The sequence below is a fragment of the Mesorhizobium qingshengii genome, from assembly GCF_900103325.1.
GTDB classification, from domain to species: domain Bacteria; phylum Pseudomonadota; class Alphaproteobacteria; order Rhizobiales; family Rhizobiaceae; genus Mesorhizobium; species Mesorhizobium qingshengii.
Map to the genome: position 1 here is coordinate 1 of NZ_FMXM01000029.1, position 50,072 is coordinate 50,072.

Sequence of the window (50,072 nt, forward strand, 5' to 3'; positions counted from 1 at the left end):
CCTAAGGCGATGTCGGGCGGCCAGCGCCAGCGCGTCGCCATCGGCCGTGCCATCGTGCGCAATCCGAAAGTGTTCCTGTTCGACGAGCCGCTGTCGAACCTTGACGCGGCGCTGCGTGTCGCCACCCGCATCGAGATCGCCAAGCTCAAGGAATCGATGCCCAACACGACCATGATCTACGTCACCCACGACCAGGTCGAGGCGATGACGCTGGCCGACCGCATCGTGGTGCTCAAGGAAGGCCATATCGAACAGGTCGGCACGCCGATGGACCTCTACAAGAAGCCCGGCAACCTGTTCGTCGCCCAGTTCATCGGTTCGCCAGCCATGAACATCGTGCCGGCCAAGATCGAGACTGCCGGTTCGACAACGGCAATCAGCCATATCGGTGCAAACAGGGTCACGTTGCCCTTGGCGACACCGGCGTCCTGCAAGGGAAATGAGGTCAGCTTCGGCGTGCGGCCGGAAGACCTGTTCGTCGTCAACGGGCCTGATTTTCTTTTCGAGGGGACGGTGGATTATGTCGAGCAGCTCGGCGAGGTCCAGCTTGTCTACGTCGACATCGGCCGCGCCGACTTGCCGCTAGTCACCAAGCTACCGGGGAATGTTGCCATCCCGCGAGGAGGGGCGGTGAAATTGTCCGCGCTCCCACGGGATTTGCATCTGTTCGACAGCGAGGGCCGATCAGTCCTGAATCAAGAGGCCGCTTTCCTGAAAGACCAGTGACGTGGCCATCTCCAAAAAATCCCTCATCTGAATGTCCTTGGACAGGTTATGGCGCAGTACGAGCGCGATTTACGCTGACGATTTCACGCCGGGCTTATCAACCGCAGCATCATCAGGGCTCCCGCATTGTCGTGGGTCCGCGCTGGCGGCGGCAGGGCAAACCGGCCGCCAAAAAAAGAAACCGGCCGGACCGTGACGGGTAAGGTAACGGGCCGGCCGGCGCAGCCAGTCAGAGTTACTCGCCTTTCCTGGGTAGGGGGCTGGGAGTAGCTACCCCGGGGGGAAGTCTCTGCGGCCGGCTGCATCTCATGGGCCGGAGGGCTCTCCGTGCGCCGAAGAGAGTATCTCGAGCTGTTCAGGTGTGAGCGTGTCGCGGAGCGCGGCGATGGCATCCGCCAGCTTACCGGCCTCGACCGCTCGTAGTGTAACGTCGTCAGCCAGCTGTTCCTGAAGGCCAAAGGGATCGGGAACCGTCGGATCGCCTTGCGGAGCGAGGTTTGCGGCATTGGTGCCGGGACCGCCCGGACCGTGATCAGGCCTTGGCGGCGTCAGCACCGCCTGTAGCGCGCTGGTGTAGCCACGCCAGGCGTCGAGCTGCTCGGCCCGCACGCCGATCTGCATTTCAAGCAGGGAAAGTCTGGCCGCAAGCATGAATTCCGGGGGTGGTCCCATGTGTTGCGGGCCAAAGCGGTCGTGGCCAGAACCTTCCGATCTAAAACGGTCAGGTCCGCGGCGCATCGGCCAAAGCATTGGATTCTGGTCCGCGCCATCCTGCGCTGCGGCGGCCGGCGGTTCGCTACCAGGCGTCGTGCCGGGCTTCGCCTGTTGCGCCTGTGCTGGATGGATGGCTGCTACGGCGAGCAGGCCGAGCGCAAAAAACGTGCTACGCATGAGATCCTTCCTCCATGCTTCAGGTAGCGGGAGGGTAGGAGGTGTCGTTTGCCGCTTTACTTCGGAGCGTAATCAGAGATTTCCAGAAAGGCGAAAATTGTTACACAACGTTTCCGCAGGCCAATTGGAAACAATAGGTTGCAATTACCCATCTTTGCTCGCGGCGTCTCTCCCATAGCCGGCGACGAACAGGTAACTGGCCCGGGTCAGCAGCGTCGACGACCACCGCGAGGTCAGGGCGTCTCAGACTATTGATGGCCAGGGTTTCCGTGCTTCGATAGCGACTTGTCGACGTGAACGCGAACAGTTGGACTGGACGGATTATTAATCTATTTCCGTGTGTTAGTAGAATGCTGTGTGCGAATCCTGTGCGCGCATGTTGTACTTTTCTCCCGCTCTCTTTACGCGGTAGCCCGCTCTATGCGTCGATGCTCCTGACATGCATTGTCCTGTCAACGATATCATTGCCGGCAACGCCGCGAATGATGACCGGGTAGCCCTCTTCCCTGTTGAAGGCAGCAATACGATCATTGCGGTCGGCGGCGCCGGATGTCTGGATGAGGGTGATCGGCGGGACCACCTGACCGGCCTCGTGCGCCTCATGGACGAAAGGCGCCATGTGCGCCTGCGGAAAACCGGCTGGTTGCGAATTGCACAATCCTGCCGGTCATCAGTGCACCTACGCTGAAGGCCCGCATCCTGGAACACGCGCCTGGTTGTTGTCACAGGCTCAGTTTGTGCCGCATCGTCTCCAGACGTTCCATGGCGATGACGCCATCGGCAATGGTTGGTGCCGCAGTCTGCGCGCCGGCAAGGGCGGGGACGACGTCGGCGAGCAAGGAGTAATAGCCTTTGGGGTCCTCGTTGGCGGCGGCCGTGAAGTTGGGTTTCCAGGTCAGCGTATCGACGTTGTCGGACAGCGTCGCGGCAGGATCGTCGATCTTAAAGGGCGGGTTGCGATGCCAGCGAACCTCGATGACATCCTCCACCTCGATGCGCTGATGGTCGCCCATCAGTTCGATACGCTCGACCGGGGTGCCCCGCGACTGGATGGTGCCCATGGCGAGGTTGCCGATTGCGCCGCATTCGAATTCGAAGCCGACATGAAAGAGGATGCGGCCCGGAGTCTTTTCCACCTTGCGCGCGGAAATCGAGCGCACCGGCGAGACGAGAAAGGAGACCAGGTCCATGTAGTGCACGCAATGATGCAGGAAGAAGCCGGTATAATCGACATTGCCGACAAAATAGCCCGGTGCCGTCATGTAATAGCCGGTCAGGCCAAGCACATCGCCGAAGCGGCCGGACCTGACGATGTTGGCGACGATTTTGTTGCCGACCGAGTAGCGCTTCATGAACCCTACGAGGAGCGGCTTTTGCGCCTTTTCGGACGCAGCGAGAAGCTCACGTGCGCCGGCGGCCGAGCCCGACGGAGGCTTCTCCATGAAGACGCCGAGGCCGCGTTCGAGCGCCGCCTTGCCAAACGCCAAATGCTGGTCCGGCCCGACCGCCATCCCGACCGCATCGATGCCGGGGGTGCGAAGCAGGGTTTCGGCATCACTGGTCAGGCTCCGGACGCCAAACTGGCGGCCCGCATCGGCAAGCCGCTTGCCGTCAATATCGCACAGTGCGGCGATCTGAACGTCATGGCGAACGAGTTGGGGAAGCAGCATCTGCGTGGCGTGAATGCCGCACCCGATCCAACCAATTTTCAATGTCATCGGCGATATTCCGTCAGTGTGAGGTGGGACTTGATGAAGACGCTGGAGGCGCTGAGGCGATCGCTTTCGTCCTCATGCGGCGGGCGCCATTGCGCGAAGGGAACACCGAAACGATCGTCGCTACGGCGGAAGGGTTCGAGCGAAATGGGACCCTTGTAGCCGACCGCATGCAAGGCTCGGCAGACGGAGACCCAATCGGTAGCACCGGTTCCGGGAAAGCCGCGATGGTTCTCGTTTGCCTGGAAATGCACGATCCGGCTGCCGCCGAGAAGGATGGCCTCGGCAATCGAGCTTTCCTCCATATGCATATGGAAGGTATCGAGCATGAGCTGGACTGCTGGATGGTCGACGGCCTCCAGCAATTCGATTGCCTGCTGCGTCGTGCACAGCACGTCGCTTTCGAAGCGGTTGAGCGGTTCGACGGCAAGCAGGATGCCGGCGGCTCTCGCATAGTCGCCGGCCTCGCGCAGGCCGGCCACGCAGCGCGCCTTGCGGGCAAGGCGCTCTTCTTCCGTCACGGGCTGGGGCGGACGGCCGGCAAAGACCAGCGGATTGCCGGTCAACGGCCCCCCGACGATCTGCGCGCCAAGCGCCTTGGCGCAATCGACCGTGTATTTCAGGTAGTCGATGCCGGCCCGGTAGGCGTCGCTCTCAGCCGAGGAAAGGTTGCGCTGCAGGTTGACGCGGGCGGCCAGAACGATGCCGAGCCCGGCGTCGTCCAGGGCCTTGCGCGCCTGCTTTGTGTCGATCTCGCCGACTTCGGGGACCAGGAGCTCGACGAAATCGTAACCATGCTCGCGCATGCGGGCAAAGAGCGGGTAATGCTCGGCCGAGAAAGGCCTTGCATATTGCATGGAGATCAACCCGATCGGGTTCATGTGTTGGTCCTCTTTCATCGGTCGGCACGGCATCGTCGCCGAGGCCTGCATTGCGGTCAGCCTTTTACGGCACCCTGGGTCAGCCCGCCGATCAGGCGGCGTTGCACGAGAAGGAATAGAAGCGTGGCGGGCAGGGCACCCACGACGGCGCCGGCGGCAAGCAGGCCCCATTCGATCTGATATTCACCGATCAGCGTCTGGATCGCGACGGTCACAGGCCGAACGTTGCGGCCGCCGAGCGTGAGCGCGTAGAGATATTCGTTCCAGGCCGTGATGAAGATGTAGATGCCGGTGGAAATGATACCGGGCATCATAAGCGGCAGCACGACACGGCGCAGTGCCGTCAGTCGCGAGCAGCCGTCCGTCATTGCCGCCTCGTCGAGGCTCTTTGGGATCGCGCCGACATAGCTCGTCAGCATCCAGACGGCGAAGGGAATGGCCGCCGTCGCATTGGCGAGGATCAGCGCAAAATGCGTGTCGAGGATATTGAGCTTTCGAAACAGCACGAAGAGCGGCAGGATCAAAAGCACGATCGGGAACATGTTGATCAGCAGAAACTGCAGCATGATCGCCTTGCGGCCGGCAAACCGGAAGCGCGAGAAGGCATAGGCTCCCGTGACCGATACCAGCAGGCCGACGAGGACAGTGCCCACCGCGATGATCAGGCTGTCCAGCATGTTCTTTAGAAACGACGTCTGCTCGATCAAGCGGACGTAGTTGTCGAAACTCCAGCCGGAGGGCGAAATCGAGACGCCGGTGGCATTGAGAACGGCTGTGGGCGTCAGTGATGTCAGGATCATCCAGGCAAAGGGCGCCATGGCGAAAAACACGATCACGAGGACGGGCAGGTCCGTCGTCAGGATGCGGCGCAGGGTGCTGGGTTTGTTCATCGTTCAACCTCGCGCAGGGTGCGGGCCAGATAGACGGCGACGATGGCGCCGAGGAAAAGGGTGAAGGTGACGGCGATGGTTGTGCCGTAGCCGAAATCGAGATTCTGCCGCGCCTTGATGAAGGCATAGAGGGGCAGCGTATGGGTGGCATAGCCTGGACCGCCGCCAGTCATGACGAAGATCACGTCCATCGAATTGGCGACCCAGATCACCCGCAGCAGACCGGCAGTGGCCAGGACCGGACCGATGCCGGGCAGGGTGATATGCACGAACTGCCGCCATGCCGACGCCCCGTCGATGGACGCGGCCTCGTACTGGCTTTTCGGAATGCCCTGAAGGCCAGCAAGGATCATCACCGCAAAGAAGGGAAAGCCCTGCCAGGTGAGCGTCGCGATGATCGCGTAGAGCGCGACGCTCGGATCAGCAAGCCACGGCACGGCCGTCTGGAGTACATGGAGATAGAGAAGAATATCGTTGAGAACACCGGTATTCGGATCGTAGATCCAGCGCCACATCAGCGCGATGACGACGCTCGGCAGCGCCCAGGGAATGATAACCAGCGCCCGGGCAAGACCGCGCCAGGGGAACTCCCGGTTGAGAAGCAGTGCAGTGAGCAGTCCGAGCCCCATCTGTAGGGGGACCGTCAGGCCGATCCAGATCACCGTGTTCCACAGCGCCGTCCAGAACACCGGATCGTTGAACAGCTTGATGTAATTGCCGAAGCCGACGAAACGACTGGCATTCGGCTTGAAAAGGACGAGATCGTAAAAACTGGTGAAGACAGCCTGAACCATAGGCAGGAAAACGATCACGGCGGTGACCAAAACAGCCGGCGCCAGCAACCAGTAAGGCATGAAATGCTGGTTTTGCCAGAAGGGCTTTGCCTTGTGGACATCGGGTGTTGAAACGATCGTCGACATGCGGGCGTTCCTGATTTTCAGGCTGTTGCGACGGACAGTTCCGGCGGGCGGGCCGCCGAAACCGCGACAGCCTCATTGTGCAAAGAGCGTGTTGAGCTGTTCCATCATCTGCTGCGACGTGATCTGGCCGGTCAGCGCCTGCTGCATGGCCGTTTGCCAGGCGGTATTGACGAACTCGGACGTGCCGGAACTTTGCGGCAGCACATGCGCGAACGGCAAAGACTGAACGGTGGCATCGACAAAGCGGCGTTCATGCAGCTTCCAGTTCGCTGCCCCGCTTTTCGTGACGGTCATCTGGCCGGTCGCCGTGTTGAAGGCGACGTTGTTTTCGCCTTCCGCCAGGAACGAGATCCATTTCCAGGCGGCATCCTTGACCGAGGACGACGAGAAGATCGCCAGCGATTCATCGCCATAGGACGTCCACTGCTTGCCGCCGCATTTCGGTACCGGCACGGCGGAAACCTTGTCGCCGAGCGCGGCCACGAGATCCTTGGACGAGCCGATATGATGAATGGTCATCGCCGTCTTGCCGGTCTTGAAGGCGGCGATGATTTCCTGGAAACCGTCATTCGGCGCGGATGGCGGAATGACCTTGTCCTTCTGGAAGAGATCGATCAACCACTGGTTGGCGGCCACCGCTTGTGGCGTCGTCAGGCCGCCGGGCTTCAGTTCGGCACCCTTTGAGAATACGAAGGCGCCCCACTGGTCCCAGCCGCCCTTGCCGCCGCGCAGTCCGAAGCCGTAGGTGTCGGGCGCCTTGGTAAGCTTGATCGCCGCCTCGCGGAAATCCTCGCAGGTCGTCGGCGGCTTGAGGCCGGCCGCCTCGAACAGATCGGTGCGGTAATAGAGGTAGAGCACGACATACTGGATCGGCAGGTAATATTGCTGGCCGTCCGCGCCCTTGTTCAGTTCAAGCAGGTTGTCGAGAAGATCGGCCTTGCCCGGCCAGGCGTCGATCCGCTCGCCAAGCGGTTCGAGCGCGCCCATCTCCGCCAGGCGCGGTTGGGCGAACAGCTTGACCATGGCCGCGTCCGGCGCGTTGCCGCCGACAAGGGCGGTATAGAGATTGTCGTAGTAGCTGTTCCACGGAACGTTTTCAGCCTCGATCTTGATGTCGGGATTGGCCTTCTCGAACTTGGCCACCAGGTCCGACATCGGATTTGCCGGATTGTCGAAATGGTACCAGAAGCGGACCGTTTCGGCAGCCCGAGCCGGGCTGAACACCAGCGACGCGGCTGTTGCCACTGCGAGTGTGAGTTTCCTGAAAAGTTTCATTGCCGTTGTCTCCTCCGTTTTTCAGCAATTCAGTCTCAAGGCGGGTCTACATCCTTCTTGCTGCCGCACCTGCGGATCGCAGCGCCTCCCGCGCAGCTTCAAGCTCGTTGGTGTGCTGCAGGAACCCGTGGGTCACGCCGGGGACGATCTCCATGTCGTCCGCGCGCCCCAGGTCTTTCAGTCGCGCGTGCAACGTCACGGTGTCTGAAAACAGCGGATCGACTCCAGCCGCTATCAGGTATAGCGGCGGCAGCCGCAGCAGCGCCTCGTCGCTGGCCGCGAGCGGACAGGCAAGCGGATCGGCGCTTATCGCGCGGCCGCCGGCATACCAGTCCCAGTAGCGTTGCATTCTCGAGGTCGTCAGGCCCGGCCCGTTTGCGAAGCGCGCATAGGAATTGCCCGTGAGATCGGCCGCATAGTTCCCGTAGAAGAGCAACCCACCATCAGGGAGAGCGCGCCCTGTCGTCTGCTCGTGCAGCATTGCCGCAAGGGCGAGATTGGCACCCGACGAATCTCCGGACACAAAAAAGGGGCGAGCGACCGGTCCGTCGACCAGGCCGTCCAGAAGCGCGCGCAGACAGGCGACGACATCGAGCAGTCCGGCCGGAAACGGGTTCTCCGGTGCAAGCCTGTAATCCGGCATGGCCACCGGCATGCGGGTTTCGTTTGCGAGCACCCGGGCACAACGCTCATGCGTTTCAGGACTGCAAAAGGCAAAGCCTCCGCCGTGAACGAAAAAGACGATGCCGCTGCCGGCATTGTCCGGTGTCAGGATGCGTATTCGGCACCGCTCGGATCCGAGCGTCGGGTCGGCAGGGATCCACACCTCCGTTTCGGCTGCCATCTCAGGCAGGTTCACATTCCAGCGCCGGTTGTTGCGCGCGGACACCGCGCGCCCTTCCGCGGCGGGCAAAAGGGTCGGATCTGGTTGAGGGCCGGTTTCCGCCGCCACCTTCTGCAGCAGCGCTTGCATCTGCGGCGAGATGATGCCCGGATCTGGCTGGGGGGCGTTCACGTGTTGGCTTCCGGGAAAACCTCGGGGCCGAAGTCGACGATGGTTGCGATATGGTGGCGCATGGCCGTGATTGCATTGACGACGTTGCCGCTTTCGATGGCTTCGATGATGCTGCGATGACGCAAGGCCGTTGCCCGCAGATCGCGTGCCATTTTGCTTCGCGAAATCTTGAAGCGGTGATTGTGGACGAGACAGCGGTGCAGGATCGGATCCAGAGCGGAAAGGTTGGCGCTTTCGAGAATACGACGATGAAAATCCCGATCGATGGAGGCAAGTTGAAGTTCATCGTCGGCATCGGCCGCCGCAAGCATGTCGTCCAGCATGGCATTCAGATCCGGGATTAATGACCGGTCTGGCGATCTCATCGTGCGAGATAGGCCACTGCATTCGATCTGGGTGCGCAAGCGAAACATCTCGATGGCTTCGTCCGCCGTGCATTCAGACACCTGCGTACCGCGATGACCCTGGCGGCGAACGAGGCCTTCCTCCTGCAATTGCAGGAGAGCCTCACGCACCGTGCCCTGGCTGCACTGGAAATGCGCCGCCAGTTCCAGCTCTGTCAGGCTGGTGCCGGCCGCCAGATTTCCCAACATGATATCTCGCTTCAAGGCATTGAAGACGGTTGCCGCCTTGGGTGGCCTGCTCACCGAGGGACGCGCTGAAAAATAAGTCATCGATCTGGCCTGCTGCGATTGCATTTTTGATGTCTTATCATTATTGATAATGATATCGATAATGGTCGTCAAGGCCAGAACGATCCGGGAGGAAAATTACGATGGCGGCCATTACGCTGAAGAAAATCCGTAAGTCCTATGGCGAGATCCGAGTCATCCACGATATCGACCTCGATATTGCCAGCGGCGAATTTCTCGTGCTGGTTGGCCCGTCCGGCTGCGGAAAGTCGACGCTTTTGCGCATGATCGCCGGGCTTGAGGACATATCGGGCGGTGATCTCGCGATTGCGGGCAGCAAGGTCAACACGTTGTCGCCGTCTGAGCGCAACATCGCCATGGTGTTTCAGGATTACGCGCTGTACCCGCATATGACTGTCGAGGACAATTTGTCCTTCGGCCTGAAGATGCGCGGCACGACACAAGACGAAATCGGCCGGCGCGTGGAAAACGCCGCCAATGTTCTCAAGATCAAGGATTTTCTCAAGCGCCGTCCCGCGCAATTGTCCGGCGGTCAGCGCCAGCGGGTCGCCATGGGGCGCGCGATCGTTCGTGAGCCGGCCGCGTTTCTCTTCGACGAACCTCTCTCCAATCTCGATGCCGCCCTGCGCGTCGAAATGCGCCTGGAGATCGCCAAGCTGCACAACCGCATGAAAGCGACGACGATCTACGTCACCCATGACCAGGTCGAAGCCATGACATTGGCCGACAGGATCGCGGTGATGAATGCAGGTGTGGTCGAGCAGATCGGCAAGCCGCTAGACCTCTACCACAAGCCGGCAAGCCTGTTCGTGGCACGCTTCATCGGCAGCCCGACGATGAACACCATCGATGCGTCGTTCGGTGAGGGCAATACGATCACCGTTCTCGGGTGCCCGATCGATGCCATGGAACATGCCGGCGAACGCCGTGCTACCTCCGCCGTGTTTGGCATTCGGCCGGAAGATCTCATCAGCTGTTCGCCCGAGGAGGCATGGTTTTCCGGAGAGGTGGCCGTGGCTGAGCGACTTGGTAGCCAGACATATGCGTATGTGGAGATCGGCGATACCCGCATGTTGACAGTGGAACTGCCCCGCGACGCCGACATCTCCGTTGGAGAAAAAATCCATCTGACAGGTCATCCCGGGTCGATTCATCTTTTCGACAAATCGACTGGCCGACGTTTGAACTAAACGCAATGTCGGAGTGTCGGTGGAACCTTTGTCCTGTTTCTGCCGTCGGTCGAGGTTGTTCGGCGATCCGATGTTAGACGTATGGGACTGCCAAGGTTGCCGCGAATTTCCATCTGGCTTTGCCTGATGCCGTCGATCCGGCATATCGCTAAGATCGTTTGACCTCGACGCGCCAGCGCTCGGGTCAGACGCCTCTGGCGTTCCCTCCGTAAGATAGGACTGGAGATTCGCTCAGTCGGCTGACGGTGATTTCACGCCGGCAGTCAAATGAAATTCAAGCGCACAGGCGAGGATAGCCTCGGTTTTCCAGCCTCATAGAAAACGTTGGAGGGAGGCGAGGAGTGACCTCGGTGTCGTAACGTGCGCCAGCTGCTGCCTCCGATCAAAACAGATTTGAGAACTCAGCCACGATGGCATCTATGCGCCTCGCAGCCGTTTTGTTCATAGCTCGACAGCAATCGAATGGCATACGAGAACCTACATTGCGTCTGGTTGGGTCCAATTTCAGTCATCCCGATCGCAGGCCAGTAGGGCCGTTCCTGAGGGCATATATCGTTACAGCGAGCGCCGATTGCCGATACCTCCGGCGCTCAGCAGGTTCGTCACCGGTGCCGTGGCGCGAGGTCGTGTCCCATCAGGTGGTGTAGCTCGGCGGTTATGAAGCCGCTCGCGAGCGCGCCGCTAGTAGCGCTGTAGCGAGTGAGCGGCGTGTCGGTGGTCATCGGCGCTTTCCAGTAGGGTTTGGTTGTTGACGCCAACCCATTTTGGAAGGACCACCGATGACCGACGACATGATGAACCTGCGCACACTCGTGGAGAAGACCCCGGATGCCGATCTGCTGCGGGAGATGATCGGCATTGCCGCCGAGCGGCTGATGGAAATGGAGGTGGGCGCGGCCACCGGCGCCGCCTATGGCGAGAAGAACCCGCTGCGGCTCGCCCAGCTCAATGGCTACCGCGAGCGGGACTGGGAGACGCGGGCTCGGCACGGTCGAGCTGCGCATCCCGAAGCTCAGGAAGGGAAGCTACCTCCCGGGTTTCCTCGAACCGCGCCGCATGGCCGAGAAGGCGCTGACCGCCGTTATCCAGGAAGTCTATGTGCAGGGCATCTCGACACGCTCGGTTGACGACCTGGTTAAGGCCATGGGGATGAGCGGCATCTCCAAGAGCCAGGTCTCGCGGCTGTGCGAGGAGATTGACGGCAAGGTGAAGGCCCTCCTCGAGCGGCCGATCGAGGGCGATTGGCCATATCTGTGGATCGACGCCACTTACCTGAAGGTCCGCCGCGGTAGCCGGATCGTCTCGGTCGCCGTCATCATCGCCGTCGGCGTCAACGCGGACGGCCGGCGCGAGGTCCTGGGCATGGAGATTGGCACCTCGGAGGCCGAGCCGATCTGGACGGAGTTCCTGCGCAAGCTGACACGTCGCTGCCTGCGCGGCGTCAAGCTCGTCGTCTCCGATGCCCACGAGGGCCTCAAGAGCGCCGTCACCAAGGTGCTGTCGGCGACATGGCAGCGCTGCCGCGTCCACTTCATGAGGAACGTGCTAGCCGATGCCGGCAAGAGCGGCCGCAGGGTCGTCTCAGCCTTCATCGCCACCGCTTTCGCCCAGGAGACGCCCGAGGCCGCATCCGTACAATGGCGCGCCGTCGCCGACCAGATCCGGCCGAAGGTGCCGAAGCCGGCGACAATCATGGATGACGCCGAGCCCGACGTGCTGGCCTACATGACCTTCCCGAAGGAGCATCGCGCCAAGCTCCACTCGACGAATCCGATCGAACGTCTCAACGGCGAGATCAAGCGGCGCACCGAGGTCGTCGGAATCTTCCCGAACGACGATGCGATCGTGCGCCTCGCCCGTCCGGCATAGCCGGGAGCGCATGAGAACTGCGGACTTCGCTTCGTTTGGGTATTTATGGGTCAAATATTGGGTATGTCCAAAGGGGCATGGCGAGCGCTGGGCACGCTAGCGCCGGAACGCCTATCGGCTCTGCGCCGCGTTGCGACCATCGAGAGCATTGGCTCTTCTACCCGTATCGAAGGCAGCAAGCTCACCGACGCTGAAGTCGAGCGGTTGCTTGCCAACCTCGACATCAAATCCTTCGGATCACGCGATGAACAGGAAGTTGCCGGATATGCGCAGGTCATGGAAATGATCTTTGCGCATTTTGATGCGATCGACCTGACCGAAAACCACATCACGCAGCTACATCTCGACCTGCTGGCATTCAGCAATAAGGATGAGCGCCATCGCGGAGCGTACAAGACGCTCGCCAACAATGTCAGTGCGTTCGATGCCGATGGAAAAGAGATCGGCGTCATCTTCGAAACGGCGACGCCCTTCGATACGCCAAAGCGGATGAAGGAACTTATCAAGTGGACACGCGCGACACTCAACGAGCAAAGCCTGCATCCTCTGCTCGTCGTCGCTATCTTCACGGCGGTGTTTTTGGAGATCCATCCATGCCAGGACGGCAATGGTCGGCTGTCGCGCGTTCTGACCACGCTGCTGCTAATGCGCAGTGGCTATGCGTATGTGCCTTACTCGTCACTCGAAAGCGTGATCGAGAACAGCAAGGAGGGCTATTATCTGGCGTTGCGCCAAACCCAAAAAACGATCCGGAGTCCCAAGCCTAATTGGCAGCCCTGGGTCGGGTATTTCCTGCGCGCCCTTCAGCAGCAAAAACGCCGCCTTGAGAAGAAAATCGAACGGGAGCGTCTCGTGCTCGGCACCCTGCCGGAACTCTCACTTCAAATCATTGAAGGCGTCAAGGAGCGTGGGCGCATGACCATTGGCGAGATCGTCAACCTGATCGGCGCAAACCGCAACACTGTCAAAAAGCACTTGGCCACCCTGGTCGAGGCGAAGCACTTAGCGCAGCATGGAACCGGGAAGGGCACATGGTATGGCAATGGTCAGAGTGGCTAGATCGGGAAATGCGTGTTTTAAGATGCTCGGTTTATAAATCCGAGACTTTGCAGCGATCCTCATCGCCCTGTTTCAAAATGAACGCCTTCTGCGCGTCCGAAAACTTCGATGCCTTCATCGTTCCGCTCCTTCTCCCAGCCGGGAAAGTACAGCGAAAAACTCTAACCAAAAACGATCCAATTATCGGGGATCAGAGTAGGTGCCGCCGCAGCAAGATCGCGGGCGGGCATCATCGACGAATCCCACAATTGGTTTCACGCCCGACGTATTGAGCTGCCGACCGTTAACACGATCGCCGATCTCGCCGCGCTAGGGCGTGCTTGGCGAAACCGTAATCCGCACCCGCATGACGGCGAACAAGCCAATCAGTAAGAGAAAAGGGAGGCACAGCTACCAGATCTAAAACGCGCAATAAGAATACCTAACCGCGAGTAAGTTTGGTGCACTCGGCAGGGCTCGAACCTGCATCTGCCCGGGAGACCTGCTCTGTCCGTTGAGCTACGAGCGCCTATTCAGTACGTTTAAACGGGTGACGGTCGCGTGATCAACTCAGAGATTGGAGGTAGTCACCCCTGCAATGGAAGTAGCTCACGTAGGGATGGCACGGAGCCGCCATTGCCACGCATCTCGGTCCGACGCGCCTCGGATTGGATAGATCGCCAAGCCGAAAGCCTTAGCGGCTGCACCGTCTGCCTGGGGTGGCTGCTGCGGTCATCAGGAAAGGGGGACAGCAGCACGATCAGCCGCTTCCTGGATCGATTCGTGTCGAAGGACGCCAGGATCATGTCCGACGATGACAAGGCGATCGGCGGATGATCCGCTTCGGCGCAGATTGCTGCGTTCGGAACAAAAGGGATAGGCCACGGTTCTCCTTTTGAAGGTATCGCAAACCGTGAGGAGGCGGCATAAAGATTGAACTTGTGGTTTGGAACAGGCGGTCGCTGGGCAACGCGTGAAGCGAGCAGAACTTTCTCAAACAGGCGAAGTCGATGCTCGACGAGAGCTGCAGGCTCGCGGTCAACGTCGCTCTTTGCGGTCGTATTCGGGCCGAACACCGACACGCGAAAGCAGCCAGAAGCGACTGCAGAAGATCGTGCCACCGACAAGCGCACAGTGAGGAGCCGTAACCATGCTCTTTGAACCGCTCAACCTGGACGGCCGAAAGCGAAGCGCCGTCTACCACGCAGCACGGCTTTCGACGCTGCACGACAGGCTGGCGAAGAAGCTCGACCAGGTCGAACATGCGGGCGAGCGGGTTGAACAGGCAGCGGCCGTTTTGGTCGAGGTCACCCGTCAACCTGTCATGGACGTGACGATCGCACCTGCAGCAGGTTTCGTGCATCTGGAAGACAGTCACACCCTCGGCCTGTGATCGTTGGGGATCGTCGGTAGAGTTCGTCACAGGTCGCGACCTTCAGGCCAGCGCTTCCATCATTCCGGTTCTAGCACGGCAGCGACCATGTCGAGCGACGACGAGCGCAGCGCATCATGGGCCGCCTGGTACTCGGCATGAACACAGGTTCCGGCATGCGCTCGACTGCTTCTGCCCAGCACCTGAGCGCCTGATCGATCCACGCGGCTGTAGCGACGAATACCCTCGCGCGCGGTGTTAGCGCCAACAGAAGGAAGACATGGGGCCTGAGGCTTCATACACCCGCTCCGGTGTACTCGCTTCATCGTTCATGCAGCGCTGTCCGGCGTCGTGCCATACTGCTCTTGAAGATGAAGAAGGCGGCTAATCGCTGTCGCATAACGACTGATCTCGGCGTCGATCTCAACGGGGCTCAGGCCTCGGCCTTCAAGCTTCTTCCCCTCCTGCGCGACATGCAGCGACCAATAGCGCTGGCGCTCTGTCGTTCAGTGCCCGACGAATTCCTGCGCCCACTTCTGTCGTAAGCACAGTGAACGTACTGACCTGACTCACGGAGAATCAAAGAGAGGCGGGCAGGGGCCAGCCCCGTCTGAGACAAGTCGACTGCTTACTCGGCTGCGGCCTGCGCTGAATTCGAGCCGATATAGTTGCGGATCGTCTCGATGATGCGGTCCTGGTCGACCTCGCTGAGATAGGCGTGCATCGGCAGGCAGAGGATCCGCTTCGGCAGTTCCTCCGACACGGCAAGACCGGTCGGCGTGCGTGGGTAGTCGCGATACGCGACTTGGGCATGCAGCGGCTTGACGTAGTAGATGACCGATGGAATGCCCTTTTCGCCGAGATGCGCCTTCAGCCCATCGCGCTTGGGCGTTTCGATCGCGTACTGCGCCCAGGCCGAACGGCTGCCGCCCAGGTTACGGGCTGCGGTGACGATATCGCCAAGCCCTTCGGCGTAGCGGTTTGCCACCACCTGACGGGCAACCATCTCGTCTTCGAGAATGGCCAGCTTCTCGATCAGGATCGCCGCCTGCAGCGTATCGAGCCGTGAATTGATGCCGACGCGGACATTGTCATATTGCGTTTCGCCCTTGCCGTGGAAGGCAAAGGAACGCAGTTGCTCGGCCAACGCGTCGTCATTGGTGAACATCGCGCCGCCATCGCCGTAGCAGCCAAGCGGTTTTGCCGGGTAGAAGCTGGTTGAGCCGACGGCGCCGAACGAGCCGCACATCTTGCCGTCGACCGAGCCGCCCATCGACTGGGCGGCATCCTCGATCACCATCAGATTCTCGCGATTGGCGATCGCCATGATCGCGTCGTAGTCGGCGGCGAGGCCGAACAGGTCGACCGGAATGATCGCCTTCGGTTTCAGTCGGCCTTCCTTCTTGATCATGGCGATGGCAGCCTCGAGGCTGGCAATGTCGATATTGTAGGTCGCCGGATCGACGTCGACAAAAACCGGTTCTGCCTTGGCCAATGCCACCACTTCGGCGGTGGCGGCGAAAGTGAAGCTCGGCACGAACACGGCGTCGCCCGGACCGACGCCGGCCGCAAACAGAGGCAACAAAAGCGCATCTGTGCCGTTGGCGCAGGCCACGACATGTTTGGTGCCGATATAGGCGGCAAGCTTGTTTTCGAATTCGGTGACCTGCGGCCCGAGGATATAGCGGCCCTCTTCGACGACGCGGTCGATCGCGGCCTTCAGCCGATCGCGGATTCGTTCGCGCTGTGCGCCAAGATCGATGAACTGCATGTCGGCCTCAAAAACGGTTTAGCCAGAGATAACGGCCCGCTGGTACCAGAGTTGCGGCTGTCGAGAAAGCCGGACAGGCAAAGCCGCGAATTGCGCAAGTGTCGCAGTCTGTTACCGGTGTTTTCCAGCGTGTCTTCGCGAGATGCCGGAAATCCGGCCTTCGTCGGGCGCGTTCTCGCGCTTATAGTCCCTGGGACACGCCCTGCGAAACATAAAGTGATCGACTGGCTTAATCTATCTTGGGCACGTCGCTCAGGCGATCTCGTGCCGCCAGGGCGGATTGGCGCCGGCCCGCGACACAGTCACCGCCGCCGCCTTGGCGCCGAGTGCCAATGCCGCTTGGATGGCGTCTTTCGACAGGCCGGCGATCGCCGCCTTCGTCAGCAGACCCTGTTCATGCAAGGAGGCGAGGATGCCGGCGTTGAACGTGTCGCCGGCGCCGACCGTATCGACCACCTTGACCTTTTCCGGCATCACCGTGACGGCATGATCCCTGGTGTAGCCGACGGCGCCTTCGCTGCCGTGGGTGACGACGATCAGCTTCGGGCCGCGGTCGAGCCAGTTGCGGACGACGTCCTCGTGCGAGCCGGCTTCGCCGAACCAGTGCAAGTCCTCGTCCGACAGTTTCACGATGTCGGCCATCGCCATCATGGCGCGGATGCGCCTGAGGTGCTTTGCCTTGTCGGGGATGAAGTTAGGTCGGATGTTGGGATCGAGCATCATGACGCGCCGGCCATGCTCGCGCCGCATGAACTCCTCATAGGCACCACCGGCAGGCTCGGAGATCAGGCTGATGGCGCCGAACAGCATGGCTTCGATCTCGTCGCCGAGTTCCGGCAAATCGTCGATGGTCAGCATGCGTCCGGCTGTGTTCTCGTCATAGAATGTGTAGGTCGCCTGGCCGTTGTTCAGCCGCACGAAGGCGAGCGTGGTTGGCTTGGGCGAGGTGTGCGCATAGGTGGAACTGACCTTGCTGGCCCCAAGCGCATCCCGCAACTGGCCGCCGAACAGATCCGACGACAGGCCCGAAAAGAAACCTGCCGGCGCACCCAGCCGGCCAAGTGCTATCGCGGTGTTGAAGACCGCGCCACCGACATAGGGGGCAAAGGCCGGCTCACCCTCTGTCGTTGTGCGCGGCAGCATGTCGATCAAGGCTTCGCCGCAGCAGAGGATCATGGTTTCCTGGTCTCCGGCGGATAGATCACGCCCTTGCGGATGATGATGTTGGCGTAGAGCCGCGGCTCGCTTGTCGCGACGATGGCATGCGCCGATTTGACCCGTGCATAGAAGTCGGCGCCGGCCAGCGCAACCACCTTGCGGCCCGGCGCGCGTTTGGCGCAGATCGCCTCCATCTCATGGTGGACAGGATCGGCGAGCGAGGGATCGCCTTTCACCGACGCGCGAAACAGGGCTTCCGGCACGGCGTCGTCCACCGGCAGGATGCTCAATATCGCGTCGAGCACCGGGATGAGGTGGTGGCCGTCGGCCCGCACCAGCCGGGTCGCCTGGTGTTCTGCCGGATAATTTCCATCGACCAGGGCGATCTCATCGCCATGGCCCATGGCGCGCAGTGTCGCCAGAAGGTCCGGACCGAGCAGCGCCGGGATTCCGATCAGCATTCAGGCGCTCCTGGAAATCGTCGTCGAACCGATCAGGAAGCGTTCGGAAAGCGGCAGGCTGGCGCCACCAAGCGCCCGGGCATGGATGCCGACGGTTCCCTCGCGAACGGCGGGAAGTTTCAAGCCTTCAGCGTCGATCATGGCGATGGCGCCGATGATGGCATCAACCAGCCGGCGGCGCACAGCCTTCGGCATCCAGCCATCGATCACCGCCGCCTCGAAATCGATGACCGAGGATGCCGCGACGATGGCATAGGCAAGCGCCTGCGAAGCGCTGGCGATCCACTCGTCGAGCTCCGGACCGATCTCGCCCCAGTCTTCCGGCGATGTCCACAGATGCGAGGCCTCGACGCCACGCGCATTGAGCGCCTTTTCGAGCATGGCGATGGACGCCACGTCGATCAGCTGCGTCGGCTTGCCGTCCGGTCCGGGCACGGGCATGGAGCCGAGCGCGCCGGCATTGCCGGTCGGCCCGCCGAACAGCCGGCCATTCAGCACGATACCGCCCCCGGCAAAGGCGCCGATGTAGAAATAGACGAAGTCACGCGCCGCACCGGCCTGGCCGAAGACGAGCTCGGCGCCGCAGGCCGAAGTGGCATCGTTCTGCAGGTAGACCGGAAAATCGCATTGCGCCTGGATGTCGGCGCGAATGTCGCGGTGGCGCCATTCGTCCATGACGTCGCGCGGGGCGCCGGCGGTGTCGGCCCAGTTCCACAATTCGAACGGCATGGCGATCCCCAGGCCGGCGATGCGCTTGTCCTGCGCTGGCGTCAGCTCTCCGCGCATCTGCCGCATGCCGTTGGTGACGAATTCCACTGTCTCGCGTGGCGCCGGATAGCGGTACGAATGCTGCAGCATCGAACGGACATGGCCAAGGAAATCGATCAGCACGAGTTCGGCGCTGCGGCGGCCGATCTTCAGGCCGATGAAATAGGCGCCATCGGGATTGAGCGCCATGGGAATGGAGGGTTGGCCGATCTTGCCGCGCAATGGGGCCTGACGAACGAGAAGGCTTTCCTCCTCCAGTTCGCGCATGATGACCGAGACCGTCTGCGCGGAAAGCCCGGTCATGCGCGCGATGTCGGACTTCGCAAGGCTGCCGTGCTGCCGCACCAGCGAGAGCACCAACCGCTCGTTGTGGTCGCGCATGCCGCTCTGGTTGGTGCCGCGGTGAATAAGGCTCTCATTCGCTTCGGGCGAACCGTGCCTCGCAATGGCGGTCTCCACCCTGTTCCTCCCGTCGTTTCCCCTCAATGCTTTTGGGCCAGAATGAGTGAACGAAGCAACGCTGTCAATAATAAATAAGAGTGATTTAATTATTGACAGAGGCGTCGGTCTGGTGTCTGTTGGGACAGCGTCCACGCTGGGAGAAGTTCGTTGGATGCGCTGCAGATGCCGGTTGGCCGGCGTCCAGAATGGTTCCACTGGGAGGAAAATCGTGACCAATACAAAACTGTTGAAATCGACCGTGTTCGCCGCCGCCGCTCTGGGTCTGATGGCGTTTGCGTCTTCCGCATCCGCGGCCGGTGTTGGCGCCTGCCTGATCACCAAGACCGACACCAACCCCTTCTTCGTCAAGATGAAGGAAGGCGCCACGGCGAAAGCCAAGGAACTCGGCGTCGACCTCAAGACCTACGCCGGCAAGATCGACGGCGACAGCGAGAGCCAGGTGGCGGCGATCGAAAGCTGCATCGCCGACGGCGCCAAGGGCATCCTGATCACCGCGTCCGACACCAAGGGCATCGTGCCTACGGTGAAGAAGGCGCGTGACGCCGGCCTGCTCGTGATTGCGCTCGACACACCGCTCGATCCGATCGACGCGGCCGACGCCACCTTCGCCACCGACAATCTCGAAGCCGGCAAGCTGATCGGCGCCTGGGCCGCCGCCACGCTCGGCGACAAGGCCAAGGACGCCAAGATAGGCTTCCTCGACCTGACCCCGTCGCAGCCGACCGTGGACGTGCTGCGCGACCAGGGCTTCATGATGGGCTACGGCATCGATGTGAAGGATCCCAACAAGATCGGCGACGAGACCGATCCGCGCATCGTCGGCCACGACGTCACCAACGGCAACGAGGAAGGCGGCCGCAAGGCGATGGAGAATCTTCTGCAGAAGGACAACACCATCAACGTCATCCACACCATCAACGAGCCGGCCGCTGTCGGTGCCTACCAGGCGCTCAAGGCCGTCGGTCTCGAAAAGCAGGTGCTGATCGTCTCCGTCGACGGCGGTTGCCCCGGCGTGAAGTCGGTTAAGGAAGGCGTGATCGGCGCGACGTCGCAGCAATATCCGCTGCAGATGGCGGCCCTCGGCATCGAGGCTATCGCTGCCTTCGCCAAGGACGGAACCAAGCCGAAGCCGACCGAAGGCAAGAACTTCTTCGATACCGGCGTCAACCTGGTGACCGACAAACCGGCCAAAGGTGTGAAGTCCATCGACACCAAGGAAGGCCTCGCCAAGTGCTGGGGCTGATGCCGGTCTGACCGGCAACTAGAAAACCGAAGCGGTCGGGGCTTGATCCCCGGCCGCTTCCGGTGGACGATGGGTCGCGTGACCGCGAACAATCCCGGCGACAGACCGGAAAGGCGTGGACGGGCGTCGGCGTGTGGCTGACACCCTACGGGGAGGAAACATGGCTCAAGCTCAGGAATTCGAGAAAGTTCTATCGAGCAGCGACACAAGCGTTGCCGCTTTTGACGAGCACAAATCGGCCGTCAAGCGCATCCAGCATTTCCTGCATTCAACGCCAGCCGCGGTGCCGCTGATCGTGCTGCTTCTGGCGATCATTGTCTTCGGCATCACGATCGGAGGGCGGTTCTTTTCGTCCTACACGCTGACGCTGATCCTGCAGCAGATCGCCATCGTCGGCATCCTTGGAGCCGCGCAGACGCTGGTCATCCTGACCGCTGGCATCGACCTGTCGATTGGCGTGATCATGGTGATTTCGGCCGTGATCATGGGCAATTGCGCGGTCAGCTACGGTCTGCCGAGCGTACTGGCCGTGGCGATCGGGCTAGCCGCAGGTGCCGCCTGCGGGCTGCTCAACGGGGTGCTGGTCGCCTACATGAAGCTGCCGCCCTTCATCGTGACGCTCGGCACCTGGAACATCGTCATGGCCACGAACTTCATCTATTCGGCCAATGAGACGATCCGCGACACCGACGTCGACACCCAGGCGCCGCTGCTGCATCTGTTCGCGCTCAGCTTCAAGGTCGGCACGGCGGTGCTGACGCTCGGGGTCATTGCCACGGTCGTGCTCGTTTTGATCCTGTGGTACGTGCTCAACCACACGGCATGGGGCCGGCATGTCTACGCCGTTGGCGATGATCAGGAGGCGGCGAAGCTGTCGGGCATCCAGACCAAGAAGGTGTTGATGACGGTCTACACCCTCGCCGGCCTGATCGCTGCTTTCGCCGCCTGGGTCTCCATCGGCCGCAACGGCTCGATCTCGCCGTCAGCCGCCGTCACCGACTACAATCTGCAGGCGATCACCGCGACGGTGATTGGTGGTATTTCCCTGTTCGGCGGGCGCGGCTCGATCCTGGGCACGCTGTTTGGCGCGATGATCGTCGGCGTCGTCTCCATGGGTCTCAACATGCTGGGCGCCGATCCGCAATGGAAAGTGCTGCTCACCGGTGTGCTGATCATCGGCGCAGTGGCGATCGACCAATGGATCAGAAAGGTTTCGGCATGACCCAGGAACCCATCCTTACCGCGCGCGGTCTGGTCAAGCGCTATGGCCGCGTCACCGCTCTCGACAATGCCGACTTCGACCTTTATCCGGGCGAGATCCTTGCCGTCATAGGCGACAATGGTGCCGGCAAGTCATCGCTCATCAAGGCGATTTCCGGCGCGGCCGTGCCCGACGAAGGCGAGATCCGGCTTGAAGGCAAACCCGTCGCCTTCAGATCGCCGATGGAGGCCCGCGAAGCCGGCATCGAGACGGTCTACCAGAACCTCGCACTGTCGCCGGCGCTGTCTATCGCCGACAACATGTTCCTTGGTCGCGAGATCCGCAAACCGGGTTTTCTGGGCGACTGGCTTCGCATGCTCGACCGTCCGGCGATGGAAAAGCGCGCCCGCGACAAGCTCACCGAACTGGGCCTGATGACCATCCAGAACATCAGCCAGGCGGTGGAAACGCTGTCGGGCGGCCAGCGTCAGGGCGTGGCGGTGGCGCGCGCCGCTGCCTTCGGCAGTCGCGTGGTGATCATGGACGAACCGACTGCCGCTCTTGGCGTCAAGGAAAGCCGCCGCGTGCTTGAACTGATCCTCGACGTCAAGAAGCGTGGCCTGCCGATCGTGCTGATCTCGCACAACATGCCGCATGTCTTCGAAGTGGCCGACCGCATTCACATCCATCGGCTGGGTCGTCGCCTCTGCGTCATCGATCCCAAGCAATATACGATGTCCGATGCCGTTGCCTTCATGACCGGAGCCAAGGTTCCACCGGAGGCGGCACTGGCCGCCTGACAGCCAAATTGCCGCAGGGGCGCTTGGCTCGGTCGTTGTCTAAATCGATTGAACATACTGAAGGATGCGCTAGCATGGGCTGGGAGGATTGTTGAAAGCCGATATGATCGTGGCAACAGCACGAGAGGTAGCATGACGCGCGCGATGACATCCGAAGCCCTCCCGCCACTACTCGAAAACCCCGATCCCAAGACGCTCGCCACGGAAGTCTTGATGGCCCTCAGATATCGGGTCGGCAAGGATACCACCGTCGCGACCCAGTACGACTGGCTCACCGCCTCGATCAAGGTCGTTCGCGACCGCATCGTCGATCGCTGGATGCAGGCGACGAAAGAAGCCTACGACCAGCAGGAAAAGCGCGTCTACTATCTGTCGCTTGAGTTCCTTATCGGCCGGCTGATGCGCGACGCGTTCTCCAATCTCGGCCTGATGGACAATATGCGCGATGCGCTGTCGTCGCTCGGCGTCGATCTCGATCTGATTGCGGCACTTGAGCCGGATGCGGCACTCGGTAATGGCGGCCTCGGCCGGCTCGCCGCCTGCTTCATGGAAAGCATGGCGACCGTCAACATTCCCGCGCATGGCTACGGCATCCGCTATGCCAACGGCATGTTCCGCCAGGAGATTCACGACGGCTGGCAAGTTGAACTGCCCGAGACCTGGCTCGATCACGGCAATCCCTGGGAATTCGAACGGCGCGAACGGTCGTTCGAGGTTGGTTTCGGCGGTTCGGTGGAATCGATCACCTCGAAGGACGGCCGGCTCGAGCGCCATGTCTGGAAGCCGACCGAGCATGTCCTGGCGGTCGCTTATGATACGCCTGTCGTCGGTTGGCGGGCGAACCGGGTCAACACGCTGCGACTGTGGTCGGGCATGCCGGTCGATCCGATCCTGCTCGACAAGTTCAATGCCGGTGACCATATCGGCGCGCTTGCCGAAAGCAACAAGGCCGATGCCTTGTCGCGCGTCCTCTATCCCGCCGATTCCCACAAGGCCGGGCAGGAACTGCGGCTCAGGCAGGAGTACTTCTTCTCCACCGCGTCGCTGCAGGACATCCTGCAGCGCCACATCAGCCAGTACGGCAATCTGCAGTCGCTGCCCGACAAGGCGGCGATCCACCTCAACGACACCCATCCGGCCATCGCGGTTCCCGAACTGATGCGTCTGCTGATGGATGTCCACGGTATGGACTTCGACCAGGCCTGGGGCATCACCAAGCGCACTTTCGGCTACACCAACCATACGCTGCTGCCCGAGGCGCTGGAAAGTTGGCCGGTGCCGCTTTTCGAGCGGTTGCTGCCGCGCCATATGCAGATCGTCTACGCCATCAATGCCGAAGTGCTTTTGGAGGCGCGTGCCTCCAACCAGTTTTCGGACGAGCAGATCAGCCGCATCTCGCTGATCCAGGAAAATGGCGACCGCCGGGTGCGCATGGGCAATCTGGCTTTTGTCGGTTCGCACTCGATCAACGGTGTTTCGGCTCTTCACACCGATCTGATGAAGGAGACGGTGTTCGCCGACCTGCACAAGCTCTATCCCGATCGCATCAACAACAAGACCAACGGCATCACGCCGCGGCGCTGGCTGATCCAGTGCAACCCCGGCCTGACGGCGCTCGCCCGCGAGGCGATCGGTGACCGCTTTCTCGACGACATCGACGCCATCAAGGATCTCGATGCCTTCGCCGGCGATGCCGCCTTTCGCGACAAGTTCGCCGCCGTCAAGCGCGCCAACAAGGCGCGGCTGGCCAATCTCGTCGCCGACCGGCTCGGCATCAAGGTCGATCCTTCGGCGCTGTTCGACATCCAGATCAAGCGCATCCATGAATACAAGCGCCAGCTTCTGAACATCCTCGAGGCGATCGCGCTCTACGACCAGATCCGCTCACACCCCGAGCGCGACTGGATGCCGCGCGTGAAATTCTTCGGCGGCAAGGCGGCGCCCAGCTACCACAACGCAAAGCTGATCATCAAACTCGCCAACGATGTCGCCAGGGTCATCAACCGCGATCCGGCCGTTCGCGGTTTGCTGAAGGTGGTGTTCGTGCCGAACTACAACGTCAGCCTGGCAGAGATAATGATGCCGGCCGCTGATCTTTCCGAGCAGATCTCGACCGCCGGCATGGAGGCGTCGGGCACCGGCAACATGAAGTTCGCGCTGAATGGCGCGTTGACCATCGGCACGCTCGACGGTGCCAATGTCGAGATCAAGGAGTGCGTTGGCGACGACAACATCTTCATCTTCGGCCTGACCACCGCCGAGGTCGCAGAGCGGCGCAACAATGGTTACAATCCGCGCTCGGTCATCGAGGCTTCACCGGAGCTGTCGCAGGCGCTCGCTGCCGTCTCGTCAGGTGTCTTCTCGCCGGATGATCCGGAACGTTACCGCGACCTCATAAACGGTCTCTACGAGAGCGATTGGTTCATGGTGGCCGCCGATTTCGACGCCTATGCCGCTGCCCAACGCGAAGTCGATGCGGTCTGGCGTAACAGCCCCGACTGGTATGCCAAGGCGATCCGCAACGTCGCGCGCGTCGGCTGGTTCTCCTCGGATCGCACGATCCGCCAATATGCGAAAGAAATCTGGAACGTGCCTGTCTGATGTGATTGCATGAGGCTACGAACAATGTGGTCCGGTGCATGTCGCCCAAAAGTGTGTAGCGGTTTTGGGACAACGACATGCACAAGAACAAAGAGATGCATGTCGCCCAAAAGTGCGTAGCGGTTTTGGGGATGCACAAGAACAAGATTGGTGCCCGGGGAGGGACACTGCCTGATGAAGAAGCCGCGCGCGACCGCTGCGACAAGCGGGCCGGACGGACTGGCGCCAGCCGGCGATGTCGCGGCGATTGTTGCCGGGACGCACGGCGATCCCTTCGCGGTCCTTGGCGTCCATGAGGTCGGTAAGAGCCTGTTTGCCCGCTGCTTCGTTCCGCATGCGGAGTTCGTCACCGCCTATACGCTGACCGGCACCATCGCAGGTGAACTTTCCAGACGCGACGACCGTGGTTTCTTCGAAGGCAAGCTGTCGATCCGCAAGCGTCAGCCGCTGCGCTATCATGCCAGGAACGCCGGCGGCGACTGGTGGCTGACGGATCCCTATTCGTTCGGTCCGGTGCTCGGGCCGATGGACGACTACTACATCGCCGAGGGCTCGCATCTGAGGCTGTTCGACAAGCTCGGTGCGCATGTCATCGAGCACGAAGGCGCTTCGGGGGTGCATTTCGCCGTGTGGGCACCCAATGCAAGGCGCGTCTCGGTGGTCGGCGACTTCAACGAATGGGACGGCCGCCGGCACTCGATGCGCGACCGCCGCGATACCGGCATCTGGGAGGTGTTCATTCCCGATATAGGCGCCGGTCGGCCCTACAAATACGAGATCATCGGCCCCGACGGCGTCAGGTTGCCGCTGAAGGCCGATCCGTTCGCCTTCAAGTCCGAACTGCGGCCGGCCACGGCATCGGTGACGGCGGTGCCGCCGTCGCACCCATGGGGCGACGAGGCGCATCGCAGTTACTGGCGCAACGCCGATCCCCGCCGCGAAGCCATCTCGATCTACGAGGTCCATGCCGGCTCCTGGCAGCTTCGCGACGACGGCACCTTCCTGTCGTGGGACGAACTGGCCGACCGATTGATCCCTTATGCGGTCGAGACCGGTTTCACCCACATCGAGTTCATGCCAATCTCCGAACATCCCTATGATCCGTCCTGGGGCTACCAGACCACCGGCCTCTACGCACCGTCGGCTCGCTTCGGCGATCCGGATGGCTTTGCCCGCTTCGTCGACGGCGCTCACCGCGCCGGCATCGGCGTCATTCTCGACTGGGTGCCGGCGCATTTCCCGGTCGACGAGCACGGCCTGGTCCATTTCGACGGCACCGCGCTCTATGAGCATGCCGATCCGCGCAAGGGGTTTCATCCCGACTGGAACACTGCGATCTACAATTTCGGCCGGCGCGAGGTGGTGGCGTTCCTGGTCAACAACGCGCTGTTCTGGGCCGAGAAATACCATGTCGACGGTTTGCGCGTCGATGCGGTCGCCTCGATGCTCTACCTCGACTATTCGCGCAAGGCCGGCGAATGGATCCCCAACGAAAAGGGCGGCCGCGAAAACCTCGAGGCGGTCAGCTTCCTGCAGAAGATGAACAAGGAGGTCTACGGCCACCATCCGGGCGTCATGACCATCGCCGAGGAATCGACCTCTTGGCCGAAGGTCTCGGCACCTGTACATGAGGGCGGGCTGGGCTTCGGATTCAAGTGGAACATGGGCTTCATGCACGACACGCTGGAGTATTTCTCCAAGGAGCCGATCTTCCGCAAGCATCACCACAACGATCTCACCTTCGGTCTGACCTACGCCTTCTCGGAAAATTTCGTGCTGCCGCTCTCGCATGACGAGGTCGTGCACGGCAAAGGCACGCTGCTTGGCAAGATGGCCGGCGACGACTGGCAGAAATTCGCGACCTTGCGCGCCTACTACGGTTTCATGTGGGGTTACCCCGGCAAGAAGTTGCTGTTCATGGGGCAGGAGTTCGCGCAGCGCCGCGAATGGAGCGAGGCACGCGCGCTCGACTGGAACCTGCTTGATTTCCGACCGCATCGCGGCGTCTGGCAGACGGTGCGCGATCTCAACTATCTCTACCGTTCGCGCCCGGCGCTGCATGGCCGCGATTGCGAACCGGAAGGGTTTTCCTGGCTGATCGTCGATGACAGCCAGAATTCGGTTTTTGCCTGGCTGCGCAGCGCACCGGGCGGCAGCCCGGTGGCCGTCATTTCCAACTTCACGCCGGTGCCGCGCGACAATTATCGCGTGCCGTTGCCGACGGCCGGGAAATGGCGCGAAATCATCAACACCGACGCTTCGGAATATGGCGGCTCCGGCAAGGGCAATGGCGGCATGGTCGAGGCACGGGCGGAGGGAGGAAGCATCTCTGCGACGATGCTTTTGCCACCGCTGTCGACGATCATGCTCGAGCTCGTTGCCGAGACTGAGTAACTTGGGAGGGTAGAAATGGCAGACTTGAAACGGACCCAGCCGCTGGCGCGCGATGCCATGGCCTATGTACTGGCCGGCGGCCGCGGCAGCCGCCTCAAGGAACTGACAGACCGGCGCGCCAAGCCAGCCGTCTATTTCGGCGGCAAGACGCGCATTATCGATTTCGCGCTCTCCAATGCGCTCAACTCCGGCATCCGGCGCCTTGGCGTCGCCACCCAGTACAAGGCGCATTCGCTGATCCGCCATCTGCAGCGTGGCTGGAACTTCCTGCGGCCCGAGCGAAACGAGAGCTTCGACATCCTGCCGGCCAGCCAGCGCGTTTCGGAGACGCAATGGTACGAGGGCACGGCCGACGCCGTTTATCAGAACATCGACATCATCGAGGCCTATGGGCCGGAATACATGGTCATTCTCGCCGGCGACCACATCTACAAGATGGACTACGAGATGATGCTTCGCCAGCATGTCGACGCCAATGCCGACGTCACCGTAGGCTGCCTCGAAGTGCCGCGCATGGAAGCCACCGGCTTCGGCGTCATGCATGTCGATGGCAAGGACAACATCATCGCCTTCGTGGAAAAGCCCGCCGATCCGCCCGGCATCCCCGACAAACCGGAATTCGCCCTGGCCTCGATGGGCATCTATGTGTTCAAGACCAAGTTCCTGATGGAGCAGCTGCGCCGCGATGCGGCCGAGCCGGGCTCGAGCCGCGACTTCGGCAAGGACATCATTCCCTATATCGTCCAGCACGGTAAGGCGATCGCGCACCGCTTCGCCAAATCCTGCGTCCGCTCGACGGCCGAGAACGAGGCCTATTGGCGCGATGTCGGAACGGTCGATGCCTATTGGGAAGCCAATATCGACCTGACCGACATCACGCCGGAACTCGACCTCTATGACCGCGACTGGCCGATCTGGACCTATGCCGAATTGAAGCCACCGGCGAAGTTCGTGCATGACGAGGATGGCCGCCGCGGCTCGGCCGTCTCTTCGCTTGTCTCGGGCGACTGCATCGTCTCGGGCGCCTCGCTGAAGAGGAGCCTGATCTTTACCGGCGCGCGCATCAATTCCTATTCGACGCTGGAAGAAGTCGTCATGCTGCCCGACGTTCATGTCGGCCGGAACGCAAAGTTGAAGCGCGTGGTCATCGACCATGGTGTTAGGATACCGGAAGGGCTGGTGGTGGGCGAAGATCCCGCTCTCGACGCCAAGCGTTTTCGGGTCTCCGAGAAAGGCATCTGCCTGGTTACCCAGGACATGATCGACAAGCTGGGGCTTTAGGACAGACAGGATCGGATTGTAGGCGCATGCAGGTTCTGTCGGTCACGCCCGAGATTTTCCCGCTGATCAAGACCGGTGGGCTTGCCGACGTGACCGGCGCGTTGCCTGTCGCGCTGGCAGCCAAGGGCGTGACCATGCGCACGCTCATCCCGGGCTTTCCTACCGTGATGGCCGCCTTCAAGAAAAAGCGGGCGGTCCTGCAATACCCCTTGCTGCAGGGCGGCAAGGCTTCCGTTCATGCCGTCCAACTTGCCGGGCTTGACCTGTTCGTGCTCGACGCGCCGCATCTGTTCGACCGCCCCGGTGGTCCCTATGGCGATGCCGCCGGTGGTGACTGGCCCGACAACTGGCGGCGCTTCGCGGCGCTGAGCCAGGTGGGCGGTGACATCGCCGGTGGCGCCATCTCGGGCTATCAGCCCGACATCGTCCATGCCCATGACTGGCAGTCGGCGATGACCCTGGCCTATATGCGCTACGGCAAGGCGATCGGCGTCCCGTCAATGATGACCGTCCACAACCTCGCCTTCCAGGGCCAGTTCGGCGCCAGCATCTTTGGCGAGCTTGGCTTGCCGGCGGTTGCAATGGCGCTCGACGGCGTCGAATATTACGGTGGCGTCGGGTTCCTCAAGGCCGGCCTGCAGGCCGCCTGGGCGATCACCACGGTCAGCCCGACCTACGCGCAGGAAATCCGCTTGCCGGAATTCGGCATGGGGCTCGACGGCCTCATCAACATGCGCTCCAGCGATCTCTATGGCATCGTCAACGGCATCGATACCGGCATCTGGAACCCGGAAACCGACAAGCATCTGGTGTCGAACTACACGGGCAGGACGCTGAAGGCGCGCGCGCCAAACAGGGCCGCCGTCGAGGACCGTTTCAGCCTCGATCGCGACGACAGCCCGATCGTCTGCGTCGTCAGCCGCCTGACCTGGCAAAAGGGCATGGACATACTGGCGCTGGTGATCGATGGCATCGTTGCGACCGGCGCGCGCCTGGCCATCCTGGGTTCGGGCGATGCTGGGCTCGAAGGCGCGCTGCTTGCCGCCGCCGCTAGACACCGTGGCCGCATCGGGGTCGTCGTCGGGTATGACGAGGCACTTTCGCACATCATGCAAGGCGGCTGCGACGCCATCGTCATTCCCTCGCGCTTCGAGCCCTGTGGGCTGACGCAGCTTTACGGCCTGCGCTATGGCTGCGTGCCTGTGGTTGCCCGTACCGGCGGCCTGGCGGATACCATCATCGACGCCAACGAGGCTGCCGTCTCGGCCGGCGTCGCGACCGGCTTCCAGTTCGCGCCTAACAATGGCGGCGCCTTGCTGCACGCCATGCGCCGCCTCGTCGACGCATATGCCAGTCCGACGGTCTGGGAATCGTTGCAACGCCAAGGCATGAAGGCCGATGTGTCGTGGGACAAGAGCGCGGAAAAATACGTTGAACTCTATCGCTCGCTGCTTTTGAAAAGGGTTGCCTGAAGCATGATACGGACCGTCCCCACCAAGCCTTACTCCGACCAGAAGCCCGGTACTTCGGGCCTGCGCAAGAAGGTGCCGGTGTTCCAGCAGGAGCACTATGCCGAGAACTTCATCCAGTCGATCTTCGACGCGCTGGACGGTTTCAAGGGCAAGACACTGGTGATCGGCGGCGATGGCCGCTTCTACAACCGCGAGGTCATCCAGAAGGCGATCGCCATGGCCGCCGCAAACGGCTTCGGCAAGGTGATGGTCGGGCAGGGCGGCATATTGTCAACGCCGGCCGCCTCGCATGTCATTCGCAAATACAAGACCTTCGGCGGCATCATCCTGTCGGCCAGCCACAATCCGGGCGGCCCGCATGAAGATTTCGGCATCAAGTACAATGCCGGCAATGGCGGCCCGGCGCCGGAAAAGCTGACCGACGCGATGTTCGAAAAAACCAAGACGATTTCGAGCTTCAAGACCGCCGATATAGAACCCGTCGACATCGACACCATCGGCACGGTCAAGGCCGCTGGCATGACGGTCGAGATCATCGATCCGGTCGCCGACTACGCCGAGCTGATGGAAAGCCTGTTCGACTTCGAGGCACTGCGCAAGCTGTTCAAATCGGGCTTCCGTATGCGTTTCGATGCCATGCACGCGGTGACCGGTCCCTATGGCAAGGAAATCCTCGAAAACCGGCTTGGCGCGCCCGACGGCACCTGCCGCAATTTCAAGCCGTTGCCGGATTTCGGCGGCCATCACCCGGATCCGAACCTCGTCCATGCCAAGCATCTCTATGACGAGATGATGGGACCGGACGCGCCGGATTTCGGCGCCGCTTCCGATGGCGACGGCGACCGCAACCTGATCATCGGCAAGGGCATTTTCGTCACCCCGTCGGATTCGGTCGCCATGCTTGCCGCCAACGCTCGCCTGGCGCCCGGCTACAAGGACGGCCTGAAGGGCATCGCCCGCTCGATGCCGACCAGCGGCGCCGCCGACCGCGTCGCCCACAAGCTCGGCATCGGCATCTATGAAACGCCGACCGGCTGGAAGTTCTTCGGCAACCTGCTCGATGCCGGTATGGCGACGATCTGCGGCGAGGAGAGTGCCGGCACCGGCTCCAACCATGTCCGCGAAAAGGACGGCCTGTGGGCGGTGCTTTTGTGGCTCAACATCCTTGCCGCGCGCGGCGAAAGCTGCAAGCAGATCGTCACCGAGCACTGGGCGACTTACGGGCGCAATTACTATTCGCGCCACGACTACGAGGAGGTCGAGAGCGACCGCGCCAACGCGCTGGTCGACGAACTGCGCGCCAAGCTCGGCTCGTTGCCGGGCACCAGTGTGCGCGGCATGACAATCGCCAGCGCCGACGACTTCGCCTATCACGATCCGGTCGACGGTTCGACCAGCGAGCATCAGGGCATCAGGGTTCTGTTCGAAGGCGGTTCGCGCGTCGTCTTCCGGCTCTCCGGCACCGGCACGTCGGGCGCGACGCTGCGCGTCTATATCGAGCGCTACGAGCCGGACAAGTCGAGGCATGATCTCGACACGCAGGCCGCACTTGCCGATCTGATTGCCGCGGCCGATGATATTGCCGGGATTCGCAGCCATACCGGCCGCGCCAAGCCGAGCGTCATCACCTGATGCCACCGAGAACTGCGGCCGATCAGCGGCCGCGATTTGGCGGACTTGTTTCGGACGGTGGCATTCGCTTCGCCGCGTGGTCGCGAGCGGCAAGGCGGCTATGGGTCTCGATCTTCGACGCGCAGGGCAGTCGGGAAATCGAACGGCTTGAGCTGCAGCCGGAAGGCGAGGGCGTCCATGCGCTGTTCGTTGCGGGCCTTGGCCCCGGCACCCGCTACGGATTTCGCGCCGATGGCGACTATGCGCCGGAGCGTGGACTGTGGTTCGACCCCGACAAATTGCTGACCGATCCCTACGCCATCGAGATCGACAGGCCTTACGCCCATGATTGGCGGCTGGCCCACCGCCGGGGGGAGGGGGGCGATACCGCCCCGCTGATGCCGAAGGCGATTGCCGAGGCCTTGCCGAAACCCGTGCAGGCGTCGCCGCCGCTCTTCCGGGCCGGCGGCCTGATCTACGAAGTGCCGGTGCGCGCCTTCACCATGCGTCACCCCGACGTCCCGGAAAAGCTGCGCGGGACGGTCGCTGCCCTCGCTCATCCGGCGGTTATCGAACACCTGAAAAAACTCGGCGCAGGCGCCGTCGAACTGATGCCGGTGACGGCGTCGATCGACGAGCGGCATCTACCGCCGCTCGGGCTGCGCAACGCCTGGGGCTACAATCCCGTCACCTTCATGGCGCTCGATCCACGTCTTGCGCCGGGCGGCATCACGGAATTGCAAAACACGGTCGCCGTGCTGCGTGAAGCCGGCATCGGCGTCATCCTCGATCTCGTCTTCAACCACACCGGCGAGAGCGACAGGCTTGGCCCGACGCTGTCGCTGCGCGGCTTCGACAATCAGGCCTATTACCGGCACACATCAGACGGCAGGCTGGCCAACGACACCGGCACCGGCAACACGATCGCTTGCGACCACCCTGTCGTTCAGGAAATGATCATCGACGCTCTTCGCCATTTTGTTCGTGATGCCGGCGTCGATGGCTTCCGCTTCGACCTGGCACCCATTCTGGGGCGGGTCGAGGGAACATTCGAGGCCGAGGCGCCGCTGTTGAAAGCGATGCGGCAGGACGCGCTGCTGGCCGACCGCGTGCTGATCGCCGAGCCCTGGGACATTGGTCCGGATGGCTACCAGCTCGGCAATTTCCCGCCGCCCTTCCTCGAATGGAACGACAAGTACCGCGACGATGTCAGGCGCTTCTGGCGCGGTGACGCCGGCATGGTCGGCGCATTGGCGACACGGCTTGCCGGGTCGTCCGATGTGTTTGCCAAGGCAGGCCAACACACCAGCCGCAGCGTCAATTTCATTGCCGCCCATGACGGCATGACGCTGGCCGACACCGTGCGTTACGAGCGCAAGCACAACGAGGCCAATGGCGAGCAGAACCGCGATGGTCACAATGAGAACCTGTCATGGAACAATGGCGTGGAGGGCGGCACGGACGACCCTGCCGTATCGGCGGCCCGCCTGAACGATCACCACTCGTTGCTTGCCACGCTGTTTGCCTCGCGCGGCACCATCATGCTGACCGCCGGTGACGAATTCGGCCGCACCCAGCACGGCAACAACAACGCCTATGCGCAGGACAATGAGATCACCTGGCTCGACTGGGTCGGGCGCGACCTGGCGCTGGAGCGCTACACGTCGCGGCTCGCGGCGTTGCGCCGCGCGGTGCCCGCGCTTTCCGACACTCGCTTCCTCAACGGCCAGCCGCCGGCAGGTTCAGGGACGCCAGACGTCGCATGGCTGACCGAGACAGGCGCGCCGCTCGACGAACAGAGCTGGCAGGACCCGCAGAGGCATCGTCTGGTCATGATCCTGGGTGGCACCGCCGATGACGCGCGCCGCCTCGCGGTGGTCATCAACGGCGATCGCCGGGCCTGCATGTTCACGCTGCCCGGGCGCGAAGGGTTTTTCTGGGCACCAGCCCTCGAAACAGGCGAGGCGGTTGACATCTCGCGGCCGGTATCGGGGCGGACAGTGATCTTCATGATCGAACGAGCGGCCGTACAGGTTGGGTCGAGGGAGAAACGCAATGGCGGCAGGTGACAGGTCCGAATGGTGGCGTGGCTGCGTCATCTACCAGATCTATCCGCGCTCCTTCCAGGATACGACCGGCGACGGCAGTGGCGATCTGCGCGGCGTCACATCGAGGCTGGCTCATGTCGCCTCGCTTGGCGTCGACGCCATCTGGCTGTCGCCCTTCTTCAAATCACCGATGGCCGACATGGGCTACGACGTGTCGGATTACTGCGATGTCGATCCAATGTTCGGCACATTGGAGGACTTCGACGCGATGATCGCCGAGGCGCACCGCCTCGGGCTGAAGATCATCATCGACCAGGTGCTGTCGCATTCATCCGACAAGCACGACTGGTTTGTCGAAAGCCGCGCCAGCCGCGACAATCCCAAGGCCGACTGGTATGTCTGGGCCGATACGAAGCCGGATGGCGGCGCCCCCAACAACTGGCTTTCCGTCTTCGGTGGCCCGGCCTGGGAGTGGGACTCGACCCGCCGGCAATATTACATGCACAATTTTCTCGCCTCTCAGCCGGATTTGAATTTACACAATCCGGAGGTTCAGGACGCGCTTCTGGAAACGGTGCGCTTCTGGCTGCAGCGCGGCGTCGACGGCTTCCGGCTCGATACGGTCAACTACTATGTCCACGACCTCTGGCTGCGCAGCAATCCGCCCCTGGCGTCGAGCGTCGCCGGCACCAACAACGAGACCAACACCTACCTCTACCAGGAGCATCTGTTCGACAAGACGCAGCCGGAGAACCTGGCGTTCCTTCGTCGCTTCAGGGCGCTGCTCGATGAGTACGAGGACCGCGCCGCCGTTGGTGAGATCGGCGATGAAGGCCGCTCATTGCAGACGCTTGCCGCCTACACGTCCGGCGGCGACAAGCTCCATATGTGCTACACCTTCGATCTGCTTGGCCCGCAGTTCTCTGCGGCGCATGTGCGTGGCTGCGTCGAAGCCTTCGAGGCGGCCGTTTCCGATGGCTGGGTCTGCTGGGCATTCTCCAATCACGACGTGGTGCGCCATGTCACCCGTTGGACACGGCCAGACGGCGACCCCGACGTGGTCGCAAGATTCTCGATCATGCTGCTGTGCTGCCTGCGCGGATCGATCTGCCTCTACGAGGGCGAGGAACTCGGCCTGGAGGAGGCCGAACTCGCTTTCGAGGACTTGCGCGATCCCGTCGGCATCCGCTTCTGGCCAGGCGTCAAGGGCAGGGATGGTTGCCGCACGCCGATGGTCTGGGAGGCCGGCGCCGACAATGCGGGGTTCTCTACCGGCAAGCCATGGCTGCCTGTACCGGCCAGCCATCGCGCCCGCGCGGTCGACGTCCAGAATACCGACATCACCTCGGTGCTCACGTTTTATCGGGCCGCGCTGGCTTTGCGCCGAGAGCATGAGGCATTGATAACAGGCTCGATCCGCTTTCTCGAAGCCGAGGGTGACGTGCTCGCCTTCATCCGCGAAGGTGGTGGTGAAAGACTGCTTTGCGTCTTCAATTTCGCCGGGGTGCCGGCCAATTGGCCGCTGCCGCGGGATATCGGGTCGCTCGCAAGGCTTGGCGGCGATGCCGCTGTCGTCGACGCGACCGAGCTTTCGTTGCCCGCGCTCGGTTGCTTTCTTGGCCGACTTGACTGATCTGGCGTCTCGGCCGTCTTTACTGGACGAGCACCGAGCGTCCGCAGGTCGCGCCGGTGACGCGCACATCGGCCTGTCCGACTCCGACGCCCAGCGCTGAAAGCACATTGTAGAGCAGGTCGTCGACCGGCGCCGTCACACCGTTCAGCAGGGCCACAACTGCCGGCTTGACCGTTCCGAGCAGGGCGGTCAGATCGATCCCGAGACCAAGCGCGTTGACCGAAAGCGACAGGTTGTTGACCAGCGACGTGGTGAGCGATTGCGAGATGTTTCGCGTCGAAACGGTCTTGACCGTCTTGTTGGCGATGTCGGTCGCGTTGAAGGTCAGCGTCGTCGGGCTGTTGTTGGTGATCGCGGTCGCGGCCGAACCCATCACCTGTATCAGCGGAATGTTGATCAGCAGCAGCTTGAGGCTCACATCCGCGATCTCGGCGTCGGTGAATGACTGCGGCTGGCTGAAGTCGCCGAAGCCCGAGGTGTTGCTGTTGGCCAGATGCAGCGAGGCAATGCCTGGGTGCGCGGCGATCGAAACCTTGATGCTGGAGGGCCCCGTCGGACACGTGATGTCGGTCAGTTTCGCTTCGGCATAGGCGACTTCCACATTGAGCGGCAGATTGACGGCCAGCAGGCTGATGCCGCCGCCGAGACCGGGCGTACCGACACCGACGGAGGCCAACAGCTTGATGCGCGTCTGGGCGGTGCGCACGACGGTGCCGATCTCGCCGACCGACAGCCATGGCGAGAATTGTGCAGGTTCGCCGATAGCGATGGTGAGTTTGGTGGAAAGGAGCCCCGGGATGGTGGCGCCAAGATCGACCTGAGCCTGGTTGGTGCCGTTGGCCAGCACGGCGGCGGCGGTCAGCATTCCCATGGCGCTTGCGTCGACCCCAAGGCCGGCTGGCCTTTGCCCGAGGCCCAGACTGCCGACCGAGCCGAGATCGACAAGGCTGCTGAGCGGGATCTTGACCGTACTGGTCGACTTGGACGCGATCGTCTGCAGGGCGACCTTGGCCGTATTGCCAAGTCCAGGCACGTTGGCCATGGCGGTGGCGATCTGGCCGACGGTCGCCTTCGATGCCAGAACATCCGAATAGGTACCGCCGGTCACGTTCAATTGGGTGGCAAGGGCATCTACAAAGGACAGGACACTGACATCGGCCGAGATCAACCCGTTGTAGTCCATGACGCTCAGCGAGATGTTACCGCCGAGAAGTCCGCTGAGAAGCGCGTTGAGGATGCCGCCATTGACGCTGAGAAGTCTTGACCCGACCGAGAATGTCGCCTGCGGTGTCATGCTCGCGGTGGCCTCGGTGCCGATGACGGGCGTGGGGATCAACGAACTCGCGAAATAGCGGGCAGGAATTTTCTTCAGAGTGACATGCACCGCGTTGTAAGGCGTCACGCCGGCTTGGAAACGCTGGCTCACATTGACGGTTGATGTGGCGTATCGCCCGGGCGTGACCGTCACCACGGTTTTCCCGACAGCCGCGGGAATGGTCTGCCCCGAACCTTGAACGACGACGCCTGGCATGCCGTTGTCCGTGAGCGTCGTGACGACGGCGGCCTGGATGTTGGTAATGTTCGAGGCAGCGGTGATCGCCGCCAGGTCGACCATCGCCTGAGCTTCCCGGCGCTCGGTATAGATCGAGGCTTCGTCGATGGCTACCGCGGCCAGCGCCAGCGCCACCGGCGCGCTCAATGCCGTCATGACGGCAAAATTCGCTTTCTTGTCGCCGAGCATCAACCGTGCAAGCCGGACAATCCCCTTGCGTTCACGCAGCAGCATTCAGATGCCCCCGACCCTTATCGTTGACTGGCGCGAGATCGTGGTCCCGGGCATGGCCAGGCCTGGGAAGAGGTTCCAGATCGGCAGGTTTCGGGCATCGTACTGGATGGAAACCACGAATTGGCTTCCGTCGGCCGTGCTGTCATTGGCCTGATAGGTCAGCTTGCTGGCATCCACGAAGGGATATCCGCCGGCGTTGTTGGTGACGAAGCTGGCTACCAGCGTCTGTCGCTCTGTCTGATTCATGCCGGCAATGGCCGTCCGGGCAGCGTCGGCCGCGATCTGCTGGATCGAGTTTGCCGCACCGAAATAGATGCCGTACGCAACCATTCCGAGCAGGAGCAGAATAAAGAGCGGCGAGAGCAGTGCGAATTCGACCGCGGAAGTTCCCGACATGTCTGTCCGGAATTGGCGCCTTTGGATCTTGAGAATGAGGTTCTGAACCATGTGCTGAGCATGCCAAAGTTCGAATGCAAAAAGCGAAAACTCTAGGTGCAACCTGCGGGTGCGTTCGATTGAAAAGCTGGGCTAATTTAGCTGTTGCTACTTTGGATTCTGAATATTGACTTAAGGTCAACCAGTACTCGGTTGACAACAGCTTACCTCCTGTCTAGTCTCCTGCCATCAGCCGCAGGAAGGGAACCAGCGGCGCGCTCAAAGGGGCCAGATATCGGCGCCGGGGCGTCAACACGTGAAGGCGCGCCGACGGCAGCGCCGACAGGGAGAACTTCATGCTGAAAAACATGCTGAAGGCGACGGTGTTCGCCACAACCATGGCTGCGGCCGCCGGCGCGTTTTACACGCCGGCTTTCGCCGAGAGCGTCTATAACAGGGGCACTGCCGCCGAATCGGAATCGGTCGATCCGCACAAGACCTCGACGGTGTATGAAGCCAATGTCTTGCGTGACCTGTTCCAGGGACTGGTCATGCAGGATGCGAAGGCAAACCTCATTCCGGGCGCCGCGGAAAGCTGGACGGTTTCCGATGACGGCACCGTCTATACGTTCAAGCTGCGCAAGGACGGCGTCTGGTCGGATGGCAGCCCGGTGACGGCCGAAGACTTCGTCTACGCTTTCCATAGGCTGGAAGATCCGGCGACCGGCGCCGAATACGCGTCCATGCTCTATCCCGTGAAGAACGCCGAGGAAGTCAACACCAAGAAGGGTAAGCCGGAGGATATGGGTGTCAAGGCGATCGACGCCACCACTCTGGAGGTGACGCTCAAGGCGCCAACGCCTTACTTCCTGGAGATGCTGACCCACCAGGCGACCTATCCGGTCAGCAAGGCCTCCATCGAAAAGCTCGGCGCCGATTGGATCAAGCCGGGCAATCTGGTTTCGAACGGTGCCTATACGCTGGCCGAATGGGTCCCCAACGACCACATGAAGCTGGTCAAGAATCCGAAATTCTGGGACGCCGCGAGCGTCAAGTTCGACGTTGTCAACTACATCCCGACCGAAGACCGCTCATCGGCGATGAAGCGCTTCGAGGCCGGCGAACTCGACAGCTACGACGATCTCCCGACAGAGCAGCTCGCCGACCTCAAGACCAAGTTTGGCGATCAGATTCACGTCGGACCATACCTCGGCACCTACTATTATGCGATCAAGACCGACAAGGCGCCGTGGAACAACCCTGAACTGCGCAACGCCATCTCGATGGCGATCGACCGCGATTTCATCGCCGAAAAGGTCTGGCAGAACTCGATGCTGCCCGGCTATTCGATGGTGCCTCCCGGCATCGAGGGCTACACGCCGGCGATGGCCAAGTATGCCGACACGCCGCAGATCGACCGCGAGGACGCAGCCAAGAAGATCCTCGAGAAACTCGGCTACACGCCAGAGCACCCGCTGAAGATGGAGATCCGCTACAACACCTCGGAAAACCACAAGAACACCGCGGTCGCCATCCAGGAACAGTTGAAGCCGCTTGGCGTCGACGTCACGCTGCTCAACACCGACACCAAGACCCACTACTCCTTCCTTGAACAGAAGGGCGACTATGACGTGGCGCGTGCCGCCTGGATTGCCGACTACAAGGATCCGGAGACCTTCCTCGGCATCTCGCGCAAGGCGAGCGGCAACAACTATTCGAACTACAACAGCCCGCAATATGAGGCGGCCATGGACAAGGCCGCCGCCGCCGGCGGCAAGCCCGAAGAGCGCATGAAGGAACTCTCCGAGGCCGAGCGCATCCTCGTCGACGATGTCGGCCAGATCCCGCTTCTCTACTACAGCTACCACGATATCGTTTCCTCGAAGCTGCACGGCTTCGTCGACAACGTGATGGACGTGCATCCGTCCCGCTTCGTCAGCAAGGACTGATCCCTGGCCAAGCCGCCGCGCACCGAGTGCGCGGCGGTGCTGGTTTGCCATCGCATCGGCCCGGGAAGCGGAATCGATTTTCGGAACGTTCGGTGCGAAGATTGAAGGCTGGAGCGTACGTGTCCAACTGGACGCGTTGCTCTGGATCAAGCGGGGCACCTATGCTGCGATATGTATTCCGGCGGCTTCTGACCGCCATTCCGACGCTGTTCGTCATCGTGACCATGGCGTTCTTCCTGATGCGCGTCGCGCCAGGAGGGCCATTCAACCAGGAGCGAGGGCTGAGCCCCGAGATCAGGGCCAATCTCGAAGCCCAGTTCGGCCTCAACGATCCGCTCTGGCTGCAATTTGTCCACTATCTCGGCAACCTGCTGCGCGGCAATTTCGGCCCGAGCTACAACATGCCGGATTTCACCGTCACCGAACTGTTTGCCAAGGGCCTGCCCATTTCGGTCCAGCTCGGTGCATCGGCGCTGATCCTGGCGCTGCTGCTCGGCAGCGTGCTTGGCACCATTGCCGCGCTCAACCAGAACAAGGTCGGCGACTATACGGTGATTGCACTGGCGACCGCCGGCAGCACCATCCCCACTTTCGTCATCGCGCCGGTGATCCAGCTGCTGTTCGGGCTAACCTGGAAGCTGCTGCCGATCGGCGGCTGGGGTGATGGCGCTTTCATCAACAAGGTCGGCCCGGTGCTGACGCTTGCCTTGCCGCAGATCGCCATCGTCGCCCGCCTGATGCGCGGCTCGATGATCGAATCGCTGCGCTCCCATCATATCCGCACGGCCCGCGCGCTCGGCCTCTCCGACTGGTCGGTGGTGGTCAAGCACGCGCTGCGCGGCGCGATCCTGCCGATCGTCTCTTTCACGGGCCCGGCAGCCGCGGCACTGCTGACTGGCTCGGTCATCGTCGAGACGATCTTCTCCATTCCAGGCGTCGGCCGTTATTTCGTCGATGCCGCGCTCAACCGCGACTACACGCTGGTGATGGGAACGGTGGTGGTGATCGCCATCTTCACCATCGTCTTCAACCTGATCGTCGACGTCATGTACGCGGTCGTCGACCCGAGGGTGCGCTATGACTGACATCGCAGCCACAGCTCCCGCCGTCGTTGGCCGCTCCCTGTGGGGCGACGCCTGGGCGCGCCTCAAGGCCAATCGCGCCGCCATGTTCAGCCTCTATTACCTTGCGCTGATCGGTGTCGTCAGCGTGTTCGGGCCCTGGTTCGTGCCGCATCAGTATACGACCATCTATGCCGACTATGTGCGCATGCCGCCGAGCCTTTCGGCCTATCCGAAGCCCGACATGATCGAGACGGCGCTTACCGAGGCGATCAAGCGCATGCGGGTCGACATCAAGGAGTGGCATCAGGAAGGCAATCAGGTCTTCGTCACCGTCAAGTCGACCAAGCCGATCGACGACCGCAATATCCGTTATCTCGACCGCTCCGATGCCTTTGACGACACCAAGATCGAGAGCAAGTCGCCGGACGGCCTCGAAGTGACGATGAGTGCGTCGATCAAGCAGCAGTACTTCCTGTTCGGCACCGACAACACCGGCCGCGATCTCCTCTCGCGCACACTGATGGCTGGGCGCATATCGCTGGCCATCGGCCTGCTTGCCGGCGTCGTGGCGGTGGTGATCGGCGTGCTCTATGGCGCCGCGGCCGGCTTTGCCGGCGGCAAGGTCGACGAGGTGATGATGCGCATCGTCGACGTACTCTATTCGCTGCCCTTTATCTTCTTCGTCATCATGCTGGTGGTGTTCTTCGGTCGCAACTTCGTGCTGATGTTCCTGGCCGTCGGAGCCGTGCTGTGGCTCGATATGGCGCGTATCGTGCGCGGCCAGGCGCTGTCGATCCGCCGCCAGGAATATGTCCAGGCGGCGGAGGCGATGGGCGTCGGCCAGCGTGGCATCCTGATCCGCCATGTCATCCCCAACCTGCTCGGCCCGGTGGTGATCTACATGACGCTGCTGGTGCCGCAGGTCATCATCCTGGAAAGCTTCCTGTCGTTCCTTGGCCTCGGCGTGCAGGAACCGATGACCAGCTGGGGCGTGCTGATTTCGGTCGGCGCCAAGAACATCGGCACCGCCAACTGGCTGCTCCTGTTTCCCGCCTTCTTCCTCGTCTCGACGCTGTTCGCCCTGAACTTTATCGGCGACGGCCTGCGCGACGCGCTTGACCCGAGAGATCGATAAAGATGGGGATCGCTGACATGGCTGCTTCTGAAACGATCCTCAGCGTCAGGGACCTGCGCGTCCGCTTCCGCACGCTCGATGGCGCGGTTGAGGCGGTGAAGGGCATCAACATCCACATCAACGCGGGCGAGACAGTGGCCGTGGTCGGCGAATCCGGGTCCGGCAAGAGCCAGACGATGATGGCGGCGATGAGCCTTCTGGCCTCGAATGGCGAAGCCACCGGCAGTGTCGACTACCGCGGCCGCAACCTTCTGACATTGAGCAAATCCGAGCTGAACAAGGTACGCGGCGCCAAGATCAGCATGATCTTCCAGGAGCCGATGACCTCGCTCGACCCGCTCTATTCGATCGGCAACCAGCTGATCGAACCGATCCGCCGGCACCGCGGGCTGGGTGCGGCCGAGGCGCATGAGGAGGCGCTAAAGCTGCTGCGGCTTGTGCATATTCCGGATCCCGAGCGGCGGATGAAATCCTATCCGCACGAGATGTCCGGCGGCCAGCGGCAGCGCGTCATGATCGCCATGGCGCTCGCCAACGACCCCGACATATTGATCGCGGACGAGCCGACAACGGCGCTCGACGTGACCATCCAGGCGCAGATCCTGATGCTTCTGGCCGAATTGCAGCGCAAGCTCGGCATGGCAATCGTCTTCATCACGCACGATCTCGGCATTGTTCGCCGCTTCGCCGACCGGGTCTATGTCATGCGTCAGGGCGAGGTTGTCGAGGAGGGTGAGGCGGAAGCCATCTTCGTCAACCCCCAACATGCCTACACCAAGATGCTGCTGGCGGCCGAGCCGACTGGCCGCAAGGCGGCACCGCCCGCCAACGCGCCCGTGCTGCTCGAAGGCAGGAATGTCGAAGTAACCTTCAGGATCGGCGGCGGTTTTCTCGCCGGCGAGCCGCTGATGCTGCGTGCTGTTGACCACATCTCGATCCGGCTGCAACGCAACCAGACCATCGGCATTGTCGGTGAATCCGGCTCGGGCAAATCGACGCTCGGCCGCGCCCTGCTGCGGCTGTTGCCGAGCGACGGCCTCATCCGTTTCGGCGATCGCGACATTTCGACTGCCGACCGACAGGCGATGCGGCCGCTGCGGCGCGAGATGCAACTCGTCTTCCAGGATCCGTTCGGCTCGCTGTCACCGCGTATGACCGTCGGCCAGGTCGTCACGGAAGGGCTTCTGGTGCACGAGCCGAACCTTTCGGGCAAGCAGCGCGATCAACGCGCGGTCGAGGCATTGCGCGAAGTCGGCCTCGATCCCAACGCACGCAACCGCTACCCGCATGAATTTTCGGGCGGGCAACGGCAACGCATCGCCATCGCGCGGGCCATGATCCTGAAGCCCAAGCTGGTGGTGCTGGACGAGCCGACCTCGGCGCTTGACCGCTCGGTACAGAAACAGATCGTCGAATTGCTGCGCAAACTGCAGACTGACCACGAACTGTCCTACCTGTTTATCAGCCACGATCTTTCGGTGGTGCGCGCCATGGCCGACTACATCATCGTCATGAAGCAGGGCAAGATCGTCGAGGAGGGGCCGACCGAGGCTATCTTCAGCAATCCGCAGCACGTTTACACGCAGACGCTGATGGCCGCGGCGATCGATGTGACGCGGTTTCGGCTGAGTGCCTGAACGCCGCCAGGCACCCAGGCAGCGCCTCAGTCCGTTGACTTCGCGCACTTTCGTGCGCGCACGCTGACAATGGCGTCTTGCTGCCGCTTGAGCTTGTCGATCCTGGCCGTTTCACGATTTGCTACGGCAGTCTTCACGCGAGACCCACCCAGCAGCCAGTTTGGAACGCTGGTGTTTGCGACCTTGCCGCGAGTGATTGCGGTTTGCGAGATGTCGCGGGCGATGCTTCCCAGCGCGCTGTTGAGCTCGGTGCAGCTCATGCTTTCATATTTCGCTGGATCGACGGTTTTTCCGATCGATGAGCAGCCCGCAACGAGAAGCAGCGCAACTATCAGAACCGGGCGTGAGGCTGTCGTTGAAGTCAGAGTCATGTCCGCATTCCGGCATCGCCAGTTTCAATGGCTGCATCATAGCCATCGAACTACCTAGAGCCGACGGCCATTTTCGTCAAAGTTTGCGGATGTGATGGAACCCACGCTGAGTGGAGACCATGGCGGCCGAACACGGGTTTCTGAATGCAGGAACGCTCTATTGTTCGCGTGGTCGCTCAGGGCGTTTTCTTCTCCAGCAGCGTGTCGGCAACGAAAGATACGGCGATCAGGTCGTCGCCATCAATTCGGCCCTGGCCGCTCTCCATGATGGCAGCGACTTTCTGGAAGGTCTTCATTTCACCCTCTGTAATCCGGGCTTCCTGCATCCTGGCCTTGAGGTCAGCCACGCGCATTCCCAAGGCATGGGATCTTGGAGTCTCACGGTTCGACATGGTCATGCTCATCCATTTCATTTGATTGTGTCTTCGCGCCCAATCAACCGAACTTGGGGCAAGCGCAATCGTTCCCGGGGCCGGGCTTCAGTCGGGCAAAGCGCGGGACCTAAGTCTGATCGCGAAACGCAACGGTCGGAACATAAGCACTGCTCGGACCAGCCGCGGTTTCCGGAAGTCATTGAGCAAGTGTTGGCCAAGCGCGCTGGTTGCCTCCCCGATCTTCGCGGTCGCCATCACCTTCGATTGGAGTAAACCTTGGCTGACCACTCAGAACAATGCTCATCGGCGCAGTACGTCCCTTCCTGCGCCTCAAGTTACACCCCGGCCAGCCAGGATCGTGAGATGTCGCAAGAAGAGCGGATCAGCTCGATCCAACTGGGCGTTCCCAGATCGTCAACCGAAATCTCAGGTCTGGCCAGAAGTCAAAAGGCCCATCGGCTGAGCGGGTGCGCTCAAGCCTTCGTCAACTAAAGGATGACCGGATGGACCCGACCCCGATCGAAGAGCCGGGCTAGGCCGGATCGGTGATCAGTAATCGTTGTTCTCGATCACCACGGGGTGATGGTGACGGTGGACCGAGCCTGTGACAATGACGGTATCCGGACGATGATGCCGGCGGCCATGGTCGTAGAACGCAACAGTACCGTGGCGGCGGTGATGCAGGCGCTGGCCGTCCTCGTTGATGATCTTGATATTGCCGTGGTGTCGATGGTGCGTCCTGATGACAACATCAGACTGGGTTGCCGAAGCTACGGCCGGTAACGCCATGGAAAGCGCCAGTGCGCACATGATCATTGTTTTCATTTCAGGTTCTCCATTTCCTTGATTAGCCCTTCATTGGATAAACTGCCGCCGGTCATTTTGGTTCCGGTCTTCCGAGAGTCGGCCCGGACACTTGCGGCAAGGCAAAGGAGGAGCGATCGCATCGCCTAGGGCTGAGGAGGGGCTGCCTCTCGCTGATGGTATTTGGAAAGAACGATGTGGCCCGATGCATCGGTCATGCTCACATCGGGCAGCACGACGATCTGCCCCCTATGCGGCCGAAGGAAACATTCGTCTTGGCAATATACTTGGTAAAATAATGCATTCACCAAGGTAATTTGGCGATCTTGCCAATGGGGTGGAACGTTAGATGGACCTGATAGTTTTATCTCACACCCGACACCACGGTTTGGTGTCTGCTGAAGATCAGCTGGCAAAGGCTGATCGACCCGCATCTCCGCGAGAGGTGCGGGTTTCCCCACGCAACAGGAGACTGATCATGAACAATATCATCTGGCTCGTTGGAGCGGTGGTCATCGTGATAGCGATATTGAGCTTTTTCGGCCTCAGGTAAGCGGGACAACGGCTATCTCCGTCGCCTGCCGGAATGTGACCAGTCGGAGCCAAGCGCCGCAGAGTGTCGGCGAAGATCGATATTATGGTGGGTATTCCAGCATACACTCACTGGCGTAGTGCGATGCACCAGCTTGGGCGCCGATGTACTCGCCAACAGACCAACCAGATCGAGTTCGTGCGCCAGGAAGTCCAGTGAAGTGACTTTGGTAGAGATGGCGCGCGCTGTACGCGCACCATTTTCGATGACGGCCCAGCTGTTCGAAGAACCAGGCGACGGTCATTTTCCAGTTAGGCTGGGGCAAGGCGTCACTTAGGGCGACGCGAGCTGCGCAAACCCAGTGGATATCGGTCCTGCCTGTTGGAAGCCCCTTCGCGGGAGAAACGGTCTCAGTTCAATAAGGGGCGCGTGTTTCGAATCCAATCCAAGACGGGCTGTCCTGCGTCTCGTCGGGCTCGCCAGAATATGGGGCCAGCCGGCCAACGACCCTTAGAGCGCTAAAGCCCTCTGGACATCGTTGTGCTCGAAGGCGCTCGCCATGCGGTTGATCTCCGCCGATCGGGCGCCCACGGCTCTGGCAACATCGCGCCAAGCCGAAGTCACCGTGGCGACTTCCTTGATGATGGGGCGCGCCTGCGCGAGCGTCAGCGCAAAAAACCCGGCGGCGGCCTCCAGCAAGTCAAGCGAACACGTGCCTTCGTCCAGATCGATGTTGGTCGTCAGAACCCTTGGCTTGAGATCGGTCGGCACAGGATTGAGATCGTAAGCGGGCGAGAGCGACCATCCTGCCTTTCCCAGCCAGAGGAAACCATGGTTGCGTAGATGATCATCGACATTGGAAATCAACACGTTGAAGACGACACGGCGGTAGAGAGCATGAGCGTCGGTCTTTCCCTGCGCGCCTTGCTGCGCGAGCGCATCGACCATCTCCGGATAGCTGCCGCGCTCGCCGTCCCTGGCGCCCATCATCGCCATGGCGGACAGAAACGGGAAGCGGACCACGCCATCGCGATCGAAGCGTCTCGATAGCATCACGGGCTTACCGGCAACTTCGATGAGTTCGTGCCGCGGCGTGGCGATGCCGGCTTCGCCGGCAAGGCGCAACGCAATCTCTTCCCAGGTTTCAATGCTGTAATCGTCCGATTCTTTGGGAAACTTGGCGATGGCCAGGTGACCATGTTGGTCGATGACTGACGCCTTAGGTCGTGCGCCACCAAGGGATGAGCCGGGTGCGAAGATCATTTGCAGATCTTCGTCCGTCTCCTCGTCGCGCAAAATTCGCTCGGTGATTTGCAGTAGTCGGCCGAGTTCGATGAGGGCAGGGATGCCGTCACGGATTGGCGCCTGAAAGACCTCCGTGCCGACCAGGCGGAAGCGCAGCGCGCCAAGCCTTGTCTGGTCGGCGACGCCGAGAAGGTAGTCGCTCTCGGCAAGGGTACGAACAGCACGTTTCTCACGTTCGGCGAGACGCCGCTCGGAACGCTGCATGAGGCGTCGCCCCCAGGTGTCGGGCGCGGAGTCGCCGATGGAGCCGAAAGTCGCCAGTCCGGCAGGAGGCGCAAAGGCACCGCGGGTTAATGCCAGAGCCGGTTCCAGGGAGAACCGGTCCGGATCCCCGAGCCATGCGGCGTCATACTCGAAGAGGATAGTCTCGGTGCCGCGGACACGATTGCTTCGCGCCAGTCCAACAGGGCGCGTGCGTCCACCGAGCTCGATATGGACCTCGAAGTCAGCCATTGCGAGGCGTCTTGGGCGGCCGTTTGAGGTGGACGTGCTTGGGCAGTTCGGCGGTAGCCAGCGCCTGGCCTACACTATCGTTTGCGATGTCGGCGACCTGGCCCAGACCATCGAGCAGGCCAAGGGCCTGCAGAACGCCGGCATAGATGCCGATGCTGACATTCGTGTCGCCGGCCTCGACGCGTTGCAAGGTCGAGCGCGAGGTGAAGGCGCGCTCGGCCACCACTGCCATTGGGAGCCGCCGCCGTCGCCGGGCGTCGTGGATATCCGCCCCCAGCTTGCGCAGGGTGCGCCTGACCGCGGCTGGAGGATTATGGGGAGTGGGCATATGAGACCTTCGCACTACGAATACTGTAAGTATGTAGCACGAAGGTTACAGATCTTCCAGAGTGTCATTGCGGACGAACGTTATCCCGGTCTTCCTCCGCAGCCGGCGTCGTGGCCGGTCCGCCATGGAACGAAAATCTAAGCTAGCGTTCACCGGCGCAATGCGCTCCCGATCCGGGCTTGGGCTGATTGGCCCGCGAATCTCGCGAAACAAAGAACGTAACGCTGCGTGTGCAAAGCCGCTCGACTGCGGTTGGCTACGAGCTAAGCGCCGAGCTGCTCGGCGCCATGGTCGGCTCGGCACCACCCCTAGCGACCCAGAGGCGCATTTGTTTTTGTGGGTTAGCGGAACTATCGTACCGCTAACCCATTGTCTTCTCTCGTCGTCGAACTTCTTCGTCATGGTTTCAGGCAAGCGGCATTTTCGCGAAAGGCTAAATGCTTGATCTGACTGGCCCGAGTGGCAGATTTGAACCTGCGGCCCCCTCGTCCCGAACGATGGTATCTGCCCAGCAAATGCCTGGATTTCTGGGCTTTCCCATTACGGTCGGCGGCGTTTGTTCACCATTGCTTCTGATTTAACTGTGGGGTTTCTGGGGAGCCGCCGGGGTGTTCGTCCTCTGTGCCTTCGGCATGCGGACCACATTTTGCTGGAGCGCGACTTGGAGACTATCGCCTCTGCAGTATCGGCCTAGAAGTTTGGATGATGGTGACCATGGATCAGGCCGGGACTGATCGGCCGCGTAAAACACTTGTGCGGCGAGGAACGCCTCCGTCATGCATCACTGCAGGATTTTTGGGAGGAATGAGCAGACGTGGCAATAATTTGATGGAACTCCGGCTCGCCGGTGTTGGCGATCCGAATGTGAGCACCGTCCAGCACGATGGTGTCGTTATCGCGAGAACGACGGGCCAGCCAGTGAGACGGGCCAGCCAGTGAGAAGCAAGGCGGCGAGAAGGAAAGACATCGAACGACTATCCCTTCATCGCGGCCAGACGGAGATGCTAAACTGTGCGGAAATCCGTAGGCTGTCGGGAGAAACGGATACCTAAGTATCTGTTTTTTCTGGTCGGAGTGGCAGGATTTGAACCTGCGACCCCCTCGTCCCGAACGAGGTGCGCTACCAGGCTGCGCTACACTCCGTGACCAGACCGCGGGCTTATAGCCGCCGCACTCCGATCCTGCAAGCGGCAATGGCAGCACTTCGGTCGCATTTTCGTCCCCTTTCGTCACGCAATGTTGCGAACGCCCGGATATCCCTTAGGGATAAACACGGCTTAAAGGCTTGTGTGCTAGCCACGGCCTCTACAAGCCGTGTTCCAGTTGCTCGGAGTTTTCCAGTCTTGACCCCCAGGATCGTTGGCGAGGCCCGACCCAACAGCTTCGAATTCGAAACCTCGGCGCTGATCAAGGCGTCCGGCTTTCGCGAATACGATGCGCGCTGGTGGTTCGGCCATCCGGGCTCGACGCAGCCGCCGGAGCTCAACCTGATCGGCGTCCAGGCGCTCGGCATGGGGCTCGGCACGCTGATTCGCCGTCTCGGCGCCGGGCCCGATATCGTCACCGGGCATGATTTCCGCTCCTATTCGCTTTCGATCAAGCTGGCGCTGGTCTGCGGGCTGATGGCCGCCGGCGCGCGGGTGAGGGATGTCGGCCTGGCTTTGTCGCCGATGGCCTACTTCGCCCAGTTCGCCCTCGACACGCCTTCGGTCGCCATGGTCACGGCCTCGCACAACGAGAATGGCTGGACCGGTGTCAAGATGGGCGCGGCGCGGCCGCTGACCTTCGGCCCCGAGGAGATGAGCGCGCTGAAGGCGATCGTGCTGTCAGGCGATTTCGACCTTGCCGGTGGTGGCTCCTATGATTTCGTCCGCGATTTTCGCGCGACCTATCTCGACGATCTGACCCGGGACAAGCGCATCGCGCGAAAGCTGAAGGTGGTCGCCGCCTGCGGCAACGGCACCGCTGGCGCCTTTGCGCCGGAGGCACTGGAGCGCATCGGCTGCGAAGTGGTCCCGCTCGATGTCGAACTCGACCACACCTTTCCCCGCTACAACCCCAACCCCGAGGACATGCAGATGCTGCATGCCATCAGGGACAAGGTGCTGGAGACCGGGGCCGATGTCGGCCTTGGTTTCGATGGCGACGGCGACCGCTGCGGTGTCGTCGACAATGAGGGCAACGAGATCTTCGCCGACAAGGTCGGCGTCATGCTCGCACGCGACATCTCCAGCCAGCTTCCGGGCTCGACCTTCGTCGTCGACGTCAAGTCGACCGGGCTGTTCAACACCGACAGCGTGCTGCGTGCCAATGGCGCCGTCACCGACTATTGGAAGACCGGCCACTCCTACATCAAGCGCCGCGTCGCCGAGCTCGGCGCCGTCGCCGGTTTCGAGAAGTCCGGCCATTTCTTCTTCAACCCGCCGATCGGGCGCGGCTATGACGACGGGTTGGTCACCGCCATCGCCATCTGCCAGATGCTGGATCGCAACCCGGGCAGCTCGATGGCCGACCTCTACCGCGCGCTGCCGCTGACCTTCGGTACGCCGACGATGTCGCCGCATTGCGCGGACGATGTGAAGTATGGCGTGGTCGAGCGGGTGGTTTCCGATTTTCAGGC

40 protein-coding genes, 2 tRNA genes and 2 pseudogenes are annotated in these 50,072 nt (G+C 61.7%); 20 read left to right on the forward strand and 24 right to left on the reverse strand.

Annotation, left to right across the window (positions count from 1 at the left end; all coding sequences use genetic code 11):
• The coding region (locus BLS48_RS30665) for an ABC transporter ATP-binding protein (RefSeq protein WP_143019554.1) at positions 1–726 on the forward strand (726 nt) is incomplete at its 5' end.
• Between the two features lie 306 nt (positions 727–1,032).
• Here the strand turns inward: BLS48_RS30665 and BLS48_RS35330 are convergent.
• The 9 genes from BLS48_RS35330 to BLS48_RS30710 all read right to left on the reverse strand — a co-directional run bounded on the left by BLS48_RS35330 (position 1,033) and on the right by BLS48_RS30710 (position 8,987).
• A complete protein-coding gene (locus BLS48_RS35330) occupies positions 1,033–1,617 on the reverse strand; it encodes a hypothetical protein (RefSeq protein WP_143019555.1) in 585 nt (194 codons plus the stop codon).
• Positions 1,618–2,035: 418 nt separating this feature from the next.
• A complete protein-coding gene (locus BLS48_RS30675) occupies positions 2,036–2,236 on the reverse strand; it encodes a hypothetical protein (protein ID WP_091585885.1) in 201 nt (66 codons plus the stop codon).
• A 103-nt stretch (positions 2,237–2,339) separates the two neighbouring features.
• Entirely contained in the window at positions 2,340–3,335 is a 996-nt protein-coding gene (locus tag BLS48_RS30680; RefSeq protein WP_091585887.1) for a Gfo/Idh/MocA family protein, read from the reverse strand.
• Positions 3,332–4,213, reverse strand: a complete 882-nt coding sequence (locus BLS48_RS30685; RefSeq protein WP_091585948.1) for a sugar phosphate isomerase/epimerase family protein — start codon at positions 4,211–4,213, stop codon at positions 3,332–3,334. The genes BLS48_RS30680 and BLS48_RS30685 overlap by 4 nt, the downstream gene beginning before the upstream one ends.
• A gap of 56 nt (positions 4,214–4,269) precedes the next feature.
• Positions 4,270–5,103, reverse strand: a complete 834-nt coding sequence (locus BLS48_RS30690) for a carbohydrate ABC transporter permease (RefSeq protein ID WP_091585889.1) — start codon at positions 5,101–5,103, stop codon at positions 4,270–4,272.
• A complete protein-coding gene (locus tag BLS48_RS30695; RefSeq protein ID WP_167365315.1) occupies positions 5,100–5,957 on the reverse strand; it encodes an ABC transporter permease subunit in 858 nt (285 codons plus the stop codon). The genes BLS48_RS30690 and BLS48_RS30695 overlap by 4 nt, the downstream gene beginning before the upstream one ends.
• Positions 5,958–6,095: 138 nt before the next feature.
• Entirely contained in the window at positions 6,096–7,298 is a 1,203-nt protein-coding gene (locus tag BLS48_RS30700; RefSeq protein WP_091585893.1) for an ABC transporter substrate-binding protein, read from the reverse strand.
• Positions 7,299–7,344: 46 nt separating this feature from the next.
• Positions 7,345–8,313 (reverse strand): alpha/beta hydrolase, encoded by a 969-nt coding sequence (locus BLS48_RS30705; protein WP_244529977.1) that lies wholly within the window; start codon positions 8,311–8,313, stop codon positions 7,345–7,347.
• Positions 8,310–8,987 carry a GntR family transcriptional regulator gene (locus BLS48_RS30710; RefSeq protein WP_091585954.1) on the reverse strand — a complete coding sequence of 226 codons (678 nt, stop codon included), beginning with the start codon at positions 8,985–8,987 and terminating at the stop codon, positions 8,310–8,312. Before BLS48_RS30710 ends, BLS48_RS30705 begins: the two co-directional genes overlap by 4 nt.
• Positions 8,988–9,088: 101 nt before the next feature.
• Between BLS48_RS30710 and BLS48_RS30715 the strand changes: the two genes are divergently transcribed.
• From BLS48_RS30715 to BLS48_RS30725, 3 genes and pseudogenes are all read left to right on the forward strand, one after another.
• Positions 9,089–10,156, forward strand: a complete 1,068-nt coding sequence (locus BLS48_RS30715) for an ABC transporter ATP-binding protein (protein WP_091585895.1) — start codon at positions 9,089–9,091, stop codon at positions 10,154–10,156.
• Between the two features lie 779 nt (positions 10,157–10,935).
• A pseudogene (locus BLS48_RS30720) lies at positions 10,936–12,010 on the forward strand (IS256 family transposase); the annotation flags it as partial.
• A gap of 78 nt (positions 12,011–12,088) precedes the next feature.
• Positions 12,089–13,084 carry a Fic family protein gene (locus BLS48_RS30725; protein WP_244529978.1) on the forward strand — a complete coding sequence of 332 codons (996 nt, stop codon included), beginning with the start codon at positions 12,089–12,091 and terminating at the stop codon, positions 13,082–13,084.
• 438 nt (positions 13,085–13,522) lie between these two features.
• Here BLS48_RS30725 and BLS48_RS30735 read toward each other — a convergent pair.
• Positions 13,523–13,592 (reverse strand) — tRNA-OTHER (locus BLS48_RS30735).
• Positions 13,593–13,650: 58 nt separating this feature from the next.
• Positions 13,651–14,145: a hypothetical protein gene (locus BLS48_RS35850; RefSeq protein ID WP_167365314.1), complete on the reverse strand. Its 495-nt coding sequence runs from the start codon at positions 14,143–14,145 to the stop codon at positions 13,651–13,653.
• Between the two features lie 68 nt (positions 14,146–14,213).
• On the opposite strand from BLS48_RS35850, the gene BLS48_RS30745 reads away from it, so the two are divergent.
• A complete protein-coding gene (locus BLS48_RS30745) occupies positions 14,214–14,456 on the forward strand; it encodes a hypothetical protein (protein ID WP_091585901.1) in 243 nt (80 codons plus the stop codon).
• A 308-nt stretch (positions 14,457–14,764) separates the two neighbouring features.
• Here the strand turns inward: BLS48_RS30745 and BLS48_RS36880 are convergent.
• The 5 genes and pseudogenes from BLS48_RS36880 to BLS48_RS30765 form a co-directional block, all read right to left on the reverse strand.
• Positions 14,765–14,923 (reverse strand): annotated as a pseudogene (locus BLS48_RS36880) (hypothetical protein); the annotation flags it as partial.
• A gap of 140 nt (positions 14,924–15,063) precedes the next feature.
• Positions 15,064–16,206, reverse strand: coding sequence for a DegT/DnrJ/EryC1/StrS family aminotransferase (locus BLS48_RS30750; RefSeq protein ID WP_091585903.1), 1,143 nt, complete (start codon positions 16,204–16,206; stop codon positions 15,064–15,066).
• 252 nt (positions 16,207–16,458) lie between these two features.
• Positions 16,459–17,382, reverse strand: coding sequence for a carbohydrate kinase family protein (locus BLS48_RS30755; protein ID WP_091585905.1), 924 nt, complete (start codon positions 17,380–17,382; stop codon positions 16,459–16,461).
• Positions 17,379–17,825, reverse strand: coding sequence for an RbsD/FucU family protein (locus BLS48_RS30760; protein ID WP_091585907.1), 447 nt, complete (start codon positions 17,823–17,825; stop codon positions 17,379–17,381). Before BLS48_RS30760 ends, BLS48_RS30755 begins: the two co-directional genes overlap by 4 nt.
• Positions 17,826–19,052: an ROK family transcriptional regulator gene (locus BLS48_RS30765; protein ID WP_091585909.1), complete on the reverse strand. Its 1,227-nt coding sequence runs from the start codon at positions 19,050–19,052 to the stop codon at positions 17,826–17,828.
• A 268-nt stretch (positions 19,053–19,320) separates the two neighbouring features.
• On the opposite strand from BLS48_RS30765, the gene BLS48_RS30770 reads away from it, so the two are divergent.
• From BLS48_RS30770 to bglA, 10 genes are all read left to right on the forward strand, one after another.
• Positions 19,321–20,298: a sugar ABC transporter substrate-binding protein gene (locus BLS48_RS30770; RefSeq protein WP_425284755.1), complete on the forward strand. Its 978-nt coding sequence runs from the start codon at positions 19,321–19,323 to the stop codon at positions 20,296–20,298.
• A 160-nt stretch (positions 20,299–20,458) separates the two neighbouring features.
• A complete protein-coding gene (locus tag BLS48_RS30775) occupies positions 20,459–21,520 on the forward strand; it encodes an ABC transporter permease (protein WP_091585913.1) in 1,062 nt (353 codons plus the stop codon).
• Positions 21,517–22,299, forward strand: coding sequence for an ATP-binding cassette domain-containing protein (locus BLS48_RS30780; RefSeq protein ID WP_091585956.1), 783 nt, complete (start codon positions 21,517–21,519; stop codon positions 22,297–22,299). The genes BLS48_RS30775 and BLS48_RS30780 overlap by 4 nt, the downstream gene beginning before the upstream one ends.
• 132 nt (positions 22,300–22,431) lie before the next feature.
• Positions 22,432–24,900 carry a glycogen/starch/alpha-glucan phosphorylase gene (locus tag BLS48_RS30785; RefSeq protein ID WP_091585915.1) on the forward strand — a complete coding sequence of 823 codons (2,469 nt, stop codon included), beginning with the start codon at positions 22,432–22,434 and terminating at the stop codon, positions 24,898–24,900.
• Between the two features lie 174 nt (positions 24,901–25,074).
• Entirely contained in the window at positions 25,075–27,294 is a 2,220-nt protein-coding gene (gene glgB / locus BLS48_RS30795) for a 1,4-alpha-glucan branching protein GlgB (RefSeq protein ID WP_091585917.1), read from the forward strand.
• A 15-nt stretch (positions 27,295–27,309) separates the two neighbouring features.
• Positions 27,310–28,575: a glucose-1-phosphate adenylyltransferase gene (gene glgC, locus BLS48_RS30800; protein WP_091585919.1), complete on the forward strand. Its 1,266-nt coding sequence runs from the start codon at positions 27,310–27,312 to the stop codon at positions 28,573–28,575.
• A gap of 26 nt (positions 28,576–28,601) precedes the next feature.
• Entirely contained in the window at positions 28,602–30,047 is a 1,446-nt protein-coding gene (glgA, locus tag BLS48_RS30805; RefSeq protein WP_091585921.1) for a glycogen synthase GlgA, read from the forward strand.
• 3 nt (positions 30,048–30,050) lie between these two features.
• A complete protein-coding gene (locus BLS48_RS30810; RefSeq protein ID WP_091585923.1) occupies positions 30,051–31,679 on the forward strand; it encodes an alpha-D-glucose phosphate-specific phosphoglucomutase in 1,629 nt (542 codons plus the stop codon).
• Entirely contained in the window at positions 31,679–33,727 is a 2,049-nt protein-coding gene (gene glgX / locus BLS48_RS30815; RefSeq protein WP_091585925.1) for a glycogen debranching protein GlgX, read from the forward strand. The genes BLS48_RS30810 and glgX overlap by 1 nt, the downstream gene beginning before the upstream one ends.
• On the forward strand, positions 33,714–35,339 hold the full coding sequence (gene bglA, locus BLS48_RS30820; RefSeq protein ID WP_091585927.1) for a beta-galactosidase BglA: 1,626 nt from the start codon (positions 33,714–33,716) through the stop codon (positions 35,337–35,339). Before glgX ends, bglA begins: the two co-directional genes overlap by 14 nt.
• Positions 35,340–35,358: 19 nt before the next feature.
• Here bglA and BLS48_RS30825 read toward each other — a convergent pair whose 3' ends face one another.
• Both BLS48_RS30825 and BLS48_RS30830 read right to left on the reverse strand, forming a co-directional pair.
• A complete protein-coding gene (locus BLS48_RS30825; protein WP_091585929.1) occupies positions 35,359–37,125 on the reverse strand; it encodes a Tad domain-containing protein in 1,767 nt (588 codons plus the stop codon).
• Positions 37,126–37,572, reverse strand: a complete 447-nt coding sequence (locus BLS48_RS30830) for a TadE/TadG family type IV pilus assembly protein (RefSeq protein ID WP_091585931.1) — start codon at positions 37,570–37,572, stop codon at positions 37,126–37,128.
• 284 nt (positions 37,573–37,856) lie between these two features.
• Between BLS48_RS30830 and BLS48_RS30835 the strand changes: the two genes are divergently transcribed.
• From BLS48_RS30835 to BLS48_RS30850, 4 genes are all read left to right on the forward strand, one after another.
• Positions 37,857–39,449 (forward strand): peptide ABC transporter substrate-binding protein, encoded by a 1,593-nt coding sequence (locus BLS48_RS30835; RefSeq protein WP_091585933.1) that lies wholly within the window; start codon positions 37,857–37,859, stop codon positions 39,447–39,449.
• A gap of 161 nt (positions 39,450–39,610) precedes the next feature.
• On the forward strand, positions 39,611–40,534 hold the full coding sequence (locus tag BLS48_RS30840; RefSeq protein WP_091585935.1) for an ABC transporter permease subunit: 924 nt from the start codon (positions 39,611–39,613) through the stop codon (positions 40,532–40,534).
• Positions 40,527–41,648, forward strand: coding sequence for an ABC transporter permease (locus BLS48_RS30845; protein WP_091585937.1), 1,122 nt, complete (start codon positions 40,527–40,529; stop codon positions 41,646–41,648). Before BLS48_RS30840 ends, BLS48_RS30845 begins: the two co-directional genes overlap by 8 nt.
• Positions 41,649–41,665: 17 nt before the next feature.
• On the forward strand, positions 41,666–43,285 hold the full coding sequence (locus BLS48_RS30850) for an ABC transporter ATP-binding protein (protein ID WP_091585958.1): 1,620 nt from the start codon (positions 41,666–41,668) through the stop codon (positions 43,283–43,285).
• A gap of 26 nt (positions 43,286–43,311) precedes the next feature.
• Here the strand turns inward: BLS48_RS30850 and BLS48_RS30855 are convergent, their stop codons facing one another.
• The 6 genes from BLS48_RS30855 to BLS48_RS30880 form a co-directional block, all read right to left on the reverse strand.
• Complete coding sequence (locus tag BLS48_RS30855; protein ID WP_091585939.1) at positions 43,312–43,656, reverse strand: hypothetical protein; 345 nt, start codon at positions 43,654–43,656, stop codon at positions 43,312–43,314.
• 176 nt (positions 43,657–43,832) lie between these two features.
• Positions 43,833–44,048 (reverse strand): hypothetical protein, encoded by a 216-nt coding sequence (locus BLS48_RS30860; RefSeq protein WP_091585960.1) that lies wholly within the window; start codon positions 44,046–44,048, stop codon positions 43,833–43,835.
• Positions 44,049–44,579: 531 nt separating this feature from the next.
• Entirely contained in the window at positions 44,580–44,855 is a 276-nt protein-coding gene (locus tag BLS48_RS30865) for a hypothetical protein (protein WP_091585940.1), read from the reverse strand.
• A gap of 1,021 nt (positions 44,856–45,876) precedes the next feature.
• Positions 45,877–47,124, reverse strand: a complete 1,248-nt coding sequence (locus BLS48_RS30870; RefSeq protein ID WP_091585942.1) for a type II toxin-antitoxin system HipA family toxin — start codon at positions 47,122–47,124, stop codon at positions 45,877–45,879.
• On the reverse strand, positions 47,117–47,452 hold the full coding sequence (locus tag BLS48_RS30875; RefSeq protein ID WP_091585944.1) for a helix-turn-helix domain-containing protein: 336 nt from the start codon (positions 47,450–47,452) through the stop codon (positions 47,117–47,119). Before BLS48_RS30875 ends, BLS48_RS30870 begins: the two co-directional genes overlap by 8 nt.
• A gap of 1,066 nt (positions 47,453–48,518) precedes the next feature.
• Positions 48,519–48,595, reverse strand: a tRNA-Pro gene (locus BLS48_RS30880).
• Between the two features lie 200 nt (positions 48,596–48,795).
• Here BLS48_RS30880 and BLS48_RS30885 point away from each other — a divergent pair.
• The coding region (locus BLS48_RS30885) for a phosphomannomutase/phosphoglucomutase (RefSeq protein ID WP_091585946.1) at positions 48,796–50,072 on the forward strand (1,277 nt) is incomplete at its 3' end.

Bases quoted from the DNA above. Each gene is read 5' to 3' on its own strand.
- BLS48_RS35330 (WP_143019555.1), bottom strand. From the start codon at position 1,617: ATGCGTAGCACGTTTTTTGCGCTCGGCCTGCTCGCCGTAGCAGCCATC.
- BLS48_RS30675 (WP_091585885.1), bottom strand. From the start codon at position 2,236: ATGGCGCCTTTCGTCCATGAGGCGCACGAGGCCGGTCAGGTGGTCCCG.
- BLS48_RS30680 (WP_091585887.1), bottom strand. From the start codon at position 3,335: ATGACATTGAAAATTGGTTGGATCGGGTGCGGCATTCACGCCACGCAG.
- BLS48_RS30685 (WP_091585948.1), bottom strand. From the start codon at position 4,213: ATGAACCCGATCGGGTTGATCTCCATGCAATATGCAAGGCCTTTCTCG.
- BLS48_RS30690 (WP_091585889.1), bottom strand. From the start codon at position 5,103: ATGAACAAACCCAGCACCCTGCGCCGCATCCTGACGACGGACCTGCCC.
- BLS48_RS30695 (WP_167365315.1), bottom strand. From the start codon at position 5,957: ATGCCTTACTGGTTGCTGGCGCCGGCTGTTTTGGTCACCGCCGTGATC.
- BLS48_RS30700 (WP_091585893.1), bottom strand. From the start codon at position 7,298: ATGAAACTTTTCAGGAAACTCACACTCGCAGTGGCAACAGCCGCGTCG.
- BLS48_RS30710 (WP_091585954.1), bottom strand. From the start codon at position 8,987: ATGACTTATTTTTCAGCGCGTCCCTCGGTGAGCAGGCCACCCAAGGCG.
- BLS48_RS30715 (WP_091585895.1), top strand. From the start codon at position 9,089: ATGGCGGCCATTACGCTGAAGAAAATCCGTAAGTCCTATGGCGAGATC.
- BLS48_RS30725 (WP_244529978.1), top strand. From the start codon at position 12,089: ATGTCCAAAGGGGCATGGCGAGCGCTGGGCACGCTAGCGCCGGAACGC.
- BLS48_RS30745 (WP_091585901.1), top strand. From the start codon at position 14,214: ATGCTCTTTGAACCGCTCAACCTGGACGGCCGAAAGCGAAGCGCCGTC.
- BLS48_RS30750 (WP_091585903.1), bottom strand. From the start codon at position 16,206: ATGCAGTTCATCGATCTTGGCGCACAGCGCGAACGAATCCGCGATCGG.
- BLS48_RS30755 (WP_091585905.1), bottom strand. From the start codon at position 17,382: ATGATCCTCTGCTGCGGCGAAGCCTTGATCGACATGCTGCCGCGCACA.
- BLS48_RS30760 (WP_091585907.1), bottom strand. From the start codon at position 17,825: ATGCTGATCGGAATCCCGGCGCTGCTCGGTCCGGACCTTCTGGCGACA.
- BLS48_RS30770 (WP_425284755.1), top strand. From the start codon at position 19,321: ATGGCGTTTGCGTCTTCCGCATCCGCGGCCGGTGTTGGCGCCTGCCTG.
- BLS48_RS30775 (WP_091585913.1), top strand. From the start codon at position 20,459: ATGGCTCAAGCTCAGGAATTCGAGAAAGTTCTATCGAGCAGCGACACA.
- BLS48_RS30780 (WP_091585956.1), top strand. From the start codon at position 21,517: ATGACCCAGGAACCCATCCTTACCGCGCGCGGTCTGGTCAAGCGCTAT.
- BLS48_RS30785 (WP_091585915.1), top strand. From the start codon at position 22,432: ATGACGCGCGCGATGACATCCGAAGCCCTCCCGCCACTACTCGAAAAC.
- glgB (WP_091585917.1), top strand. From the start codon at position 25,075: ATGAAGAAGCCGCGCGCGACCGCTGCGACAAGCGGGCCGGACGGACTG.
- glgC (WP_091585919.1), top strand. From the start codon at position 27,310: ATGGCAGACTTGAAACGGACCCAGCCGCTGGCGCGCGATGCCATGGCC.
- glgA (WP_091585921.1), top strand. From the start codon at position 28,602: ATGCAGGTTCTGTCGGTCACGCCCGAGATTTTCCCGCTGATCAAGACC.
- BLS48_RS30810 (WP_091585923.1), top strand. From the start codon at position 30,051: ATGATACGGACCGTCCCCACCAAGCCTTACTCCGACCAGAAGCCCGGT.
- glgX (WP_091585925.1), top strand. From the start codon at position 31,679: ATGCCACCGAGAACTGCGGCCGATCAGCGGCCGCGATTTGGCGGACTT.
- bglA (WP_091585927.1), top strand. From the start codon at position 33,714: ATGGCGGCAGGTGACAGGTCCGAATGGTGGCGTGGCTGCGTCATCTAC.
- BLS48_RS30825 (WP_091585929.1), bottom strand. From the start codon at position 37,125: ATGCTGCTGCGTGAACGCAAGGGGATTGTCCGGCTTGCACGGTTGATG.
- BLS48_RS30830 (WP_091585931.1), bottom strand. From the start codon at position 37,572: ATGGTTCAGAACCTCATTCTCAAGATCCAAAGGCGCCAATTCCGGACA.
- BLS48_RS30835 (WP_091585933.1), top strand. From the start codon at position 37,857: ATGCTGAAAAACATGCTGAAGGCGACGGTGTTCGCCACAACCATGGCT.
- BLS48_RS30840 (WP_091585935.1), top strand. From the start codon at position 39,611: ATGCTGCGATATGTATTCCGGCGGCTTCTGACCGCCATTCCGACGCTG.
- BLS48_RS30845 (WP_091585937.1), top strand. From the start codon at position 40,527: ATGACTGACATCGCAGCCACAGCTCCCGCCGTCGTTGGCCGCTCCCTG.
- BLS48_RS30850 (WP_091585958.1), top strand. From the start codon at position 41,666: ATGGCTGCTTCTGAAACGATCCTCAGCGTCAGGGACCTGCGCGTCCGC.
- BLS48_RS30855 (WP_091585939.1), bottom strand. From the start codon at position 43,656: ATGACTCTGACTTCAACGACAGCCTCACGCCCGGTTCTGATAGTTGCG.
- BLS48_RS30860 (WP_091585960.1), bottom strand. From the start codon at position 44,048: ATGTCGAACCGTGAGACTCCAAGATCCCATGCCTTGGGAATGCGCGTG.
- BLS48_RS30865 (WP_091585940.1), bottom strand. From the start codon at position 44,855: ATGAAAACAATGATCATGTGCGCACTGGCGCTTTCCATGGCGTTACCG.
- BLS48_RS30870 (WP_091585942.1), bottom strand. From the start codon at position 47,124: ATGGCTGACTTCGAGGTCCATATCGAGCTCGGTGGACGCACGCGCCCT.
- BLS48_RS30875 (WP_091585944.1), bottom strand. From the start codon at position 47,452: ATGCCCACTCCCCATAATCCTCCAGCCGCGGTCAGGCGCACCCTGCGC.